Source organism: Streptomyces sp. NPDC047880, assembly GCF_040706515.1.
Taxonomy (GTDB): domain Bacteria; phylum Actinomycetota; class Actinomycetes; order Streptomycetales; family Streptomycetaceae; genus Streptomyces.
In genome coordinates this window covers 145,052-194,048 of the sequence record NZ_JBEZOK010000017.1, presented here as the reverse complement: position 1 = coordinate 194,048, position 48,997 = coordinate 145,052, and the positions used below count along the sequence as shown (strand labels likewise).

The following is a 48,997-nucleotide window of genomic DNA, read 5'->3' as shown; positions in this document are numbered from 1 at the left end:
CGCCCGGTTACATTCCGAACCCGGAAGCTAAGCCTTACAGCGCCGATGGTACTGCAGGGGGGACCCTGTGGGAGAGTAGGACGCCGCCGAACAATCATTGAAAGGGTTGGACCCGGAACTTCGGTTTCGGGTCCAACCCTTTTTTGTTTCGCGTCACTTGAAGTTCACGTGGCACGAGCAGCATCCACAGCATGGGTACTGCTGCAATGCTCAGGGCCGCCGGTGTCGGACTCGGTGACGAGGTCGTGGTGCCGGCCTTCGGGAACGTCGAGGTCGCCGAGGCCGTCGCCAAGGCCGGGGCTCTGCCGGTGTTCGCCGACATAGACCCCGCCACCTACTGCCTCGACGCCGCTGCTGTGGAAGCGGCGGTGACTCCGCGTACCGCGGCCGTGGTTGTCGTACACCGCTTCGGCCGGCTCGCCGACATTCCGCGGTTGCACGCGCTCGGGCAGCGGCACGGACTGCTCGTCCTCGAACAGGGCGAGTCCGAGGCGCCGTACGACGAGATAGCCCAGCGCAGGGAGCGCGCGGGTTACCTCCACGCCAAGTTGAGGGGTGTCCGGGTGCCGGACGACGGTGACGGGCACACCTACCAGCAGTACGTCGTGCGGGTGCCCGGCAACGGGCGGCCCGATCGGGATGCGTTCGCACGGGCCGTGCGGGCCAGGGGAGTTGCGTGCCGGGTGCCCGTGAAGACGCCCGTGCACCGGCTGCCCGAATTCCGGCGGTGCGTCGCGCTGCCGGAGACCGAGCGGGCCTCCGACGAGACGCTCGCGCTGCCTGTGGACGCGTCGCTGACCAAGCGGGACATGCAGCGCATCGTGTCCGCGTGCAATGCCCTCGGAGGGCTGCTGCAACCCGCGTTCTGACGTGGTTGGGAGCACGGGTCTGTTCGGGGTATGATCTATTCCGTTGCCGCGGGGGAAACCTCGCAAAGCAACAGGCCCCTATAGCTCAGTCGGTAGAGCGTCTCCATGGTAAGGAGAAGGTCAGCGGTTCGATTCCGCTTGGGGGCTCCAGCAGAAAAGGCCCCACCCTCTCGGGTGGGGCCTTTCGCGTTCTCCTAGTCCTTGTGCGGACCCGGGACGCGCATCGCCAGGATCGCCATGTCGTCCGACGGGGCGTCCGACGCGAAGCGTTCCACCGCGCGCATGATGCGGGCCGCGACCGCGCCGGCCGTCAGGCCCGTGCAGGTCGTGAGTACATCGGCGAGGCCGTCGTCGCCGAGCATGCGGGCACCCTCACGGCGCTCGGTGACGCCGTCCGTGACACACAGGAGGACATCGCCCGCATCGAGGGTGACGGTCTGCTCGTACAGCTCCAGGTCCTCGATGACGCCGAGGAGCGGCTGGGGTTCCGCGGCCGGTTCGACCGAGCCGTCCTGGCGCAGGCGCAGCGGGAGCGGATGCCCGGCACAGACCACCTTCAGCTCGGCGCTGCCGTCCTCCTGGCGGCGCATCTCGCCGTAGAGGAGGGTGAGGAAGCGGCTGCGGGCGCCTTCGTCGAGGATCGCGGAGTTGAGGCGCTCCAGGACCGCGGGGCCGCTGAGGCCCTCCCGGGCCAGCAGGCGCAGGGCGTGGCGGGCCAGGCCCGTGACGGCCGCCGCGTTCGGGCCCGTGCCGCAGACGTCGCCGATGGCGAAGCCGTAGGCGCCGTCGCTGATGGGGAAGACGTCGTAGAAGTCGCCGCCCACCTCGTTGCCCTCGCCCGCGGCGCGGTAGATCACCTCGACCTCGACGCCCTCGATCTCGGGAAGTTCCGGGGGGAGCAGACTGCGCTGGAGGGACTGGCTGATCGCCGTGCGCTCCGAGTAGAGGCGGGCGTTGTCCAGGGCCAGGGCGGCTCGGCGGGAGAGGTCCTCTGCGAGTTCCAGGATCTCCTGGCGGAAGTGCTCGTCGGTGGGCTTGCCGAGGGTCAGCATGCCGATGACGCGGTTGCGGGCGACCAGGGGCAGGACGACGGTCTCGCCGCCGACGGCGGAGGCGGTGGCCAGGGTGGGGCCGATGCCCGGTGTGACCTGGCGGGTGGGGCTGCCGCTGAGGCCGAGGCTGCGCATGGAGCTGCGCAGGGCCGCCTGGTGGGCGACCTCGCCGGGGGCCGTCCACACCCGGGCGCCGGGGGTGGGGACCGGGTCGGGCGGCGGGACCTTCGACAGCAGGGACTTGATGCCGTCGATGAGTTCCTCGTCCTCGTGCAGCACGTACGAGAGGTAGGGCTCGGAAGCCTGGTCGGCGATCGTGTACACGGCGCACCAGGTGGCGAGGGTCGGGACCGTCATCTGGGCCATGAGGGCCAGGGTCTGGTCGCGGTCCAGGGTGCCGGCCAGCAGGTCGGAGGCCTCGACGAGGAAGCTGAGTGAGCCGCGGCGCAGGCGTTCCAGTTCACCCAGACGGGCCGACTCGACGGCGAGGGCGATGCGGTCGGCGGCGAACTGGAGGCGCAGGGCCTCCTCGTTGGAGTATCGGGCGGGCGCTTCGGCGGCGACGCCGAGGGAGCCGGTGAGGCGGCCCTCGACCTTCAGCGGGACGGTGACGACCGAGCGCATGCCCGTGCCGTTGAGCAGCGGTACCGCGCCGGGGACCGCGGTCAGGTCGTCGTGGACGGCGGGCATGCGGGCCGAGCCGTAGCGGCCGGGGCCGGCCTCCACGGGGACGCGGGCGAAGCGCTGGCGGGCGGAGGGGAGGCCGGTGGAGGCACGGACCTCCAGTTCCGTCTCGTCGTCGGTGGCCAGCAGGAGGAACGCCGAGTCGCCGTCGAGCATGTCCCGGGCGCGTTCGACCGTGCGCTGGAGGAGGCCGTCGAGATCGTCCGGGGCGGGGGAGCCGATGAAGACCTCGAAGGGGTCGGTGCTCTGGCCCTCGGCGCCGGTGGAGGTGTCCGAGGCGGGGACGCGCAGGGGTGTCTGCAGAACTGCCCGTTCGTGGTCCCGTACCAGGAGGCACACGGTTGACGGCTCGCCGCCGGTGTCGCGGACGCGCAGGTGGGAGGCGTAGACGGGGGTGACGCGGCCGGTGGCGGCGCGGATGCCGTAGCTGCCTTCCCAGCGGGAGAGGCGGAGGGCTTCCGCGATGCCGGTGCTGGTGCCGGGGGTGTGGGGCCAGGCCGCGAGGTCGGTCAGGGGCTTGCCGGTGACCTGCTCGGCGGGGTAGCCGAAGAGTTCCTCGGCGTCCTCGTTCCAGGCGGCGATGTGGCCGGTGCGGTCGATCTGGATGACGGCGACGCGGACCCGGCCGTCGGCGAGGGGGAGGAGGTCGGAGGGGAGGGCCGGGCCCGCCGCCCGGGTGCCCACCGCACGTGCGGGCAGGTCCAGTTGGAACCAGACGGTCTTGTGGGTGGGGGTGTACTCGACGCCCCAGCGGCCGGCGAGGGCCGCGCACAGCTGGAGGCCGCGGCCGCCTTCGCGGTCGGGGCTGCCCATGTTGATCGCGGTGCCCTGGAGGGGGATCTCGCGTTCGGGGTAGCGGTCGGCCACCTCGATGCGTACGCCGTCGTCGCTGCGCAGGCACAGCACGTCGGCGGAGGTGCCGGCGTGGACCACGGCGTTGGTCACCAGTTCGCTGGTGAGAACCACGGCGTCATCGACGATGTCGGCGAAACCCCAGCCCTGGAGGGTGTCGCGGACGAACGAGCGGGCGCTCGCGACCGAGCGCCCGACGGGCTCGAAACTGGCGGCCGCGCGCGCGGTGATCACAGAACTCCTCGACCGGTTCTCGACGTGCTGGGCTGCGGGGCCGACCGGTTCGCGCCGCTGCTGCGGCAGGCTGCCCGTCGGCCGGGGGTCCGAGGGCTGTTCCCCCGGGATCAGTCCGGTGGTCATGTTGTGTGCGGCCGCCCCTCCGATGCCCGCTCGTCTTCGTGCCACCGCCCAGGCCGGACGGGACCGGCGCGGCTGGACAGCCGGATGCAAGGTTACTTACCTTCGCGGTCCGTGCGGATGCCGGTCTGCAGTGTTTCCGTCCGGAGGGTGTGCGGACGATGTGCGAAGCTGCCGAACTGTTATGGCCTGGTTCGGCCGGGGTGAAACACTGGGCAGGCTTCCTGTGAAGGTCCGGGCGGGCTGTGTGTCCGGCAGTGATCGTGGGCAGCAGCCCCGTGGAAGCGGCCTGGTATGCAGGGCAGAGAATACGCAGTAGTAACTGGTACGCCGAGCGCGGTACCCGAGCACAGCAGTGACGGTCGACCCCTGCGGGAGGGACACAGTGGAGTCTGGCGCAGCGACGCGTGGCAAGAAGACGCGCGCGAAGGGCGGACAGTCCCCGGTCAACCAGGGCAAGGTGCGCAGCGGCACGACCGAGGTGGACACGGCTGCCTTGAACCGGCTGATGGCGGCCCTGGTGTCGATGCGGGACGGGAACTTCCGCAAGCGGCTCACGGTGTCGGGCGACGGCGTGATGGCCGAGATCGCGGCGGTCTTCAACGAGGTGGCCGACCGCAATCTGCACCTGACGGGTGAGCTGTCGCGGGTGCGGCGGATGGTGGGCCGTGAGGGCAAGCTGACCGAGCGGCTGGAGACGGGTGCCTGTGAGGGCTCCTGGGCGACGGCGATCGACAACTCCAATGCCCTGGTGGACGACCTGGTGCGGCCGGTTTCCGAGGTCGGCCGGGTGCTGTCGGCGGTGGCGGAGGGTGATCTGTCGCCGCGGATGGAGCTGCGGACCCAGGTGCCGGACGGGAACAGTCAGCCTCTGCGGGGCGAGTTCCTGAAGGTCGGACGGACCGTCAACAACCTGGTCGACCAGCTGTCGACGTTCACCGACGAGGTCACGCGTGTGGCCAGTGAGGTGGGCACCGAGGGCAAGCTGGGCGGGCAGGCCCGGGTGCGGGGCATGTCGGGCTCCTGGCGGGACCTGACGGACTCCGTCAACACGATGGCGTACCGGCTGACGGCCCAGGTGAGGGACATCGCGCTGGTGACGACGGCGGTCGCCAAGGGTGACCTGTCGCGGAAGGTCACGGTCCAGGTGGCCGGCGAGATGCTGGAGCTGAAGAACACCGTCAACACGATGGTGGACCAGCTGTCGGCGTTCTCGTCCGAGGTCACGCGGGTGGCCCGTGAGGTGGGTACCGAGGGCGCGCTGGGCGGGCAGGCGCAGGTGCCGGGCGTCGCCGGTGTGTGGAAGGAACTCACCGATTCGGTGAACACGATGGCCGGGAACCTGACGGCTCAGGTACGTGGGATCGCGGAGGTGACGACCGCGGTCGCCAACGGTGATCTGTCGCGCAAGGTGACCGTGCCGGCGCGCGGTGAGGTCGCGCAGCTCGCCGACACGATCAACCAGATGACCGAGACGCTGCGCATCTTCGCGGACGAGGTCACGCGCGTGGCCAACGAGGTCGGCGCCGAGGGGCAGCTCGGTGGCCAGGCGAACGTGCCGGGTGCCGCGGGGACGTGGAAGGACCTCACCGATTCGGTGAACACGGTCTTCCGGAATCTGACCACTCAGGTGCGGGACATCGCCGCGGTGACGACGGCGGTGGCCAACGGTGACCTCTCGCAGAAGGTCACGGTCGACGTGGCCGGCGAGATGCTGGAACTGAAGAACACCGTCAACACGATGGTGGATCAGCTGTCCGCGTTCGGTGCCGAAGTGACGCGTGTGGCGCGGGAGATCGGTGTCGAGGGTGAGCTGGGTGGCCAGGCGCAGGTGCCGGGCGCTGCGGGCACGTGGAAGGACCTGACGGACTCCGTCAACACGGCGTTCCGGAACCTCACCGGTCAGGTGAGGAACATCGCCCAGGTGACGACGGCGGTGGCCAATGGCGACCTCTCGCAGAAGGTCACCGTCGACGTCTCCGGCGAGATGCTCAAGCTGAAGAACACCGTGAACACGATGGTGGACCAGCTGTCGAGCTTCGCCGACCAGGTGACACGGATGGCCCGGGACGTGGGCACGGAGGGCCGCCTGGGCGGTCAGGCCCGTGTCGACGGTGTGTCGGGCACGTGGAAGGAACTCACCGACTCCGTCAACTCGATGGCCGGCAACCTCACCTCTCAGGTGCGCAACATCGCCCAGGTGACGACGGCGGTGGCCCGGGGTGACCTGTCGCAGAAGATCGACGTGGACGCGCGCGGGGAGATCCTGGAGCTGAAGAACACCATCAACACGATGGTCGACCAGCTCTCGGCCTTCGCCGACCAGGTGACCCGGGTCGCCCGCGAGGTGGGTACGGACGGCCGGCTGGGCGGTCAGGCGCAGGTGCCGGGCGTGGCCGGGGTGTGGCGTGATCTGACGGACTCCGTGAACGGCATGGCGTCCAACCTGACCGGCCAGGTGCGCAACATCGCACAGGTGGCCACGGCCGTGGCCCGGGGTGACTTGTCCCAGAAGATCACCGTGGACGCGCGCGGGGAGATCCTGGAGCTGAAGAACACCCTGAACACGATGGTGGACCAGCTGTCGTCGTTCGCCGAAGAGGTCACACGAGTGGCCCGTGAGGTGGGTACCGAGGGCATCCTCGGTGGTCAGGCCGAGGTGCAGGGCGTCTCCGGCACCTGGAAGGACCTCACCCAGTCCGTGAACGGCATGGCGAACAACCTGACCATCCAGGTGCGCAACATCGCCGAGGTCACGACGGCGGTGGCCCGGGGTGATCTGTCGAAGAAGATCACCGTCGACGCCAAGGGCGAGATCCTCGAGCTGGTCACGACCGTCAACACGATGGTCGACCAGCTGTCGTCGTTCGCCGAGCAGGTGACGCGGGTGGCCCGTGAGGTGGGCACCGAGGGCATCCTGGGCGGTCAGGCGCACGTGCCGGGTGTCACGGGCATCTGGAAGGACCTGAGCGACAACGTCAACCTGATGGCGAAGAACCTCACCACTCAGGTGCGGAACATCTCCCAGGTCTCGGCGGCGGTCGCCAACGGTGACCTGACACGGCAGGTCACGATCGAGGCGCGCGGTGAGGTGGCGCAGCTCGCCGACACCATCAACACGATGGTGAAGACGCTGAGTTCGTTCGCCGAGCAGGTCACCAAGGTGGCCCGTGAGGTGGGCACGGACGGCATCCTCGGCGGGCAGGCGCACGTACCCGGTGTGGCGGGGACGTGGAAGGACCTCACCGAGTCCGTGAACCAGATGGCGTCCAACCTGACCGGTCAGGTGCGCAACATCGCCATGGTGACCACGGCCATCGCCAAGGGCGACCTGACCAAGAAGATCGACATCGACGCGCGCGGCGAGATCCTGGAGCTGAAGACGACCATCAACACGATGGTCGACCAGCTGTCGTCCTTCGCCGAGGAGGTCACCCGGGTCGCCCGTGAGGTGGGTACGGAAGGACAGCTCGGCGGCCAGGCACGCGTGCGTGACGTGGACGGCACCTGGCGTGACCTGACGGAGTCGGTGAACGAGATGGCCGGGAACCTGACCCGGCAGGTGCGTGCCATCGCGCGCGTGGCGACCGCGGTGACCCGCGGCGATCTGAACCTGAAGATCGACGTGGACGCGTCCGGGGAGATCCAGGAGCTCCAGGACTACATCAACAAGATGATCGCCAACCTGCGCGACACCACGATCGCCAACAAGGAGCAGGACTGGCTGAAGGGCAACCTGGCCCGGATCTCGGCGCTGATGCAGGGCCGCCGGGACCTGGAGGACGTGGCGTCGCTGATCATGAGCGAGCTGACGCCGGTCGTCTCCGCGCAGCACGGCGCGTTCTTCCTGGCCATGCCGCTTGTCGACGGCGAGGACATGAACGCCGCGGACGACGATCAGTACGAGCTGCGCATGCTCGGCAGCTACGGCTACTCGATGGGCTCGATGCCGACGTCGTTCGAGCCCGGTGAGGCGCTCATCGGGACGGCCGCCACGGAGAAGCGCACGATCCTGGTCGAGAACGCTCCCAGCGGCTACCTGAAGATCTCCTCGGGGCTCGGCGAGGCGCCGCCCGCGCAGGTGATCGTGCTGCCGGTGCTGTTCGAGGGGAAGGTGCTCGGCGTCATCGAGCTGGCGTCGTTCACACCGTTCACGCAGATCCAGAAGGACTTCCTGAACCAGATCGCGGAGATGATCGCGACGAGCGTCAACACCATCTCCGTCAACACCAAGACCGAGCTGCTGCTGGCGCAGTCGCAGGAGCTGACCGAGCAACTGCGCGAGCGCTCGGCCGAGTTGGAACAGCGGCAGAAGGCCCTTCAGGCGTCCAACGCCGAACTGGAGGAGAAGGCCGAGCTGCTGGCCCAGCAGAACCGCGACATCGAGGTGAAGAACACCGAGATCGAGGAGGCGCGGCAGGTCCTGGAGGAGCGCGCCGAGCAGCTCGCGGTGTCGATGCGCTACAAGAGCGAGTTCCTCGCGAACATGTCGCACGAGCTGCGTACGCCGCTCAACTCGCTGCTGATCCTGGCCAAGCTGCTCGCCGACAACGCCGAGGGGAACCTCTCCCCGAAGCAGGTCGAGTTCGCCGAGACGATCCACGGGGCCGGTTCCGACCTGCTCCAGCTGATCAACGACATCCTCGACCTGTCGAAGGTCGAGGCGGGCAAGATGGACGTCTCCCCGACGCGGATCGCGCTCGTCCAGCTCGTGGACTACGTGGAGGCCACCTTCCGGCCGCTGACCGCGGAGAAGGGCCTGGATCTGTCGGTGCGGATCTCGCCGGAGCTGCCCGCGACGCTGCACACCGACGAACAGCGGCTGCTGCAGGTGCTGCGCAACCTGCTGTCGAACGCGGTGAAGTTCACCGACTCCGGTTCGGTGGAGCTGGTCATCAGGCCGGCGCGGGACGACGTGCCGCAGCGGATCCGCGAGCAGCTCATGGAGACCGGCTCGCTGACCGACCCGGACGCCGAGCTGATCGCGTTCTCCGTGACCGACACCGGGATCGGCATCGCCTCCAGCAAGATGCGGGTGATCTTCGAGGCGTTCAAGCAGGCCGACGGCACGACCAGCCGGAAGTACGGCGGGACGGGCCTCGGGCTGTCCATCTCGAGGGAGATCGCCCAGTTGCTCGGCGGTGAGATCCACGCGCAGAGCGAGACGGGGCGCGGCTCGACCTTCACGCTGTATCTGCCGCTGCACCCCAGTGAACTGCCGCCTCAGGGCTACCAGCAGCAGCTGCCGTCGCTGGAGGCCGGTGACCTGGTGGCGTCGAAGGCCGACCCCTCCGAGCTGTCGGACGTGGAGACCGAGACGCCGGCCGAGGTGCAGTCGTACCGCGAGACGCAGAACGGGCCTGCCGCCTTGTTCCGGCGGCGCCGCAGGATGCCCGAGCTGCCGCCGCGCCCGGCCCAGCTGGAGCAGTGGACACCGTCCGAACAGGAGCCGGCGCCGAAGCCGCACCGCGGCATCCGCTTCGGCGGCCAGAAGGTCCTGATCGTCGACGACGACATCCGCAACGTCTTCGCCCTGACCAGCGTCCTGGAGCAGCACGGCCTGTCCGTGCTGTACGCGGAGAACGGCCGGGAGGGCATCGAGGTCCTGGAGCAGCACGACGATGTGGCGGTCGTGCTGATGGACATCATGATGCCCGAGATGGACGGGTACGCCACGACCACGGCGATCCGCCGGATGCCGCAGTTCGCCGGTCTGCCGATCATCGCGCTGACCGCCAAGGCGATGAAGGGCGACCGTGAGAAGGCGATCGAGTCCGGAGCGTCCGACTACGTGACGAAGCCGGTCGATCCCGATCATCTGCTGACGGTGATGGATCAGTGGATGCGAGGAGAATGAGGGGAACGTTGGGCAGTTGCGCGACCATGACGGGAAGGTTCGGTGTTCACACGGAGTTGCGGACTCGGTGTGCGCATAGTCGTGTAGAAGTACAGGATCTGGGGAACCTTCTGGTCTCCTGCTGCGTTTCTGCTACGTGCACAGTGACATCACGGTGACAGGGTGTGGCGACGGGCAGGGTGCGGCTACGATGACCGGCACAAGGACGGGCGGCGCAAGGGAGTCGTCCGCTGGGGCGGCACCCACCGGTGCTGTCACAGGTCCTGCGGACAGGGGAGGCCCCACGCCGGGGCGAGGAGGGCGGGCCATGGTGCAGAAGGCCAAGATCCTCCTGGTCGATGACCGGCCGGAGAATCTGCTGGCGCTGGAGGCGATCCTCTCTGCGCTCGATCAGACGCTGGTGCGGGCATCGTCCGGGGAGGAAGCGCTCAAAGCGCTGCTCACGGACGACTTCGCGGTCATCCTGCTGGATGTCCAGATGCCGGGGATGGACGGCTTCGAGACGGCCGCGCACATCAAGCGCCGCGAGCGGACCCGGGACATCCCGATCATCTTCCTCACGGCGATCAACCACGGCCCGCACCACACCTTCCGGGGTTACGCGGCGGGCGCGGTGGACTACATCTCCAAGCCGTTCGACCCGTGGGTGCTGCGCGCGAAGGTCTCCGTGTTCGTCGAGCTGTACATGAAGAACTGCCAGCTGCGGGAGCAGGCGTCGCTGCTGCGGCTCCAGTTGGAGGGCAACGGCAAGGACGCGGGCGGTGAGGCCAAGGAGTCGGCCGGGCTGCTCGCGGAGCTCTCCGCGCGGCTCGCGGCCGTCGAGGAGCAGGCCGAAGCGCTGACCAAACAGCTCAACGACGAGTCGACGGACGCCGCCGCGGTGGCCACGGCGGCTCATCTGGAGCGCAAGCTCACGGGGTTGCGGCGGGCGCTGGACGCGCTGGAGCCGGGCACCGGGAGCACTTCCTCGGTGTCCTCGCAGAACTGACGCGCCCGCAGGCGGGATTGCCCGCCCGTGACCACGCGTCAGTTTCGTGCCTCTCCCGGGGCGACACGAACGGGTGAAGCCGTGGACACACGTGTCCCCTGTCGTCTCCCCCGGTAACCTCACACACATGGCCTCACGTCCCTCCGCAGCCAAGAAGCCGTCGCCCGCGAAGAAGGCGGCCTCGAAGGCTCCGGCGAAGAAGGCCGCCGCCAAGAAGGCTCCCGCGAAGAAGGCGCCCGCCAGGAAGGCCGCGGCCAAGAAGGTCGCGCCCAGACCGGCCCCCAGTCCCACCGGTGGTGTCTACCGGCTCGTGCGGGCCGTGTGGCTCGGTGTGGCGCACGCCGTCGGCGCCGTGTTCCGCGGCATAGGGCAGGGCGCCAGGAACCTCGACCCGGCTCACCGCAAGGACGGTGTCGCGCTGCTGCTGCTCGCCATCGCGCTGATCGTCGCCGCGGGCACCTGGGCCGACCTCAAGGGCCCGGTGGGCGACCTGGTGGAGATCCTCGTCACCGGTGCCTTCGGCCGCCTGGACCTGCTCGTGCCGATACTCCTCGCGGTCATCGCCGTGCGGTTCATCCGGCACCCGGAGAAGCCCGAGGCCAACGGACGCATCGTCATCGGCCTGTCCGCGCTCGTCATCGGCGTGCTCGGCCAGGTCCACATCGCGTGCGGATCACCCGCGCGCGGCGACGGCATGCAGGCCATAAGGGACGCCGGCGGCCTCATCGGCTGGGGCATGGCGACCCCGCTGTCGTACGCCATGGGCGACGTGCTCGCCGTGCCGCTGCTGGTGCTGCTCACGGTCTTCGGGCTGCTGGTCGTCACGGCCACCCCGGTCAACGCCATCCCACAGCGGCTGCGGCTGCTCGGGGTGCGTCTCGGGCTCGTCCGCGACCCGGCCGAGGACGAGTTCGCCTTCGCCGACGACGACGAGCGCTACGACGAGCAGTGGCGCGAGGCGCTGCCCGCGCGCCCGCGCGGCAGGCGAGCGCCGGCGCCCGGGGCGTACGACCCCGATGGTGCCGAGCAGGAGGCGCTCACGCGGCGTCGTGGCCGCCCGCGCCGCTCGGCGGTGCCGCAGCCCGACATGGACCGGCCCAGGGACGCCGTGGACGTCGCCGCGGCGGCCGCCGCGGCCCTCGACGGGGCCGTGCTGCACGGCATGCCGCCCTCTCCGGTCGTCGCGGACCTCACCCAGGGCGTACGGGTGGGGGACCAGGAGGCGACCACGCCGACGCCCGTCCCGGCCGCGCGCCCCCAGCAGGAGAAGCTCAAGCAGGACAAGGCCGAGCAGGCCGCGCCCGAACCGCAGCGGCCGAAGCCCGGCGTGCGCGACCTCACCAAGACCCCGCCCGCCGAACCCCGCGACCTGCCCGCGCGCGCGGAGCAGCTCCAGCTCTCCGGCGACATCACGTACTCGCTGCCGTCGCTGGACCTGCTGGAGCGTGGCGGCCCGGGCAAGGCCCGCAGTGCCGCCAACGACCTCATCGTCGAGTCGCTGACGACGGTCTTCACCGAGTTCAAGGTGGACGCCAGTGTCACCGGCTTCACCCGCGGTCCGACGGTCACGCGCTACGAGGTCGAGCTCGGCCCCGCCGTGAAGGTCGAGCGGATCACCGCCCTGACGAAGAACATCGCCTACGCCGTCGCCAGCCCGGACGTGCGGATCATCAGCCCGATCCCCGGCAAGTCCGCGGTCGGCATCGAGATCCCGAACACGGACCGGGAGATGGTGAACCTCGGCGACGTACTCCGTCTGGCGGAGTCCGCCGAGGACGACGATCCGATGCTGGTCGCGTTCGGCAAGGACGTCGAGGGCGGCTACGTCATGCACTCGCTGGCGAAGATGCCGCACATGCTGGTCGCCGGCGCCACCGGCTCCGGCAAGTCGTCCTGCATCAACTGCCTGATCACCTCGATCATGATGCGGGCGACCCCCGAGGACGTCCGGATGATCCTGGTCGACCCCAAGCGGGTCGAACTGACCGCGTACGAGGGCATCCCGCACCTGATCACGCCGATCATCACCAACCCCAAGCGGGCCGCCGAGGCGCTCCAGTGGGTCGTGCGCGAGATGGACCTGCGCTACGACGACCTCGCCGCCTACGGCTACCGGCACATCGACGACTTCAACAAGGCCGTGCGCGAGGGCAAGGTCAAACCGCCCGAAGGCAGCGAGCGCGAGCTCCAGCCGTACCCGTACCTGCTGGTCATCGTCGACGAGCTCGCCGACCTGATGATGGTCGCGCCGCGCGACGTCGAGGACGCGATCGTGCGCATCACGCAGCTCGCGCGCGCGGCCGGCATCCACCTGGTGCTCGCCACGCAGCGGCCGTCGGTGGACGTCGTCACCGGCCTGATCAAGGCGAACGTGCCGTCACGCCTGGCGTTCGCCACGTCCTCGCTGGCCGACTCGCGGGTCATCCTCGACCAGCCCGGCGCCGAGAAGCTCATCGGCAAGGGCGACGGGCTGTTCCTGCCGATGGGGGCCAACAAGCCCACCCGTATGCAGGGCGCGTTCGTCACCGAGGAGGAGATCGCGGGCGTCGTCCGGCACTGCAAGGACCAGATGACGCCCGTCTTCCGGGACGACGTCGTCGTGGGCACCAAGCAGAAGAAGGAGATCGACGAGGACATCGGCGACGACCTCGACCTGCTGTGCCAGGCCGCGGAACTGGTCGTCTCCACGCAGTTCGGGTCGACGTCCATGCTCCAGCGCAAGCTGCGCGTCGGCTTCGCCAAGGCCGGCCGGCTGATGGACCTGATGGAGTCCCGGAACATCGTCGGACCGAGTGAGGGTTCGAAGGCTCGTGACGTTCTTGTGAAGCCTGACGAGCTGGATGGCGTGCTCGCCCTGATCCGGGGGGAGTCTGAAGGGTAGGGAAGCGGGAGACGGTGGTCGCCGCACGGGGCGTTACGGCAATCGGGTCCGGATCGTGACTCACCCGTAAGGGATCACCGAGCAACCGTTTCCCGTCGGCGTACGTCAAGTTGAGGGAAGCAACGAACAGCGACCCCACCATCGGAATGTCGGGCCATTCCGATGGCGTACAAAGTGACACCGCCCGGTTGCCCCACCCTTTTGGTACCCCCCTAGACTGAACTTCCAGCACAGGCGGCTACACGCTCGAAAGGCGCCCCCGTGTCCATCGGCAACTCCCCTGAAGACGAGCGTCCGTTCGAAAACGAGCACGTCGAAGCAGACCGCGAGGAAGCCCGCCCCTCCATCGGCCGTGCCCTGCAGCAGGCTCGCATCGCTGCCGGGCTGACCGTCGACGACGTCAGTAGCGCCACCCGGGTCCGCATGAACATCGTGCACGCCATCGAGGCGGACGACTTCTCCGCTTGCGGCGGGGACGTCTACGCCCGTGGGCACATCAGGACCCTGGCCAAGGCCGTCCACCTCGACCCCGAGCCGCTGCTCGCCCAGTACGGCGACGAACACGGCGGGCGGCCGGCACCGACCCCGGCAGCACCCCTGTTCGAGGCGGAACGCATCCGTCCAGAGCGGCGCGGCCCCAACTGGACCGCTGCCATGGTCGCTGCGATCGTCGTCGTGATCGGCTTCGTCGGCTTCACGATGTTCCAGGGCGGCGACGACAGCGGCAGCGGGGCGAACGTGGCCGAGGGCTCCACGCCCAGCGACTCCGCATCGCCGACCACCAAGACCAAGAAGCCCGCCGAGTCCGCACCCGAACCGTCGGACAGCGCCATCGCCGCCGCGCCGCAGGACAAGGTCACCGTCCGCGTGGCCGCCGCCGACGGCCGCAGCTGGATCGCCGCCAAGGACCACAACGGCCGGATGATCTTCGACGGCGTCCTGAAGCAGGGCGACACCAAGACCTTCCAGGACAGCTCCAAGGTCCAGCTCGTCCTCGGCGACGCCGGCGCGATCGACCTCTTCGTCAACGGCAAGAAGATCGAAGAGGACTTCCAGCCGGGGTCCGTCGAACGCCTGACGTACACGAAGGGCGACCCCGAGGCCGGGTGATCAGGCCGAAAGGTCCGGTTGGTACGGGGTTGGCCGGGAAACGGCCAACCCCGTCGACGTGGGGTGTCAGCGGGACGAAGTAGTCTTGAGCCCATGCCTGAACGCCGTACCGTCGCACTCGTCACCCTTGGCTGCGCCCGTAACGAGGTGGACTCGGAGGAGCTCGCAGGCCGTTTGGAGGCGGACGGCTGGCAGCTCGTCGAGGACGCTGAGGAAGCCGACGTCGCCGTCGTGAACACCTGCGGCTTCGTCGAAGCCGCAAAGAAGGACTCCGTCGACGCCCTCCTGGAGGCCAACGACCTCAAGGGGCACGGCAGAACCCAGGCCGTCGTGGCGGTGGGCTGCATGGCCGAGCGGTACGGCAAGGAGCTAGCCGAGGCCCTCCCCGAGGCCGACGGTGTGCTCGGCTTCGACGACTACGCGGACATCTCGGACCGCCTGCAGACGATCCTGAACGGCGGCATCCACGCCGCCCACACCCCGCGTGACCGGCGCAAGCTGCTGCCGATCAGCCCGGCGGAGCGCCAGGAGTCGGCCAACTCGGTCGCCCTGCCCGGGCACGGCCCGGCCGAGCCCGCCGTGGCCCCGGCGGACCTCCCGGAGGGCCTCGCTCCGGCCTCGGGCCCGCGTGCGCCCCTGCGCCGTCGCCTGGACGGCTCCCCGGTCGCCTCCGTGAAGCTCGCCTCCGGCTGCGACCGGCGCTGCTCCTTCTGCGCCATCCCGTCCTTCCGCGGCTCCTTCATCTCCCGCCGCCCGAGCGACGTGCTCAACGAGACCCGGTGGCTGGCCGAGCAGGGTGTGAAGGAGATCATGCTGGTCTCCGAGAACAACACCTCCTACGGCAAGGACCTCGGCGACATCCGCCTGCTGGAGTCGCTGCTGCCCGAGCTCGCCGAGGTCGACGGCATCGAGCGCGTCCGCGTCAGCTACCTCCAGCCTGCCGAGATGCGGCCCGGCCTCATCGACGTGCTGACCTCGACCCCGAAGATCGCGCCCTACTTCGACCTGTCCTTCCAGCACTCCGCGCCCGGCGTGCTGCGCGCGATGCGCCGCTTCGGCGACACCGACCGCTTCCTCGAGCTGCTCGACACCATCCGCAGCAAGGCGCCCGAGGCCGGTGTCCGCTCCAACTTCATCGTCGGCTTCCCCGGCGAGAGCGAGGCCGACCTCGCCGAGCTGGAGCGCTTCCTCAACGGCGCGCGGCTGGACGCCATCGGCGTCTTCGGCTACTCCGACGAGGAGGGCACCGAGGCGGCGACCTACGACAACAAGCTCGACGAGGACGTCGTGGCCGAGCGACTGGCCCACATCTCGCGCCTGGCCGAGGAACTCGTCTCGCAGCGGGCCGAGGACCGCGTCGGCCAGAGCGTGCGGGTCCTGGTCGAGTCCGTCGACGAGGACGGCGTGTACGGCCGTGCGGAGCACCAGGCGCCCGAGACGGACGGCCAGGTGCTGCTCACGAGCGGCGCGGGGCTGCGTGTCGGCCGTATGGTCGAGGCCAAGGTGGTCGGTACGGAAGGTGTCGACCTGGTGGCCGAGCCGCTTCAGGGCTCGTTCGCGTCGCCTGCGTGGAGTGAGGAGGCAGGCAGATGACCGGTGTCCCGGCATCCGCGGCGGGAGGCTCCTCCGGAGCGAGGAGGGCCGCGGCCGGTGCGGCTGCGGCGGCCTCGGGGACGGCGCCCGCGGCCGCGGTCGCGCGGTCGGCCGAGGGCGGGGGGTCCGGTGCGGGGCACGCTGCGGGACCCGGCGGGGCTCCTGACGGCGGGCACGGCGGGGCTGTCGACGCCGGGGACTGTGGGACCACCGGCGAGGGTGCCGGTTCTGGTTCCGGTTCCGGTGAGACGGTCCTCGGTGCTGAGGCCGGTACCGACGCCCAGGGCGAAGGGAAGACCCCGCGGGGCGGGAAGATCGCTGCCGCGGCCGTCAACCAGGCCAGCGTCTGGAACATCGCCAACCTCCTGACCATGCTCCGGCTGGTCCTCGTACCGGCCTTCGTCGCCCTGATGCTCGCCGACGGCGGCTACGACCCGGCATGGCGGTCCCTCGCCTGGGCCGCTTTCGCGGTCGCCATGATCACGGACCTCTTCGACGGTCACCTGGCGCGCACGTACAACCTGGTCACGGACTTCGGGAAGATCGCCGACCCGATCGCCGACAAGGCGATCATGGGTGCGGCGCTGATCTGCCTGTCCGCGCTCGGAGACCTGCCGTGGTGGGTGACCGGCGTCATCCTCGGCAGGGAACTCGGGGTCACTCTGCTGCGTTTTCTGGTCATCCGGTACGGCGTCATCCCGGCCAGCCGCGGAGGCAAGCTGAAGACCCTCATCCAGGGCGTGGCCGTAGGCATGTACGTGCTCGCACTGACGGGGTGGCTGGCGACCCTGAGGTGGTGGGTGATGGCCGCGGCGGTCGTGCTGACCGTGGTGACCGGGCTCGACTATGTGAAACAGGCCATTGTCTTGCGCAGGCAGGGAATCGCCGCGCGCAAGGCCGCGTTGGAGGAGAAGGAAGCGTGAGTTCCACGGCCACCGACGTGGTCCGACTACTCACGGTGAAGGGCGGGACGCTCGCCGTCGCGGAGTCGCTGACCGGTGGCCTCGTTGCGGCGGAGATCACGTCGGTTCCCGGGGCGTCCAAGGTCTTCCGGGGCTCGGTGACCGCCTACGCCACCGACCTGAAGCACGACCTGCTCCAGGTCGACGCCGCCCTGCTGGCGGCCCGGGGAGCGGTGGATGCGCAGGTCGCGGCCCAGATGGCGGCCGGCGTGCGCAAGGCGCTCGGCGCCGACTGGGGCATCTCGACCACCGGCGTCGCGGGCCCCGAGCCACAGGACGGGCAACCCGTCGGAACGGTCTTCGTCGCCGTGGACGGTCCCGCCGGGGCGGATGCCGGTTCTGCCTGCGGCGGAAAAGTGGAGGCTCTGCGGTTGAACGGCGGCCGCGCGGAAATTCGTAGAGAGAGTGTACGGAGCGTACTCGCACTGCTCCTGAAGGAGCTTGCGAGCGAGCAGACTGGGAATGAGCGGGCACAGGATACGGAACGGAACGGGGGGTTTTGATGTTTGCAGCCCTGAGTGAACACGACATCGCTCCCCGCACGGCCGCGGCGCAAGGCGGTACGGTGGGGCGTAATGGATGCGGCTACGCGGTCCGAGGAGGGAGCCACCGATGATTCTGCTCCGTCGCCTGCTGGGTGACGTGCTGCGTCGGCAGCGCCAGCGCCAGGGCCGTACTCTGCGCGAAGTCTCCTCGTCCGCCCGAGTCTCACTCGGCTATCTCTCCGAGGTGGAGCGGGGGCAGAAGGAGGCTTCCTCCGAGCTGCTCTCCGCCATCTGCGACGCGCTGGACGTACGGATGTCCGAGCTCATGCGGGAAGTGAGCGACGAGCTTGCCCTCGCCGAGCTGGCCCAGTCTGCTGCCGCCACCCCCAGCGAGCCTGTACCCACGCCGGTTCGCTCGATGCTGGGTTCCGTCTCGGTGACCGGTGTGCCACCGGAACGGGTGACCATCAAGGCGCCCGCCGAAGCGGTGGACGTCGTCGCCGCGTGAGGCTACACGCATACGCGGCATAAGCGAGCGGCGCCCGACCAGGCGCTGAGAAAATGGTGAGGCCCCGGCCGGGCCTCTCCGGGAGATCCGGAGGGGCGTCGCCCGGGGTTTTCGCTTGCCCGGCCCGGCTGACACCGCCCCGCAGGCGGGGTGTCCTGTTCGTGTGCATTTGCCGGTGTGGCGTGTGGCGGTCATCGTTGAGGGGATGGCGGGGGCAGTCCTCGGAGGTGCGGATGTACGTCGTGAAGAGCCCGTTGTCGGACGCGAACCTGAAGACCGTGTCCGAGGCGCTGCAGGGTGCCCTGGTCGATCTCGTGGATCTCGCCCTCGTGGCGAAGCAGATCCACTGGAACGTGGTGGGGCCGCGCTTCCGTTCCGTGCATCTCCAGCTCGACGAGGTCGTCGACACCGCGCGGAAGTACTCCGACACCGTGGCCGAACGCGCCGCCGCCCTCGGTATCTCGCCCGACGGGCGTGCCGCGACGGTGGCGGTCGGCAGCGGGATCGGGGTGACCCCGGAAGGGTGGGTCGACGACACGACCGCCGTGGGCGCGCTGGTCGAGGCGCTGGGAGCGGTGATCGCGCGGATGCGGGAGCGGGTCGAGACGACAGGGGAGCCGGATCCGGTGAGCCAGGACATCTTCATCGGGATCACGGCGGACCTGGAAAAGCATCACTGGATGTTCCAGGCCGAGAACGGGTGACCCGAGCGGAAGCGGGCGCTGGGCCGGGTGGGAGATGTGCCACCGCTCGGCTCGGACGTCTGTGCGGCGCGGGAAGGCTGTGTGATGCGGGTGGTCCGCACGCGCGTGACCCGCGTGGGATCCGCGGCGCGCCCGTGTGCCTGTGGTGCGCCCTGTCGGCGTGCGGGGGCGGCGGCATAGCGTCGGGCCGGAGGTGGCGGCCGTGGCGGGGATAGCAGGCTGGGGAAGCCGGCGCTGGGGGGCTCGCGGGGTCGCGCTCGGGCTCGGGGCACTGTGGTGGTGGGCCGTGCTCCGGCTGGTGGCCGTCCCCGGAGCAGGGGTGCTGGAGGCGGCGGTCGCGGCCGGGGGGTGGGGGCTGAGCGTGCTGCCCGTGCATTGCGTGCCCAAGCGACAGGCGCGGGGAGTGGTGGGGGCCGGGCGGCTGCGGAGGGTCTGGGGGGCCGGGGGTGCCGGGGCGAAGTCGGGGGAAGCGTAGAGCGGTGGTTCGGGGTGGCGGGGGCAGTGGTGGCAGTGCTTCCGTCACCACGGCATGGCCACGCCCCCGTTCGGGCGGAGGATCTGGCCCGTGGTGAAGGCCGAGGCGTCGGAGGCCAGGTGGAGAACCGCATGGGCGATGTCCTCGGGTTCGCCCACACGGCCCAGGGGTGACATGCGCGCCATGACGGACTCCGTGTGCGCCTGGGACGCGCTGTCCTGGCGGTCGGTCATGGGGGTGCGGATCCAGCCCGGGGCGACGGCGTTGACGCGGATGCCGTGCCGGCCCAGCTCCGTGGCCAGGGTCTTCGTCAGCTGGACCACCGCCGCCTTGGCCGCGCCGTAGCAGAGCAGCCCGGGGCCGCCCGTGTCGACGGCGCCCGAGGCCATGGTGACGACGCTGCCGCGGATGCCCTGGGCGATCATCAGGCGGGCCGCTTCCTGGCAGGCGTACAGGACGCCCTTGAAGTTGACGTTCAGTACCCGGTCGAGGTCCTCGTCCCGCGTCTCCAGCACGGGGCTGCTGTGCATGATCCCGGCGACCGCGGCCAGGGCGTCTATGCGCTCGCACGAGGTGAGGGCCTGTTTCAGCCGGTGCCGGTCGGTGACGTCGAGCGTGTGGGTGTGGGCGGTGCCGCCGCTGTCCCCGATCAGGACCGCCGTCTCGTGCAAGCCCTCGGTGTCACGGTCGGCGCAGTGCACCGTCGCGCCCGCCTCGGCGAACAGGAGAGCACAAGCGCGGCCGATGCCGCTCGCCGCGCCGGTGACGAACACCGTGCGGCCGGTGAGGTCGTACGCCGTGACGGGCATACAGGGGACCGTACGAGGTTTTCTGACGGGTCGTCAATTGGTGCGGCCGCGCCGGGTCGGGGCCGGGGCGGGACCCGGCTGGCAGGTGGGACACCAGTAGGTGGGGCGTTCGCGGGAGCCGTCGCCCTGGTCGGCGACGCGGATCGAGGTGCGGCAGCGGAGGCAGGGGCGCGGAGCGCGGCCGTAGACGAAGAGGTCCTGGCCGCGGCGGCCCGTCGTGCTGCGGATCGGGCGGTCGCGGTTGGCCTCCAGCAACCTCTTGGCGAGGGCGGGCAGCTTCGCGGCGCGGTCCGGGGGCAGGTCACCGGCCGGGAGCCAGGGGGTGACGCCGAGCAGGAAGCAGAGTTCGCTCTTGTAGACATTGCCGATGCCGGCGAGGTTGCGCTGGTCGAGCAGGGCCTCGCCGAGTTCCCGGGCGGGGTCCTTCAGGACGTTGGCCAGGGCCCGGTCGGGGTCCCAGTCCGGGCCCAGGAGGTCGGGGCCGAGATGACCGACCGCGTGCTGCTCGTCGGCCGTGCGCAGAAGCTCCAGCACGGGGATGCGGTAGCCGACGGCCGTGCGGTCGGTGTTGCCGAGGATCGCGCGGATCTGGTGGCCGGGGCCGCCGCTCCAGCGCTGGCCGTGCCCGTACACCTTCCAGGAGCCGTCCATCCGCAGGTGCGAGTGGAGGGTGAGGCCGCCCTCGATGCGGGTGAGGAGGTGTTTGCCGCACGCAGTGACGTCGAGGACGGCACGGCCCGTGAGATCGGCGGTGGCGAAGCGGGGCACCCTCAGGTCGCTGCGGGTCAGGACCTTGCCCGCGAGGGCGTCGTCCAACCGTTTCGCGGCCTGCCAGACCGTGTCACCTTCGGGCATGGGTCAAGGGTGACACGAAGGCCGCACGCCGGGCCGGTACGGCTGCGGGCGGCCGGCCGTCACGCGCGCAGGCGCAGCCCTCGGGGCGTCGCGATGAAGCCCGCTCCTTCCAGGAGGCTGCCGATGGGGGAGGTCAGGGCCTGGGCGCCGTTGACGCGCTCCACCGTCACCGTGCCGAGCGAACCCGCGCGGGCTGCAGCGGCGAGGGCTTCGGCGGCGCTGTGCAGCCGGGGGTCGTCGGCGGGATCGCCGTCCGGGTCCGTGGGCCAGGCCAGCAGGGTTTTGCCGCCGCGCTCCATGTAGAGCGTCAGCTCGCCGTCGACCAGGACCACCAGGGAGCCCGCTTTGCGACCCGGCTTGTGCCCCGCGCCGGTCGGAGGCTCGGGCCAGGTCAGCGCGGCGCCGTACGCGTTCGCCGGGTCGGCGGCCGCGAGCACGACGGCCCGGGAGGCTCTGTCGGGGCGGGTACGACGGCCCGGGAACCCCCGGTCGTACGCTGCGCGGCCACCGTTCTGCCAGGCCGGCGCGGGCTGTGGGGGGTGGTCACGGGGCGACACCCACTCACCCGGGGACGGCCTTGGGGGCTCGTAGGAGGGGTCCAGGCCGGGAAAACCGTCGGGGCCGGGGCCGGGGCCGTCGATGTGCCCGTGGGAGGGGGCGGCGTCGTCGTCCGGGCCGGCGAAGTCATGGGCGGGGAAGTCATGGGCGGGAAACGGGTCGGGGGCGGAGCCGGGAGGCAGGCCGGGCAGGTCCTCTCCGCGGTCGCGGGCGTTGGACACCGCGCGCAGGCGGTCCACCGCGCCGTCCATCGCGAACTGCGCGGCGCCCAGGCCCTCCACCACATAGCCGCGGCGGGCCTGGCCGCTCTCCTCGAAGACGGACAGGACGCGGTACGTCGCCGAGAAGCCGCCCTCCACACCCTCCGCCGAGACCGCGCCCCTGGTGACCACGCCGTGCCGGTCGAGGAGGGTACGGGCGAGCGCGTGGGCCCGCACCGTGGGGTCGGGTTCGTGGGCCGGGAGCAACGACCAGCGGCCGGCGACCGTCGGCGGGCCGGAGCGGGACGAGGAGCGGGCCGCGGCCGTCAGGGAGCCGTAGCGGCCGCGCGGGACGGAGCGCTTGGCGCGGTGGGCCGTGGAGCCGGCGGTGCGGCCCGAGCCGAGCAGGGAGCGCATCGGGGTGAGCGTGTCGTTCGTCAGACGGCCGGACCAGGCCAGGTCCCAGAGAGCGTCGGCCAGTTGCGGATCCCCCGCCTCGGGATGCGTGGTGGCGCGGACCTGGTCGGCGATCTGGCGGAAGAACAGGCCGTAGCCGCCGGAGAGGGTGTCCAGCACGGACTGGTGCAGGGCGGTCAGCTCCAGGGGGTGCGGGGGAGGCAGGAGCAGGGGGGCCGCGTCCGCCAGGTACAGGGAGACCCAGCCGTCCTTGCCGGGGAGGGAGCCCGCCCCGGCCCAGACCACCTCTCCGGCGGCGGTCAGCTCGTCCAGCATGGCCGGGGTGTAGTTCACGACCCGGGAGGGCAGCACCAGCTTCTCCAGCGCGGAGGCCGGCACGGACGCGCCCTGGAGCTGCTCGATGGCCCGGACCAGCCCGTCGATGCCGCGCAGGGAGTGGCCCTTGCCGATGTGCTGCCACTGGGGGAGGAACTGGGCGAGCGCGGCCGGCGGCACCGGCTCCAGTTCGTGCCGCAGGGCGGCCAGGGAGCGGCGGCGGAGTCGGCGTAGCACGGCGGCGTCGCACCACTCCTGGCCGATCCCGGCCGGGTGGAACTCGCCCTGGACGACCCGGCCCGCCGCGGCGAGCCGCTGGAGGGCGCCCTCGGTGACGGCTACGCCCAGTCCGAAGCGCGCGGCGGCCGTGGCCGAGGTGAACGGGCCGTGGGTGCGGGCGTAGCGCGCGAGGAGGTCGCCGAGCGGATCCTTGACGGGCTCGGTGAAGGCTTCCGGGACGCCGACCGGCAGAGCCGTACCCAGCGCGTCGCGCAGGCGGCCCGCGTCCTCGATCGCCGCCCAGTGGTCCGCTCCCGCGACACGCACCCGGATGGCACGGCGGGCACCGGCGAGTTCCTGCGCCCACTGCGGCTCGGCGCCCCGCTCGGCGAGCTCCGCGTCCGTGAGCGGGCCGAGCACGCGCAGCAGGTCCGCGACCCCTTCGGCGTCCTTGACACGGCGGTCCTCCGTGAGCCACTGGAGCTCCCGCTCCAGCTCGGTCAGCACCTCCGCGTCGAGCAGTTCGCGCAGCTCCGCCTGGCCCAGCAGCTCGGCCAGCAGCCGCGAGTCCAGGGACAGGGCGGCGGCGCGGCGCTCGGCCAGCGGGGAGTCACCCTCGTACAGGAACTGGGCGACGTAGCCGAAGAGCAGGGAGCGCGCGAAGGGCGACGGTTCCGCGGTGGTGACCTCGACGAGGCGCACCTTGCGGGACTCCAGATCGCCCATCAGCTCGACGAGACCGGGCACGTCGAAGACGTCCTGGAGGCACTCGCGGACCGCCTCCAGAACGATCGGGAAGGAGCCGAACTCGCTCGCCACCTGCAGCAGCTGCGAGGCGCGCTGCCGCTGCTGCCACAGCGGGGTGCGCTTGCCCGGGTTGCGGCGCGGCAGCAGCAGCGCACGGGCGGCGCACTCGCGGAAACGGGAGGCGAACAGGGCCGAGCTGCCCACCTGGTCGGTGACGACCTGGTCGACCTCCCCCTTGTCGAAGACGACGTCGGCGGCGCCCACGGGGGCCTGCTCGGCGTCGTACTCCCGGCCCGTCGTCACCGGCCCCTGGTCCAGCAGGTCCAGTCCCATCAGGTCCGCGTCCGGCAGCCGCAGCACGATGCCGTCGTCGGCGTGCATGACCTGCGCGTCCATGCCGTACCGCTCGGACAGCTTGGCGCCCAGCGCCAGCGCCCAGGGCGCGTGCACCTGGGCGCCGAAGGGGGAGTGCACGACCACGCGCCAGTCGCCGAGCTCGTCGCGGAAGCGCTCCACGACGATCGTCCGGTCGTCCGGGACGTGACCGCATGCCTCGCGCTGCTCGCGCAGGTACGACAGCACGTTGTCCGCCGCCCACGCGTCCAGCCCGGCGGCGAGGAGACGCAGGCGGGCGTCGTCCTCGGGCAGAGAGCCGACCTCGCGCAGGAACGCGCCCACCGCCCGGCCCAGTTCCAGCGGACGGCCCAGCTGGTCGCCCTTCCAGAAGGGCAGCCGGCCCGGCACCCCCGGGGCAGGGGAGACCAGGACACGGTCGCGGGTGATGTCCTCGATGCGCCAGGAGCTGGTCCCGAGGGTGAAGACGTCGCCGACGCGGGACTCGTAGACCATCTCCTCGTCGAGCTCGCCGACCCGGCCGCCGCCCTTCTTGGGATCGGCGCCCGCGAGGAAGACGCCGAAGAGACCGCGGTCGGGGATCGTGCCGCCCGAGGTGACGGCGAGCCGCTGCGCGCCCGGGCGGCCGGTGATCTCGCCGGTGACCCGGTCCCACACCACGCGCGGACGCAGCTCCGCGAACGCGTCGGACGGATAGCGGCCCGCCAGCATGTCGAGGACCGCCGTGAAGGCCGACTCGGGAAGCGAGGCGAAGGGAGCGGCCCGGCGGACCGCGGCGAGGAGATCGTCGAACTGCCAGGTGTCCAGGGCCGTCATGGCGACGACCTGCTGGGCCAGGACGTCCAGCGGGTTGGCCGGCACCTTGAGGGACTCGATCGAGCCGGTGCGCATGCGCTCGGTGACCACCGCCGCCTGCACCAGGTCGCCCCGGTACTTCGGGAACACCACGCCGGTGGAGACCGCGCCCACCTGGTGCCCGGCCCGGCCGACCCGTTGCAGTCCGGAGGCGACGGAGGGTGGCGACTCCACCTGCACGACCAGGTCCACCGCGCCCATGTCGATACCCAGTTCCAGACTGGACGTGGCCACGACAGCGGGCAGGCGGCCCGCCTTGAGGTCCTCCTCGACCAGGGCGCGCTGTTCCTTGGACACCGAGCCGTGGTGGGCGCGGGCGATGACCTGGGGGGCACCCTGGGCCGCCCCCGAGCCGCCCATGAGCTCGGCGGGGGAGTGATGCTCGTCGAGGGGCTCGCCCGTGGCCCGTTCGTACGCGATCTCGTTCAGGCGGTTGCAGAGGCGCTCCGCCAGGCGGCGGGAGTTCGCGAAGACGATCGTGGAGCGGTGCGACTGGACGAGGTCGGCGATCCGCTCCTCCACGTGCGGCCAGATGGACGGGCGCTCGGCGCCCTCCTGACCGTCGGCGACCGGGGAACCGCCCAGCTCACCCAGATCCTCCACCGGGACGACCACGGACAGGTCGAACTCCTTGCCCGACTCCGGCTGGACGATCTCCACCTTGCGGCGGGGCGACAGGAAACGGGCCACCTCGTCCACCGGGCGGACCGTCGCGGACAGGCCGATGCGGCGGGCGGGCTTCGGAAGAAGGTCGTCCAGCCGCTCCAGCGAGAGCGCGAGGTGGGCGCCACGCTTGGTGCCGGCGACCGCGTGCACCTCGTCGAGGATCACGGTCTCCACGCCCGCCAGCGCGTCACGCGTGGCGGACGTCAGCATCAGGAACAGCGATTCCGGCGTCGTGATCAGGATGTCCGGCGGGCGGGTCGACAGGGCACGGCGCTCGGCGGCGGGGGTGTCGCCCGATCGGATGCCCACCTTGACCTCGGGCTCGGGCAGGCCGAGACGCACGGACTCATGACGGATCCCGGTCAACGGGCTGCGCAGGTTGCGCTCGACGTCCACCGCCAAGGCCTTCAGCGGGGAGACGTACAGGACGCGGCAGCGCTTCTTCGGGTCGGCGGTGGGAGGCGTCGAGGCCAGCTGGTCCAGAGCGGCCAGGAAGGCCGCCAGGGTCTTTCCGGAGCCGGTGGGGGCGACGACCAGCACGTCCGAACCCTCACGGATGGCCTGCCACGCACCGGCCTGGGCCGTGGTGGGCGCGGAGAAGGCACCCGTGAACCAGGCGCGGGTCGCGGGGGAGAAGCCGTCCAGGGGCCGGTGCGCATTGCTGGGCATGCGTCCATCGTGCACCTCGGCACTGACAACGGGGCCTCACCGCCCCCGCTGCCTGCGGTCTCGCCCCTGGGGAGGCCGTCGGCAGGCTCCCGGGGTGCGGGCCGTGGCCTACTGCCGAGGGTGAGCCGGCTTTCCGGGGGTAGCCAGGCTTCCCGGGGTAGCCAGGCCTCCCGGGGTGGGCCGGGTTTCCGGGGTGCGCCGGGCTGTCGGGGTGCGCCGGGTGATTGTCCGCGGCCGGGGACAATGGTCATATGAACGAGCGCGCACGGCACTGGCAGTACGACGAGCTGCCCGGGGTCGATCTGCTGCGGGCCCGCTACGTGCGCAAGACGTTCGTCCGGCACACGCACGAGAACTTCGTGATCGCCGCCATCGCCGACGGGGTCGAGGTGTTCCACCATCCCGGAGGCGACCAGTACGCGGGAGCGGGGGCTCTCGCACTGGTGAATCCCGATACGCCGCACACCGGGCGGGCCGGGGTGCCCGAAGGGTGGCGGTACGGCGCCGTGTACCCGCCGGCCGACGTCGTGGCCGAGATCGCGGCCGAGACGACCGGGCTGCGCGGAACACCGGCGTTCGTCAGTCCGGTGGTCGACGACCCCTACGCCGCGAGGCTGGTGCACCAGGTGCTGCGGGCCGCCGACGAGGGCAACGCCCTGGCCGCGGACACCCTGCTGCGGACCGCCGTGACCCGGCTGCTGCGGCTGAACGGCGGGCCCATGCCGCCGCGGGAGGTCCGCACGGCGGGCGCCCGCATCGCGGCACGCGCGCGTGACGTGCTGGAGGAGCGGATGGCGCGCCCGCCGACCCTGGAGAGGCTGGCGGCCGGTCTGGGGACCAGCCCCTTCGCCCTGCTCCGGGCCTTCCGGGACACCTACGGGATGCCACCGCACGCCTGGCTCACGGACGCGCGGGTACGACGGGCCCGGCGGCTGCTGGACGCGGGTACGACGCCCTCCGAGGTGGCCGTGGCCGTCGGGTTCACCGACCAGCCGCACCTCAACCGGCACTTCAGCCGGATGGTCGGCGTGCCTCCGGGGGCGTACCAGAGGGAGCGCAAGAACGTACAAGACCTCCGGTGCCGCTGCCCGTAGCGTCCGGGGCGTGGCAGATCGGACAGTTCTCGAAGACGCAGACATCGGTGGGAAGACGGACCGGGCGGTCGTACGCGACGCCCTCGGGGTCGGCGTGGCCGTCGGGCTGTCCGGCTTCGCCTTCGGAGTGACGTCGGCCGGTGGCGGACTCACGCTGCTCCAGACGTGCGCGCTCAGTCTTCTGGTCTTCACCGGGGCGTCCCAGTTCGCCCTCGTGGGGGCCCTCGCAGCCGGGGGCAGCCCCTTCACGGCGGCCGCCGGCGCCTTCTTCCTGGGCGTGCGCAACGCCTTCTACGGCCTGCGTCTGTCGCAGCTGCTGGCCCTCCCGCGCGCGGTGCGGCCGTTCGCCGCCCAGTGGGTGATCGACGAGACGACGGCCGTCGCGCTCGCCCAGCCCACCCGGCGCGCGGGACGGCTCGGGTTCGTCGTGACCGGGCTGACCCTCTACGCCCTGTGGAACCTCACCACGCTGCTCGGCGCCCTGGGCGCGGAGGCCATCGGGGACACCGACGCGTGGGGCCTGGACGCCGCCGGGCCGGCGGTGTTCCTGGCGCTGCTCGCGCCGATGCTGAAGTCCGGCACCGAGCGGGCCGTCGCCGGGCTCGCCGTGCTGCTGGGGCTCGGACTGCTGCCGGTGCTGCCCGCCGGTGTGCCGGTGCTGCTGGCCGCGCTGGCGGCGCCGGTCGTGCTGTGGGCGGACGGCCGACGCAAGGGGCAGGGGGACGCGCGGTGAACGTCTGGATCGCGATCGGGGTGACCTTCCTCGGGTGCTACGCCGTCAAGCTGGCCGGCCTCCTCGTGCCCGCGGAGACCTTGGAACGGCCCCTCGTCAAGCGTCTCGCCGCCCTGCTGCCCGTCGCGTTGCTGGCGGCCCTCACCGCCCAGCAGACCTTCGCCGACGGGCAGACGCTGGTGCTGGACGCGCGAGCCGCCGGCCTCGCCGCCGCTGCCGTGGCGTTGCTCCTGCGTGCCCCGTTCCTCCTCGTCGTCGCCGCGGCCGTCCTGGTGACCGCGGCGACGCGGGCAGTGGGAGCGGGATGATCAGTCGACGGCCCTGCCGTACGCGCTGAGCACGCGCAGGGCCTCGATCGTCACGAGCGGACGTGCCTCCAGCGCGGGGGCGGGGGCCCAGCGGCGCCACCGGACGGGCCAGCCGCCGTCCTCCTGTTGCTGTGCCGCGAGGTGGTCCAGGGACCGGGCCATCTCGTCGTCCGTGAACCACGCGCGCGCGAGGGAGCGCGGTGTCCGCGCGAAGTCGTACGGGAAGTGGTGCTCACCCGGGGCGTAGCCAGGAGATACCGGGTAGGCGTCCAGGTCGTCGGGGTCCAGGGCCGCGAGGCGGTGTGCCCGGACCAGGCGGCCGAGCCGGCCGGCGGCCGCCTCCGCGCGCGGGCGGTCCGGGGCGGAGTCCAGGAAGGCCACGGCGGCTTCGACCTCGTACGGATGCGACATCTCCAGGGACTCGACCGCCTGCCAGCAGAAGTCCGTGGCCCTGAACAGCCAGGCGTGCCAGACCTCGTTGCGGTGCAGCAGGCCCACCACCGGCCCGGTGGCCAACAGGGCGCTGGGCGGGTCGTCCACGACCGTCACGAAGGGGGCCGTGGGGTAGTCGCGCTGGCTGGGGTGGATCGCCGGGAGGGCGCCGTCCGCGGTGGAGACGGACGTCAGGTAACGGCACATCCGCTCCACCCGCTGTCCGGCGCAGCGTCCGACGGTGTCGAGTACGGCCAGCGCGTGCGCGGTGTGCAGCGGCTGGCTGACCGGGCCGCGCAGATCGGGCTCCAGCGCGTGACCGTACCCGCCGTCCTCGTTGCGGTAGGCGTCCAGGGCGGTCTCCACGGGATCGGCGGCGGCACCCCGGAAGTGGTGGGCGAAGCGGCGCTGCTCGAGCACGCGCGCGGTGAGCCAGACGAAACGCTCCGCGCGCGCGAGGGGGCTGTGCGGCGCGGGCGTCGGGGGAAGTTCGGTAGCTCCTGTTTCGGCCATGGGTCAGACCGTAGGGCGCGAAGCGGCACCGGCAGGCGGTCCCGGCCAAGGCCCACCCCCAGGGGCGGGATACTGGAGTCATGCGGTTGACGGTCTTCTGGCAGCGGATGGCGGAGCACTTCGGTCCTGGTTACGCCGAAACCTTCGCGCGCGATCACGTGATGTCCCAACTCGGTGGGCGCACGGTGCACGAGGCGCTTGCCGCCGGCTGGGACGCCAAGGAGGTCTGGCAGGTGGTCTGCTCGGTGATGGACGTGCCTCGGGAGAGGCGCTGACGGTCGCCGGTGGGAGCTGACCCCAGGGGCCATCGCAGGGGTGGGCGTGAGCCCGGGTGCGGGGCCCGTTGGCCTTGCCGACCAGCGGCCGGACCGGGCTGCCGGTCGGCGATGTCGCTGACCGGTCACGAAGATCGCAGCCGGGCAGACGGCTGTCGGTGGCGTGGGCGAGACTTGGACCGTGGCACCCACTGACGAGACCGGGCAGGCAGCCCAGCAGTCCTCCGCTTCCGGCCCGATGCCGCCTGCCCCGCCCCCGTCGGCCGGGGCCGGGGCGAACGGCCGTATGCCGCGCTGGCTGCCCCGCGCCATGGTGCTCGCGCTCGCCCTCGTCGCGGCGTTCCAGCTGGGCAGCTGGGCCTTCCACCAGCTCACCAGTCTGCTGGTCAACATCCTCATCGCGTTCTTCCTGGCGCTCGCCATAGAGCCCGCCGTGAGCTGGATGGCCTCCCGCGGCATGCGCAGGGGTCTCGCCACGTTCATCGTCTTCATCGGCGTGATGATCGTGTCGGCAGGCTTCGTCACCCTGCTCGGTTCCGTCCTCGCGGACCAGATCATCAAGCTGATCGAGGGCTTCCCCGAGTACCTCGACTCCGTCATCAACTGGATCAACACGCACTTCAAGACCGACCTGAAGCGCGTCGACATCCAGGAGGGCCTGCTCCGCTCCGACTGGCTGCGCAACTACGTCCAGAACAGCGCCACAGGCGTCCTGGACGTGTCCGCCCAGGTCATCGGCGGCCTCTTCCAGCTGCTCACCATCGCCCTGTTCTCGTTCTACTTCGCCGCGGACGGCCCGCGACTGCGCCGTGCGATCTGCTCGGTCCTGCCGCCCGCCCGCCAGGCGGAGGCGCTGCGCGCATGGGAGATCGCCGTGAACAAGACCGGCGGTTACATCTACTCCCGCGGCCTGATGGCGTTGATCTCCGGCGTGGCGCACTTCGTCCTGCTCCAGGCCCTGGACGTGCCCTACGCGCCCGTGCTCGCCGTGTGGGTGGGGCTGGTGTCGCAGTTCATCCCCACCATCGGCACCTACCTGGCGGGCGCCCTGCCGATGCTGATCGCCTTCACGGTCGACCCCTGGTACGCGCTGTGGGTACTGATCTTCGTCGTGATCTACCAGCAGTTCGAGAACTACGTGCTGCAACCCAAGCTGACCTCCAAGACCGTCGACATCCACCCCGCCGTCGCCTTCGGTTCGGTCATCGCCGGCACCGCCCTCCTCGGCGCCGTCGGCGCGCTGATCGCCATCCCCGCCATCGCCACGCTCCAGGCCTTCCTCGGGGCGTACGTGAAGCGCTACGACGTCACGGACGACCCCCGGGTGCACGGCCACCGGCGACGGGGCGAGGGACCGGGCCTGCTCGCGCGGGCGAAGGGACTGTGGGAGCGACGCCGCGAGCCCGAGCGGCATGAGAACCGGGGGCCCGGGCAGAACTCCTCCTGACCCCGTCGCCCCCGAGCCGATCTCATCGCCCGCGATCGGATCTCGTGCCGGTGATCTGGTCTCGTACCGGCGATTCGGTCGCTTCGCCGGTGACCGAGCGGCAGCCCGGCCCGGTTCCGGATGTGCCGCGTGGTGCGCTTGACACTGAAATCGAACATCCATTCTCATGGAGGTACCGGCGGGGCTTCAACGAAGGGCATTTCGACGTACTTTGGGTAGAGAAATGCCCGAGTTATCCACAGGCCGGACGTGCGTCGGGGCGCGTTGTCAGTGGCAGGCGTTAGCGTCTTTGACGTGAAGCGATCGACTCAAGCAAATCGGGTGGAACCCATGGCAGGAACCGACCGCGAGAAGGCCCTGGATGCCGCGCTCGCACAGATTGAACGGCAATTCGGCAAGGGCGCGGTCATGCGCATGGGCGACCGGACCCAGGAGCCCATCGAGGTCATCTCGACCGGATCCACCGCCCTGGACGTGGCCCTGGGCGTGGGCGGCCTGCCCCGCGGCCGTGTCGTCGAGATCTACGGGCCGGAGTCCTCCGGTAAGACCACCCTGACCCTGCACGCGGTGGCGAACGCACAGAAGGCCGGAGGCCAGGTCGCCTTCGTCGACGCGGAGCACGCACTCGACCCCGAGTACGCGAAGAAGCTCGGCGTCGACATCGACAACCTCATCCTCTCCCAGCCGGACAACGGCGAGCAGGCCCTGGAGATCGTGGACATGCTGGTCCGCTCCGGCGCCCTCGACCTCATCGTCATCGACTCCGTCGCCGCGCTCGTCCCGCGCGCGGAGATCGAGGGCGAGATGGGCGACAGTCACGTCGGTCTGCAGGCCCGTCTGATGAGCCAGGCCCTGCGGAAGATCACCAGCGCACTCAACCAGTCCAAGACCACCGCGATCTTCATCAACCAGCTCCGCGAGAAGATCGGCGTGATGTTCGGCTCGCCGGAGACCACGACCGGTGGCCGGGCGCTGAAGTTCTACGCCTCGGTGCGCATCGACATCCGCCGCATCGAGACCCTGAAGGACGGCACGGAGGCGGTCGGTAACCGTACCCGCTGCAAGGTCGTCAAGAACAAGGTCGCGCCGCCCTTCAAGCAGGCCGAGTTCGACATCCTCTACGGCCAGGGCATCAGCCGCGAGGGCGGTCTGATCGACATGGGCGTGGAGCACGGCTTCGTCCGCAAGGCCGGCGCCTGGTACACGTACGAGGGCGACCAGCTCGGCCAGGGCAAGGAGAACGCGCGCAACTTCCTGAAGGACAACCCCGACCTGGCCAACGAGATCGAGAAGAAGATCAAGGAGAAGCTGGGCGTCGGCGTGCGCCCCGAGGAGCCGGCCTCCGAGCCGGGCGCGGACGCCGCGGCCTCCGCACCGGCCGACGCGACGCCCGCCGTCCCGGCACCGGCCAAGACCGCCAAGTCCAAGGCCGCCGCAGCCAAGAGCTGACCCGTGACACGGCGAACCGACTGGGCGGAGTACGAGTACGCCGCCTCCGGTGCCCCACGGGGGAGGGGCACCGGAGGCGACACGGGCTCAGCCGTGGACGAGGCGGACGACCCGGGACACACCCCGCACGAGGGCGACCGGCTGTACGGAGACGGGGGCGACTCCGGACCGCACGGGAGCGGCCAACCCGGAGGCGGGCCGCGTGGCGGCGGGCCGGGCGGCAGGCGCGGTCGTCGTCGGCGAGGCTTCGGTGAGACGGCGGCCGGCCCCGAGGACGGAGGTGCCCTCTCCTCGTCGAGGGCCGAGCATGAGGCACCTTCGGGGGACCCGGTCGAGCGGGCTCGGGCGATCTGCCTGCGCCTGCTCACCGGGACCCCACGGACCCGAAAGCAACTCGCCGACGCCCTGCGCAAGCGGCAGATCCCCGACGACGCCGCCGAGGAGGTGCTCTCACGGTTCGAAGAGGTCGGCCTCGTCAACGACAGTGCCTTCGCGGACGCCTGGGTGGAGTCCCGCCACCATGGCAGGGGCCTCGCGCGGCGTGCGCTCGCCCGGGAACTGCGCACCAAGGGCGTCGACTCCGCGCTGATCGACGAGGCCGTCTCGCAGCTCGACTCCGAGCAGGAAGAGGAGACCGCGCGCGAGCTCGTCGCCCGCAAGCTCCGCTCCACGCGCGGGCTCGACCGCGACAAGCGCCTCCGCCGCCTCGCGGGCATGCTCGCCCGCAAGGGCTACTCCGAGGGCATGGCCCTGCGAGTGGTCCGGCAGGCCTTGGAGGAAGAGGGGGAGGACACGGAGTTCCTCGGAGACGAGGGGTTCTGAGGGGTGTCCTACTGATGTGATGGACGTAGCCGATCTGAGGGATGTATCTCTGCCCTGAGGTCCATGTCGCTGACAGGTTGAGTCCCGGCCCCAGAACTCAGCGGCCCGGGAATCAGAGGCGGCCGACCGCCAGTGCGTCTCCTAGGCTCGCCCTCATGAAGATCAATGTGCGGCCGGCGGATGAAGCGGACGTGTCGGCGCTGCTCGCTCTGTACAGCGAGTTGAACCCGGACGACGCACCATTGCCCCAGTCCTCCGCAGATGCCATCTGGGCAGCCATATCAAGGCAGCAGGGACGCACGATCCTGGTTGCTGCAGCCGCCGGCACCCTGGCCGGAACGGCGGACTGCATCGTCCTGCCCAACCTCACACGCGGAGGCAGGGCGATCCTGTTCGTGGAGAACGTCGTGGTGGCCGGCTCCTTCCAGCGGCGCGGTGTCGGCCGTCAGCTGATGGAGGCTGCTGTGCGGCTGGGTGAGTCGGAGGGCCGCTACAAGGTTCAACTCCTGGCAGCGGACGACGAGTACGTCCACACCTTCTACAAGGCATGCGGTTTCCGAGCACTCGCAGAGGGATTCCGCCGCTACCTCCCCTAGCAGCCCTCGCTCTCACACCACCGGCAACCCGGCCCTCCGCCAGGCCTGGAACCCTCCGGCCAGGTCCGTGGCGCGGTGCAGGCCCAGGTGGTGCAAGGACCGGGCCGCCAGACTGGAGGCGTAGCCCTCGTTGCAGATGACGACGATGCGCAGGGCGTGGCTGGTGGCCTCGGGGATGCGGTGGCTGCCCTGGGGGTCCAGGCGCCATTCCAGTTCATTGCGCTCGACGACCACGGCGCCGGGGATGAGGCCGTCCCGGTCGCGCAGGGCGGCGTAGCGGATGTCGACCAGGAGCGCGTCGCCGGCCCGGGCGGCGTCGTAGGCCTCCTGCGGTTCGATCCGCTCGTAGGACGCCCGGACGCGTTCCAGCAACTCGTCGACGCCGAGCGGTGGTTGGCTGCCGTGGCCCGTCGGCCCGGGTGCGGCGCTCACTGCCAGTCCTCCGGCCGTTCGACCTGCTCGAGTCGCAGGACCGGGCCGCTGCGGCTGTAGCGGCGGATCTGCGGCAGGGGCGGGTAGTAGGCGTGGACGGAGATCGCGTGCCGGTCGGGAGACTCGTTGAGCACCTCGTGGACGTGGTGCCGGCCGAAAGCGCGGCCCTGGCCGGCCCGCAGCCGGCGTTCCCGGTCCACGTCCTCGGTGAGTTCCAGGGTCTTCCAGCCGTCCGCGGGCAGCTGGGCGGCGAGCGAGTTCTCCTTGAGCTCGCCGGAAGCGGTCAGGAAGGCGCCGACCGAGTCGGCGTGGTCGTGCCAGCCGGTGCCCGTGCCGGGCGGCCAGCCGATCAGCCAGGCCTCGCTGCCGCCGGGTCCGTCCAGCCGCACCCATGTGCGGCCTTCCGGATCGAGCGGCAGGGAGTCGATCAGCTCGGTGTCGGCGGCGGTGCGCCGGACGAAGTCATAGAGGTCGGCCTGCGTGGGAGCCGGACCGGCGGAGACAGAGGGGAGCGCAGAAGGGGATGAAGGGGGTACAGACACGGGTGCCGTCCTGAAGGTCCTGAAGAGAGTTCGCGAGTGAGGCGCGGCGGCCGGCGGACAGAGCGCGGCGCGCGCACAGGAAAGAGGAATGCGAAATCAGCAGGACGGGCGACACACGCAGCCCGCATAGCGGAGAAGGTCCATATGGACCCTCCGCCACAGGCGCACACAGGTGTCGGTCACGCACCGGAGTACACCACGGCCGACCGGACGGGTCAACTCACTGTCACCATGCGGACGCAGCGTGACAGTCAGCACATCACCTCTGCGGGCGTCAGCGTGATCCCGCCGAAGCACCTGCCTCCGCCTGCGCCTTCACCGGACCGCCCACCGTCGCCTCCGCTGCCGCGTACAGATCCGCCGGGCGCACTCCGCCCAGCGCGGTGACGAGGTGCCCGTCGGGACGTACCAGCAGCACGGTGTGCGCGGCCGCGCCCGGATAGCTCTCCGCGACGAGCAGCTCGGCGGGGTGCGGCAACGCGGCGACCGCCGCCGCCAGCTGCGGCATGATGCCCGCGCTGACCCAGTGCCTGCGCTCCCACACCCCCGTTCCTGGCGCGATCAGCACCACGAGCAGCGCACCGCGGCCGAGCCGGTCCCGCAGCCGTACGAAGGTGCCGTCCTCCGCGGTGACCCGTACGTCGGTGACCGGTGCTCCGGGAGGTGTGTCGACCGGGACCTCCCCCTCGAGCCGCGAGGGCGCGAGCGGCGAGTCGGCGTACGCCCCCGGCGCGCCGAGCTGGCCCTGCCCCAGGTGGCCCTCGGTGAGGAGCGCGTCGTGCCCCCGGGAGGAGCCGGGCACAACGGCGCGCAACCCTCCACCGCCGCGCAGCACCGGCAGTGCCTGGTCGGCGGCGCGGAGCCGGGCGGCGACGACCGCCCGGCGTTCCGTCTGGTAGCTGTCGAGGAGCGCCTCGTGCGGCCCGTGGTGCCAGGCCACAGCGAGTTTCCAGGCGAGGTTGTCGGCGTCCCGCAGGCCCTCGTCCAGCCCGTGCGTGCCCAGCGCGCCGAGCAGATGGGCCGCGTCCCCGGCGAGGAACACCCGGTCGGCGCGCCAGCGGCGGGCCAGCCGGTGGTGGACGGTGTGGACACCGGTGTCCAGCAGCTCGTACGGCGGGGTCGTGCCGCCCGCCCAGCCGGCCAGGGTTTCCCGGATGCGGGTGAGCAGCAGTTCGGGGGTGACCAGGTCCTTGCCGGCCGGCAGGAGCCAGTCCAGACGCCAGACGCCGTCCGGCAGCGGGCGCGCGGTGACCTCACCGGCCGAGGGGCCGGACGTGCGCCAGGGCGGCAGGCGGTGCAGCAACGCCTCGTCGTGCCAGGGCAGTTCCGTACGGAGCGCGGCGACGGCGTGACGTTCCACCGCCGTACGGCCCGGGAAGCGGATGTCCTGGATCTTGCGGACGGTCGAGCGGGGGCCGTCGCAGCCGACCAGGTAACTGCCGCGCCACCACGTGCCCCCGGGGCCGCGGGTGTGGGCCGTCACGCCCGAGCGCTCCTGTTCGAGGCCGTCGAGGCGACTGTCCACCGCGACCTTGACGAGCCGTTCGCCCGTGAGGGCCGCGCGCAGGGCGCCGGTCAGCACGTGCTGCGCGATGTGCAGGGGGGCGGGCTCGGTGCCGTCGAAAACGACCTCGCGCATCACCTGCTTGCGCCGCATGGACCGCCATCCGGCCCAGTGCGCGCCGGCTCGGCCGAGGGGCACACCGGTCAGCCGTTCCATCAAGGCGGCGGTGTCCTCGCGCAGGACGACGGTGCGCGCCGCGCGAGGTTCGTCCTTCCCCGGGCCTTCGTCGAGGACGACGCACGGCACCTCCTGACGCGCCAGCGCCAGGGCGAGCGTGAGCCCGACGGGCCCCGCTCCGACGATGATCACCGGATCCACGGCGAGCCGCCCCCCGCCCGCGGTGATGTCTTGAGAGACGTAGGTGAACAGGAGGGTGGAGCAGGGTGCACGATCACAGAACGTATGCAACCTATTGCGGGTGCTTGCGTCAAGTGACCAGGGGCAGTGGCGATCATGCCACTGCCCCTGAGTGTGTCACGTGAGGTGACCGGGTGTCAGACGGTGCCTCCGGCACCGGTCCCGGCCGTGCCGGCGATCTCCGCGTCGTTCGGGCCCACGACCGCGCCCGTCGACTTCTTGGCGCGCCGCAGCCGGCGCTCCAGCCAACTGGCGAACGAGGTGAGGGCGAAGTTGAGCGCGATGAAGATGACCGCCACGACCGTGAAGCTGGCGATGACGTTCGCGCCGTAGTAGCCGCTCATCGTGTTCGCCGAGGAGAGCAGTTCGGCGTAGGTGAGGACGGCGCCACCGAGTGCGGTGTCCTTCACGATGACGACCAGCTGGCTGACGATGGCCGGGAGCATCGCGGTGACGGCCTGCGGCAGCAGGATCAGGCGCATCAGCTGGCCCTTGCGCAGGCCGATGGCCATCGCCGCCTCGGACTGCCCCTTGGGCAGGGACAGGATGCCCGCCCGGACGATCTCCGCCAGTACGGAGGCGTTGTAGAGCACCAGGCCGGTGACGACCGCGTAGAGCGGACGGTCGTCGGAGGTGACGTTGGTGTACTCGGCGAAGAGAGCGAGGCCGAAGATCATCAGGACCAGCACGGGGATGGACCGGAAGAACTCCACCACGACCGCGGCCGGCACCCTGACCCACACGTGGTCGGACAGACGGGCGATGCCCAGGACCGCGCCGAGCGGCATCGCGATGATCACCGCCAGGGCGGCGGCCTTCAGGGTGTTCTGCAGACCCGGCCAGATGTACGTGGACCAGGCCTCGGTGTGGACGAACGGCTCCCACAGGGCCCATTCGAGCTGGCCCTTGTCCTTGAGGGTCCCGATGACCCACCACAGCAGGGCCGCGACGGCGACCAGGAAGACCACCGTGAGGATGACATTGCGGCGCTTGGCGCGAGGTCCCTGCGCGTCGTACAGAACAGAGCTCATCGCTTCACCGCCACCTTCTTGCCCACCCAGCCGAGGAACAGGCCGGTCGGCAGCGTCAGGATCACGAAACCGAACGCGATGATCGCGGAGATCAGCAGCAGCTGCGCCTCGTTCTCGATCATCTCCTTCATCAGCACCGCCGCTTCGGCGACACCGATGGCGGCGGCCACCGTGGTGTTCTTGATGAGGGCGATCAGCACGTTCGCCAGCGGCACGACGGCCGACCGGAACGCCTGGGGCAGCACGACCAGACCCAGCACCTGGTTGAAGTTGAGACCGATCGCGCGGGCCGCCTCCGCCTGCCCGACCGGCACCGTGTTGATGCCGGAGCGCAGCGCCTCGCACACGAAGGACGAGGTGTAGAGAATGAGGCCCAGTACGGCGAGCCGGAAGTTGATCGTCTCGACGTCGTTCGCGCCGAGGGAGACTCCCAACGTCTGGTTCAGGCCCAGCGACGTGAACAGGATGATGACGGTCAACGGGATGTTGCGCACGATGTTCACGTACGCGGTCCCGAAGGCGCGCATCAGCGGCACCGGGCCGACGCGCATGGCGGCCAGCAACGTGCCCCAGATCAGGGAGCCGACGGCGGAGAGCACAGCGAGCTGCACTGTCGTCCAGAAGGCTCCCAGCAGGTCGTAATCCTCAAGAAAGTCGAACACGATCTCCCGTGCTTCCGCGTGTAGGGATGCCCACGCCGGTGCGCCGCCCCTTCCGGTGGGCGGCGCACCCTGTCAGGCGCTGCTTCAGCTCTTGATCTCGCCGATCTTCGGCGCCGGCTCGTTCTTGTAGTTGGCCGGGCCGAGGTTCTCGTCCACGGCCTTCTGCCAGGACTTGTCGGCGACCATTTCCTCAAGGGCCTTGTTGATCTTGTCCTTGAGGTCGCTGCCCTTCTTGACGCCGATGCCGTAGTTCTCGTTCGTCAGCTTGAAGCCGCCGAGCTTGAACTTGCCCTTGAACTGCGACTGGGCGGCGTAACCGGCGAGGATCGAGTCGTCGGTGGTCAGCGCGTCCACGGCACCGTTCTGCAGACCGGGCAGGCAGGCGGAGTACGTCGGGTACGGCTGCAGCTGCGCCTTGGGAGCGAGCTTGTCCTTGACGTTCTGCGCCGAGGTGGAGCCGGTGACCGAGCAGAGCTTGGCGTTGTTCAGGTCCTTCGGCGACTTGATCTTGTTGTCGTCCGCACGAACCAGAACATCCTGGTGCGCCAGCAGGTAGGGACCGGCGAAGTCGACCGACTCCTGGCGCTCCGGGGTGATCGAGTACGTCGCCGCGATGAAGTCGACGTCACCACGCTTCAGCATGGTCTCGCGGTCGGCGCTCTTCGCTTCCTTCCACTCGATCTGGTCCTCGTTGTAACCGAGCTTCTTCGCGACGTACGTGGCGACGTCGACATCGAAGCCGGCGTAACCCTGCGGCGTCTTCTGGCCGAGGCCGGGCTGGTCGAACTTGATGCCGACCGTGATCGTCTTGCCGCCGCCGTCGGAGCCGGAGTCGCCGCCCGTGCTGTTGTCGCCGCCGCACGCGGTGGCGGTGAGAGCGAGAGCGAAGACGGTGGCCGAGGCGGCGGTGACCTTGCGGAGCTTCATGATGAACATCCTTTGGCTGGTGAAGAGATGCGGGCCCTCAAGGGGCGGGCGACACGGGGGCGCGTCGGACGCGACCCACGCCGTCAGTGGTGCAGGATCTTCGACAGGAAGTCCTTGGCACGGTCGCTGCGCGGATTGCTGAAGAACTGATCGGGCGCAGCCTCCTCGACGATTCGGCCGTCTGCCATGAACACCACGCGGTTTGCGGCCGATCGTGCGAAACCCATCTCGTGGGTGACGACGATCATGGTCATGCCGTCGCGGGCGAGTTGCTGCATGACCTCCAGCACCTCGTTGATCATCTCGGGGTCGAGCGCGGAGGTGGGCTCGTCGAAGAGCATCACCTTCGGCTCCATGGCCAGGGCGCGCGCGATGGCGACGCGCTGCTGCTGGCCGCCGGAGAGCTGAGCCGGGTACTTCTCGGCCTGCGCGCCCACGCCGACCCGGTCGAGCAGCGCCCGGGCCCGATCCTCGGCCGCCTTCTTGTCCTTCTTGCGGACCTTGATCTGGCCGAGCATCACGTTCTCGAGCACGGTCTTGTGCGCGAAGAGGTTGAAGGACTGGAAGACCATGCCGACATCGGCGCGGAGCTTGGCGAGCTCCTTGCCCTCGGCGGGCAGCGGCTTGCCGTCGATCGTGATCGAGCCGGAGTCGGTCGTCTCCAGGCGGTTGATGGTGCGGCACAGGGTGGACTTGCCGGACCCGGAGGGTCCGATGACCACGACGACTTCACCGCGGGCGATCGTCAGGTCGATGTCCTGGAGTACGTGCAACGCGCCGAAGTGCTTGTTGACGCTCTTCAGGACGACCAGTTCTCCGGTCGCGGCCACATCTTCCTTGGCCACCGATACTTCGGTCATCGCTCTCAGGCTCCGTCCTCCTCGGTTTCGGAGGACAGTAGTTACCCTCTACGACCTGCGTCATTACATCTGAGGGGAATCTGAGCATCACGATCCGATAGCAATCGGACACGTGTCGTAGCACTTGTGAGCAGCGCTGATATCGGCCGGGTAACGGAAGGGCTCCGCAACCGGAACTCTCTTGACGCCGTCCTCATCCATCAGCGTGACTGCACAAGGTGCACACGCGCGTGTGTGCACGCATTTTGTACGCATCCAGATCGTACGGCCAGTGAACTGAAGGGGGACCGGATGAGACTGCTGCTCGTCGAGGACGACAACCACGTCGCCGCCGCCCTGTCGGCGGTTCTGGCGCGGCACGGGTTCGACGTCACGCACGCGCGCAGCGGTGAGGAGGCCCTTCAGGCACTCGTCCCCGAGGGTGACTGCTTCGGCGTCGTCCTCCTCGACCTCGGCCTGCCCGACCAGGACGGATACGAGGTCTGCGGCAAGATCCGCAAGCGCACCAGCACTCCGGTGATCATGGTCACCGCCCGCTCCGACGTGCGCTCCCGCATCCACGGCCTCAACCTCGGTGCCGACGACTACGTGGTGAAGCCCTACGACACCGGGGAGCTGCTCGCCCGGATCCACGCGGTCAGCCGGCGCACCTCCCACGAGGACACCTCCAGCGGCATCGAGACCGAGCTGCGGCTCGGCCCGGTGCACATCGAGCTGCCCACCCGCAGGGTGAGTGTGGACGGGGCGGTGATCAGCCTGACCCGCAAGGAGTTCGACCTGCTGGCCCTGCTGGCGCAGCGGCCCGGAGTGGTCTTCCGCCGGGAGCAGATCATCAGCGAGGTGTGGCAGACCAGCTGGGAGGGCACCGGGCGCACCCTGGAGGTGCACGTCGCGTCGCTGCGCGCCAAGCTGCGGATGCCGGCCCTCGTCGAGACCGTCCGCGGAGTCGGATACCGGCTCGTCGCGCCTGCCGGGTAGCGGGGCCGGGTGCGCACTCGTCTGCTCCCCCTGCTCATCGTCCTGATGGCGGCCGTGCTGCTCGCGCTCGGCGTGCCGCTGGCCGTGAGTCTCGCCGGCGCACAGCAGCAGAAGGTCGTCGTCGACCGGATCGACGACACGGCCCGCTTCGCCGCCCTCGCCCAGTTCGTCACCGACTCGCCCGACGGCACCACCGGCGCCTTCGAGAACGAACGCCTGGCCACGCTCAGCAGCGAGCTCCGCAGCTACTACGAGGTCTACGGCATCCGGTCCGGTGTCTTCTACCGCACCGGCCGGGCCATGGCCCACGCACCTGCCGAGTGGTCGCTGCCCGAGGAGGGCGAGGTGCGGGACGCCTTCGACGAGGCGAAGCTCAGCCGTCGCAGCCACGACCCGAAGCAGGTGTGGCCCTGGCAGCGCCGCAATCTCGTGGTCGCCTCGCCGGTCATCCGGGACGGTGACGTCGTCGCGGTCGTCGTCACCGACTCGCCCACCGGGCAACTGCGCTCCCGCACGCTGCACGGCTGGCTGGTCATCGGCGCGGGCGAGTTCGCCGCGATGCTGCTGGCCGTCGGTGCCGCCCTGCGACTGACCGGCTGGGTGCTGAAGCCCGTGCGCGTCCTCGACGCCACCACCCACGACATCGCCACCGGGCGGCTCAAGTCCCGGGTCGCGGCCGCCGGCGGGCCGCCGGAGCTCCAGCGCCTCGCCCGGTCGTTCAACGAGATGGCGGACAACGTCGAGGATGTGCTGGAACAGCAGCGCGCCTTCGTCGCCGACGCCTCGCACCAGCTGCGCAACCCCCTCGCCGCGCTGCTGCTGCGCATCGAGCTGCTCTCCTTCGAACTGCCCGAGGGCAACAAGGAGATCGCCTCGGTCCAGGCCGAGGGCAAGCGCCTCGCGCAGGTCCTGGACGACCTGCTCGACCTGGCGCTGGCCGAGCACACCGAGGCGGATCTGAAGGTCACCGACATCGGGGAGCTCGCCGCCGAACGCCTCGCGGCCTGGGCGCCGACCGCCGAGGCCAAGGGTGTGCGGCTGGTGGGGGACTGCCCGCCCACGACCGCGTGGGCCGACCCGGTCGCCCTGTCCAGCGCGCTGGACGCCGTCATCGACAACGCGGTGAAGTTCACGCCCGGGGGGCAGGCCGTGGGGGTGACCGTCGCCTCCAACGGCGACACCTCCACGGTCGTCGTGACCGATCAGGGGCCGGGCCTGACCGAGGAGGAGCTGACCCGCGTCGGGGACCGCTTCTGGCGCAGCGGCCGGCACCAGAACGTCAAGGGCTCGGGTCTCGGGCTGTCCATCTCACGGGCACTGCTCGCGGCGGGCGGCGGTTCGATCGCGTACGACCGTCATGAGCCGCACGGACTGAAGGTGACGGTGTCGGTACCGAGATCGGCGCCCACGGCCTGACCGACGGCAACCCCGTCGGGCCGGGTGCGGCTCGGGCGCTACGGCTTGACCGACTGGTAGTAGCGCTGGGCGCCGAGGTGCAGTGTCAGCGGGTCGGTGTAGATCGCCGTACGGACGTCGACCAGCTGCGCGGAGTGGACGGTCGCGCCGATGAGGTCCCGGCTGTCGAGCACCGTACGGGTCAGCCACTCGGTGAGCCGCGGATCCATGTCGCTGCGCGTGATCAGCAGGTTGGACACCGCCAGCGTCGGTACCGCCTTGCCGCGCTGAATGGTGGGGTAGGCCGATTCCGGCATCTTCGTGGCCCGGTAGTAGCGCGTGGCGCCGCCCTGATCGTGCAGTCTGGCCACGAGCGTGGCGTCGATCGGCACGAACCGGAAGGCCGACGCCGACTTCTTGGCGGGCCGGCTGAGCCCGTCGGTGGGCAGGCCGCCCGACCAGAAGAACGCGTCCAGGCCGTGGCCCAGCCGCTTGGGCCCGGTGTCGATGCCGTCCGACGACGGCATGATGTCCTTCTCCGGGTCGATGCCGGCCGCCCTGAGCACGCCGTTCGCTATCAGCCGCACACCGGAGTCGGGCAGCCCTATGGCCACACGCTTGCCCCGCAGATCCGCCACGGAGCGGATCTCCGAGTCCGGGGGCACGACGAGCTGGACGTAGTCGTCGTACAGGCGCGCGACACCGCGCAGCCGGTCGGCTCCCGGGGCCTTGCCGAGTTTGTAGGTGGCGACCGCGTCGGCCGCGGCGATCGCGAAGTCCGCGTCGCCCGTCGCCACGTCCGCGACGTTCTCCTGCGAACCGGCGCTGGGCTGCAACCGCACCTTCAGGTCGGGCATGTCCTTGTCGATCTCGTCGCTCAGGAGCCGGCCGTACTCGTGGTAGACGCCCGCGCGGGTGCCCGTGCTGAACGTGATCGTCCCGCCCGGCGGTTCATCGGCCCAGGGGCGCAGCCACCACATCAGCAGCCCGAGGACCACGAGGGAGGCGGTGCCGCCCTGCAGGGCCCGGCGCCTGCCGACGGGGGTGAGCGTTCTGGACATGCGGGCGATCCTGCCAGCCAGGAGGCACCCTGACCAGGGCAGGGGTCACAAGCCGGCGGTGGGGGAGTGTCGGTGGGCGGTACTACAGTCGCCCCCATGAGTTCTTCGCCCGCTGACCTGGTCCGTGAATTCCACCGCGCCTTCGGCCTGGACGCCCGCAGTACCCCTACGGAGGTCTCCGCGGAACTGGCGGCCCATCGCGGCGAGCTTCTCGCGGAGGAGGCGGCTGAGGTCGCCGAGGTGTCGGTGCGGGGTCCGCTCGACCGGCTCGCCCACGAGTTGGCGGACGTGGTGTACGTGGCTTACGGGACCGCTCTCGTGCACGGGATCGACCTCGACGCGGTGCTCGCCGAGATCCACCGCTCCAACATGACGAAGCTCGGCCCCGACGGCTCGGTCTCCCGCCGGGAGGACGGCAAGGTCCTCAAGGGCGAACACTACGAGGCGCCGGACGTGCCGGGGGTGCTGCGCAAGCAGGGGTGGGTGCCGGGCGGAAACGCCTGACCGGGGCCCGCGACGCGCCCCGGCCACCGGTGTCGGGGCCGGCCCGGCACCCCGTCCCCCTCAGTCGGCGACCGGTGCCTCCGTCTCCGCTGCTCGGGGTGCGGGCTGCGAGGGGCGGGGTGCACGGCGGCGGGACCACCACGTCGCCACCGGCTCGGTGTAGCGCGCGGTGAGCGGGCCCAGGACGACCAGGATCAGTACGTACGCGGTGGCCAGCGGGCCGAGGGACGGTTCCACACCGGCCGCGACCGCGAGACCCGCGATGACGATCGAGAACTCGCCGCGGGCCACCAGCGCGCCGCCCGCCCGCCAGCGGCCCTTGACGGAGATCCCGGCCCGCCGGGCCGCCCAGTACCCGGTGGCGATCTTCGTCAGTGCGGTGACGACGGCCAGGCCGAGCGCGGGCAGCAGGACGGGCGGGATGCTCGACGGGTCGGTGTGCAGCCCGAAGAAGACGAAGAAGACCGCCGCGAACAGGTCACGCAGGGGGCTCAGCAGGGTGTGCGCGCCCTCCGCGACCTCCCCCGACAGCGCGATGCCCACCAGGAAGGCCCCGACCGCCGCCGACACCTGGAGCTGCTGGGCGATACCCGCGACCAGGATCGTCAGGCCCAGCACGACCAGCAGCAGCTTCTCGGGATCGTCGCTGGAGACGAACCGGGAGATGAGCCTGCCGTAGCGCAGGGCGAGGAACAGCACCAGCCCGGCGGCGCCCAGCGCGACCGCCAGGGTGACGCTGCCGGCCAGCAGCCCGACGCCCGCCACCAGCGCCGTGACGATGGGCAGGTACACCGCCATCGCCAGATCCTCCAGCACCAGCACACTGAGGATCACCGGCGTCTCCCGGTTGCCGACCCGGCCCAGATCGCCCAGCACCTTCGCGATCACACCGGACGACGAGATCCAGGTGACACCGGCCAGCACGACGGCGGCCACCGGGCCCCAGCCGAGCAGCAGCGCCACGGCGGCGCCGGGGAGCGCGTTGAGGGCGCAGTCGACCAGACCGGACGGGTAGTGCGTCTTGAGGTTGGAGACCAGGTCGCTCGCCGTGTACTCCAGGCCCAGCATCAGCAGCAGCAGGATGACGCCGATCTCCGCGCCCGTGGCGATGAACTCCTCGCTCGCGCCGAGCGGCAGCAGACCGCCCTCACCGAAGGCCAGACCGGCCAGGAGGTACAGGGGGATCGGCGAGAGCCGGAACCGGGCGGCGAACCGGCCGAGCAGGCCGAGGCCGAGGATGATGGAACCGAACTCGATGAGCAGAACAGCGGAGTGCAAAAGTTCACTCCCGCCCGAGTATGGTCGCGGCCGCGTCGACGCCCTCGCGGGTGCCGACGACGATCAGCGTGTCACCGCCCGACAGACGGAAGTCCGGCGCGGGCGACGGGATGGCCTCGGCCCGCCGTAGCACGGCCACCACCGACGCACCCGTCTCCGTCCGCATCCGCATGTCGCCGAGCACCCGCCCGTTCCAGCGGGAGGCCGCGGGCACCTCGATCCGCTCGGCGACAAGCCCGAGATCCGTGGTGTACAGCAGGCTCGGGCTGTGGTGGGACGGCTTCAGCGCGTCGATCAGCGAGCCCGCCTCCGAGCTGGTCAGCTTCAACGAGTGCGCGCAGGAGTCGGGATCGTCGGACCGGTACACGTTCACCGTGCGCGTGCCGTCGCGGTGCGCCACGACCGACAGATGGCGGTGTTCCCGGGTCTCCAGGTCGTACTGGACCCCGATGCCCGGCAGCGGCGTCGCCCTCAGGCGCGGAGCTGACACGTTGCTTCCCCTTGTTCGTCTCGTCCGTCGTGGTCGTGCTGTTCGTGCTGCTGGTCTTGTTTGTTCTGCTGTGCCGGCCCGATGTGACCGGTGTCGATCATCGGACGGGTCAACTCCGCATGCTCCCATCCGGCCGTACGGTGACGACATGGGTGTCGTGACGGATATACGCAGCGGCCGGTCGCGGGAGAGAGTGAACGGGGCAGTGCACTGCGCGAAGGCGGGAAGGAGCGGATCGGCGAGCGTGTCGTTGTTCTGGCGGATCTTCTCGCTCAACGCCGCCGGCCTGGTCGTGGCCACGGCGCTGCTGCTCGGCCCGGTCACCGTGTCCACCCCCGTCCTCGCGGGCGAGGCCCTCGTCCTGCTCGGCGGTCTGGTGCTGCTGCTCGCCGGCAACGCCCTGGTACTGCGGTTCGGCCTGGTGCCCCTGCGGCGGCTTGACCGGGCGATGGCGACTGCGGACCTGCTGCGCCCGGGCTCCCGGCCCGTGGTCTCGGGCCCGGCGGAGACGGCCGGGCTGATCACGACGTACAACACGATGCTCGACCGGCTGGAGGCCGAGCGGGCCGCGGGCACGGCCCGGGCGCTGTCCGCGCAGGAGAGCGAACGGCACCGGATCGCCCGGGAGCTCCACGACGAGGTCGGACAGACCCTGACCGCCGTCCTCCTCCAGCTCAAGCGCGTCGCCGACCGGGCGCCCGAGGACCTTCGCGAGGAGGTGGGCCAGGCGCAGGAGGCGACCCGGGCCGGCCTGGACGAGATCCGGCGCATCGCCCGCCGCCTGCGGCCCGGCGTACTGGAGGAACTCGGGCTGGCCAGCGCCCTGCGTTCGCTCGCCGGCGAGTTCACGACCCACGGGCTGACCGTGCGCCATCACGTCACCGGCGAGCTTCCCGCCCTGACACCGGAGGCGGAGCTCGTCGTCTACCGGGTCGCCCAGGAGGGCCTGACCAACACCGCCCGGCACGCCGCCGCCGACCGGGCCGAACTCCGCCTCCATCCGGTCCCCGACGGCGTCGGGCTCCTCGTACGCGACAACGGCACGGGCCTCGGCGACGCCCCCGAGGGCGCCGGCATCACGGGCATGCGCGAGCGCGCCCTGCTGATCGGTGCCACGCTGACTCTGGAGCCGGCGCCGGGCGGGGGCACCGACGTACGGCTGCGCGTACCGGTGACCGAAGGGCCCCGCTGATGTCCACACCGATCCGTGTGCTGCTCGCCGACGACCACACGCTCGTGCGCCGGGGCGTGCGCCTCATCCTGGACGGGGAGCCCGGCCTCACCGTGGTGGCGGAGGCCGGGGACGGTGCCGAGGCCGTGGCCAAGGCCCGGGAAACGCCCGTGGACCTGGCCGTCCTGGACGTGGCCATGCCCCGCATGACCGGCCTCCAGGCGGCCCGGGAACTCTCCCGCCGGCTGCCCGGCCTGCACATCCTGATCCTCACGATGTACGACAACGAGGAGTACTTCTTCGAGGCGCTGAGGGCAGGGGCCAGCGGCTACGTCCTCAAGTCGGTCGCCGACCGCGATCTGGTCGAGGCCTGCCGGGCCGCCGTGCGCGACGAGCCGTTCATCTACCCGGGAGCCGAACGCGCCCTCGTCCGCTCCTATGTGGAGCGGCTGCACCGGGGCGACGACCTCCCGGAACGGGCCATCACCGAGCGCGAGGAGGAGATCCTCAAGCTGGTAGCCGAGGGCCACACCTCGAAGGAGATCGGGGAGCTCCTCTTCATCAGCGCCAAGACCGTCGAGCGCCACCGCGCCAACCTGCTGCAGAAGCTCGGCATGCGCGACCGCCTGGAGCTGACCCGGTACGCGATCAGGGCCGGACTCATCGAGCCCTGAGGCCGGCGCGGGGACCGCCCACAGCCGCCCGGAGCCCGTGCCCTATTCCAACGGACCCGCGATTCAGCCCCTGAGGCCGGCGCGGCTATCACCCACGATCTCGGGCGACGGCTCCCACGGCTTCGGCGCCGCCGACGCTCCCGTCCGGCCGGCGGCACAGCGGCGCTGACCGCACCGTCCGCTCCGTCACCGTCGTGCGGCCGCGGGTCCCGGGCGGCCGCAGCACCTTGTGGACGCCGCCGTCCGGGAAGCACCTACCCTTGAACCATGACCAGCAGCAGCGACCGGAGCCCGGCAGTGGACGTTCGATCATCGAAGACCTATGAGATCCGGACCTACGGATGCCAGATGAACGTCCACGACTCCGAGCGATTGTCCGGACTGCTGGAGGACGCGGGCTACGTCCGCGCACCCCAGGGCGCCGACGAGGCGGACGTCGTCGTCTTCAACACCTGCGCGGTGCGTGAGAACGCCGACAACAAGCTGTACGGCAACCTTGGCCACCTCGCCCCGAAGAAGGCGAGCCGCCCCGGGATGCAGATCGCGGTCGGCGGCTGCCTCGCGCAGAAGGACCGCGACACCATCGTGAAGAGGGCGCCCTGGGTGGACGTCGTCTTCGGCACGCACAACATCGGCAAGCTGCCCGTCCTGCTGGAACGCGCGCGCGTGCAGGACGAGGCGCAGGTCGAGATCGCCGAGTCGCTGGAGGCGTTCCCGTCGACGCTGCCGACCCGGCGCGAGAGCGCCTACGCGGCCTGGGTCTCCATCTCCGTCGGCTGCAACAACACCTGCACCTTCTGCATCGTCCCGGCTTTGCGCGGCAAGGAGAAGGACCGCCGCCCCGGCGACATCCTCGCCGAGATCGAGGCCCTGGTCGCCGAGGGCGTCTCCGAGATCACCCTGCTCGGGCAGAACGTCAACGCCTACGGCTCCGACATCGGCGACCGCGAGGCATTCAGCAAGCTGCTGCGCGCCTGCGGGACGATCGACGGCTTGGAGCGCGTCCGCTTCACCTCTCCGCACCCGCGCGACTTCACCGACGACGTCATCGCCGCCATGGCCGAGACGCCTAACGTGATGCCGCAGCTGCACATGCCGCTCCAGTCCGGCTCCGACCCGGTCCTGAAGGCGATGCGCCGCTCCTACCGCCAGGAGCGCTTCCTCGGGATCATCGAGAAGGTCCGCGCCGCCATCCCGCACGCCGCGATCAGCACGGACATCATCGTGGGCTTCCCCGGCGAGACCGAGGAGGACTTCGAGCAGACGTTGCACGTGGTGCGCGAGGCCCGCTTCGCCCAGGCCTTCACGTTCCAGTACTCCAAGCGCCCCGGCACCCCGGCCGCCGAGATGGACGGCCAGAT

The 48,997-nt window shown here is 70.8% G+C and carries 40 protein-coding genes, 1 tRNA gene, 1 rRNA gene and 1 pseudogene (1 of these 43 only partly in view); 27 read left to right on the top strand and 16 right to left on the bottom strand.

The features are described 5' to 3' along the window. The 3 genes from rrf to AB0937_RS24895 all read left to right on the top strand — a co-directional run. Nucleotides 1-92: ribosomal RNA gene (gene rrf, locus AB0937_RS24905) — 5S ribosomal RNA — on the top strand; the annotation flags it as partial. Nucleotides 93-206: 114 nt separating this feature from the next. Next, nucleotides 207-869 carry a DegT/DnrJ/EryC1/StrS family aminotransferase gene (locus AB0937_RS24900; RefSeq protein ID WP_366714392.1) on the top strand — a complete coding sequence of 221 codons (663 nt, stop codon included), beginning with the start codon at nucleotides 207-209 and terminating at the stop codon, nucleotides 867-869. Nucleotides 870-943: 74 nt separating this feature from the next. Beyond that, nucleotides 944-1,019 (top strand) — tRNA-Thr (locus tag AB0937_RS24895). Nucleotides 1,020-1,063: 44 nt separating this feature from the next. Here AB0937_RS24895 and AB0937_RS24890 read toward each other — a convergent pair. After that, the gene (locus AB0937_RS24890) at nucleotides 1,064-3,817 is read right to left on the bottom strand and encodes a SpoIIE family protein phosphatase (protein WP_366714384.1); all 2,754 of its coding nucleotides are present in this window, start codon (nucleotides 3,815-3,817) and stop codon (nucleotides 1,064-1,066) included. A 382-nt stretch (nucleotides 3,818-4,199) separates the two neighbouring features. Here AB0937_RS24890 and AB0937_RS24885 point away from each other — a divergent pair, with 382 nt between their 5' ends. From AB0937_RS24885 to AB0937_RS24840, 10 genes are all read left to right on the top strand, one after another. After that, a complete protein-coding gene (locus AB0937_RS24885; protein WP_366714383.1) occupies nucleotides 4,200-9,671 on the top strand; it encodes a HAMP domain-containing protein in 5,472 nt (1,823 codons plus the stop codon). Nucleotides 9,672-9,978: 307 nt separating this feature from the next. After that, nucleotides 9,979-10,659, top strand: a complete 681-nt coding sequence (locus tag AB0937_RS24880) for a response regulator (protein ID WP_030853408.1) — start codon at nucleotides 9,979-9,981, stop codon at nucleotides 10,657-10,659. 127 nt (nucleotides 10,660-10,786) lie between these two features. Next, on the top strand, nucleotides 10,787-13,540 hold the full coding sequence (locus tag AB0937_RS24875; RefSeq protein ID WP_366714382.1) for a DNA translocase FtsK: 2,754 nt from the start codon (nucleotides 10,787-10,789) through the stop codon (nucleotides 13,538-13,540). Nucleotides 13,541-13,801: 261 nt separating this feature from the next. Beyond that, on the top strand, nucleotides 13,802-14,650 hold the full coding sequence (locus AB0937_RS24870; protein WP_366714381.1) for a RodZ domain-containing protein: 849 nt from the start codon (nucleotides 13,802-13,804) through the stop codon (nucleotides 14,648-14,650). Nucleotides 14,651-14,743: 93 nt separating this feature from the next. Continuing rightward, a complete protein-coding gene (gene rimO, locus AB0937_RS24865; protein WP_366714380.1) occupies nucleotides 14,744-16,243 on the top strand; it encodes a 30S ribosomal protein S12 methylthiotransferase RimO in 1,500 nt (499 codons plus the stop codon). Beyond that, nucleotides 16,240-17,166, top strand: a complete 927-nt coding sequence (pgsA, locus tag AB0937_RS24860) for a CDP-diacylglycerol--glycerol-3-phosphate 3-phosphatidyltransferase (RefSeq protein WP_366714379.1) — start codon at nucleotides 16,240-16,242, stop codon at nucleotides 17,164-17,166. The genes rimO and pgsA overlap by 4 nt, the downstream gene beginning before the upstream one ends. After that, a complete protein-coding gene (locus AB0937_RS24855) occupies nucleotides 17,163-17,708 on the top strand; it encodes a nicotinamide-nucleotide amidohydrolase family protein (protein ID WP_366714378.1) in 546 nt (181 codons plus the stop codon). Before pgsA ends, AB0937_RS24855 begins: the two co-directional genes overlap by 4 nt. A 109-nt stretch (nucleotides 17,709-17,817) precedes the next feature. Beyond that, the gene (locus AB0937_RS24850) at nucleotides 17,818-18,198 is read left to right on the top strand and encodes a helix-turn-helix transcriptional regulator (RefSeq protein WP_033314530.1); all 381 of its coding nucleotides are present in this window, start codon (nucleotides 17,818-17,820) and stop codon (nucleotides 18,196-18,198) included. Between the two features lie 233 nt (nucleotides 18,199-18,431). Further along, entirely contained in the window at nucleotides 18,432-18,902 is a 471-nt protein-coding gene (locus AB0937_RS24845) for a DNA starvation/stationary phase protection protein (protein WP_351633363.1), read from the top strand. 202 nt (nucleotides 18,903-19,104) lie between these two features. Next, on the top strand, nucleotides 19,105-19,377 hold the full coding sequence (locus AB0937_RS24840; RefSeq protein ID WP_366714377.1) for a hypothetical protein: 273 nt from the start codon (nucleotides 19,105-19,107) through the stop codon (nucleotides 19,375-19,377). Nucleotides 19,378-19,421: 44 nt separating this feature from the next. Here the strand turns inward: AB0937_RS24840 and AB0937_RS24835 are convergent, their stop codons facing one another. The 3 genes from AB0937_RS24835 to AB0937_RS24825 are packed head-to-tail and all read right to left on the bottom strand — an operon-like array spanning nucleotide 19,422 to nucleotide 26,041. Continuing rightward, nucleotides 19,422-20,186, bottom strand: coding sequence for an SDR family NAD(P)-dependent oxidoreductase (locus AB0937_RS24835; protein WP_366714376.1), 765 nt, complete (start codon nucleotides 20,184-20,186; stop codon nucleotides 19,422-19,424). 33 nt (nucleotides 20,187-20,219) lie between these two features. Further along, nucleotides 20,220-21,041 carry a DNA-formamidopyrimidine glycosylase family protein gene (locus AB0937_RS24830; protein WP_366714375.1) on the bottom strand — a complete coding sequence of 274 codons (822 nt, stop codon included), beginning with the start codon at nucleotides 21,039-21,041 and terminating at the stop codon, nucleotides 20,220-20,222. A 59-nt stretch (nucleotides 21,042-21,100) separates the two neighbouring features. Beyond that, nucleotides 21,101-26,041: an ATP-dependent helicase gene (locus AB0937_RS24825; protein WP_366714374.1), complete on the bottom strand. Its 4,941-nt coding sequence runs from the start codon at nucleotides 26,039-26,041 to the stop codon at nucleotides 21,101-21,103. 251 nt (nucleotides 26,042-26,292) lie between these two features. Between AB0937_RS24825 and AB0937_RS24820 the strand changes: the two are divergent. The 3 genes and pseudogenes from AB0937_RS24820 to AB0937_RS24810 all read left to right on the top strand — a co-directional run bounded on the left by AB0937_RS24820 (nucleotide 26,293) and on the right by AB0937_RS24810 (nucleotide 28,176). After that, nucleotides 26,293-27,266, top strand: a pseudogene (locus tag AB0937_RS24820) (AraC family transcriptional regulator). Then, nucleotides 27,179-27,868, top strand: a complete 690-nt coding sequence (locus AB0937_RS24815; protein ID WP_366714391.1) for an AzlC family ABC transporter permease — start codon at nucleotides 27,179-27,181, stop codon at nucleotides 27,866-27,868. Before AB0937_RS24820 ends, AB0937_RS24815 begins: the two are co-directional and overlap by 88 nt. Beyond that, nucleotides 27,865-28,176, top strand: coding sequence for an AzlD domain-containing protein (locus tag AB0937_RS24810; RefSeq protein WP_366714373.1), 312 nt, complete (start codon nucleotides 27,865-27,867; stop codon nucleotides 28,174-28,176). The genes AB0937_RS24815 and AB0937_RS24810 overlap by 4 nt, the downstream gene beginning before the upstream one ends. On the opposite strand, the gene AB0937_RS24805 is transcribed toward AB0937_RS24810, so the two are convergent. Next, entirely contained in the window at nucleotides 28,177-29,121 is a 945-nt protein-coding gene (locus AB0937_RS24805) for a hypothetical protein (protein WP_366714372.1), read from the bottom strand. Nucleotides 29,122-29,201: 80 nt separating this feature from the next. On the opposite strand from AB0937_RS24805, the gene AB0937_RS24800 reads away from it, so the two are divergent. The 5 genes from AB0937_RS24800 to AB0937_RS24780 all read left to right on the top strand — a co-directional run bounded on the left by AB0937_RS24800 (nucleotide 29,202) and on the right by AB0937_RS24780 (nucleotide 33,710). Further along, entirely contained in the window at nucleotides 29,202-29,396 is a 195-nt protein-coding gene (locus AB0937_RS24800) for a DUF3046 domain-containing protein (protein WP_366714371.1), read from the top strand. 181 nt (nucleotides 29,397-29,577) lie between these two features. After that, on the top strand, nucleotides 29,578-30,843 hold the full coding sequence (locus tag AB0937_RS24795; RefSeq protein ID WP_366714370.1) for an AI-2E family transporter: 1,266 nt from the start codon (nucleotides 29,578-29,580) through the stop codon (nucleotides 30,841-30,843). Nucleotides 30,844-31,173: 330 nt separating this feature from the next. After that, nucleotides 31,174-32,292, top strand: a complete 1,119-nt coding sequence (gene recA, locus AB0937_RS24790) for a recombinase RecA (RefSeq protein ID WP_366714369.1) — start codon at nucleotides 31,174-31,176, stop codon at nucleotides 32,290-32,292. 3 nt (nucleotides 32,293-32,295) lie between these two features. Continuing rightward, nucleotides 32,296-33,114, top strand: coding sequence for a recombination regulator RecX (gene recX / locus AB0937_RS24785; protein ID WP_366714368.1), 819 nt, complete (start codon nucleotides 32,296-32,298; stop codon nucleotides 33,112-33,114). Between the two features lie 155 nt (nucleotides 33,115-33,269). Further along, complete coding sequence (locus AB0937_RS24780) at nucleotides 33,270-33,710, top strand: GNAT family N-acetyltransferase (RefSeq protein ID WP_366714367.1); 441 nt, start codon at nucleotides 33,270-33,272, stop codon at nucleotides 33,708-33,710. 12 nt (nucleotides 33,711-33,722) lie between these two features. Here the strand turns inward: AB0937_RS24780 and AB0937_RS24775 are convergent, their stop codons facing one another. The 8 genes from AB0937_RS24775 to AB0937_RS24740 all read right to left on the bottom strand — a co-directional run bounded on the left by AB0937_RS24775 (nucleotide 33,723) and on the right by AB0937_RS24740 (nucleotide 40,085). Next, nucleotides 33,723-34,142 carry a rhodanese-like domain-containing protein gene (locus AB0937_RS24775; RefSeq protein WP_366714366.1) on the bottom strand — a complete coding sequence of 140 codons (420 nt, stop codon included), beginning with the start codon at nucleotides 34,140-34,142 and terminating at the stop codon, nucleotides 33,723-33,725. Next, nucleotides 34,139-34,684, bottom strand: a complete 546-nt coding sequence (locus tag AB0937_RS24770; protein WP_366714365.1) for a cysteine dioxygenase — start codon at nucleotides 34,682-34,684, stop codon at nucleotides 34,139-34,141. The genes AB0937_RS24775 and AB0937_RS24770 overlap by 4 nt, the downstream gene beginning before the upstream one ends. Before the next feature lie 96 nt (nucleotides 34,685-34,780). Continuing rightward, a complete protein-coding gene (locus tag AB0937_RS24765) occupies nucleotides 34,781-34,852 on the bottom strand; it encodes a putative leader peptide (protein WP_310851512.1) in 72 nt (23 codons plus the stop codon). 106 nt (nucleotides 34,853-34,958) lie between these two features. After that, nucleotides 34,959-36,566 (bottom strand): FAD-dependent monooxygenase, encoded by a 1,608-nt coding sequence (locus AB0937_RS24760; RefSeq protein ID WP_366714364.1) that lies wholly within the window; start codon nucleotides 36,564-36,566, stop codon nucleotides 34,959-34,961. Between the two features lie 176 nt (nucleotides 36,567-36,742). Continuing rightward, the gene (locus tag AB0937_RS24755) at nucleotides 36,743-37,636 is read right to left on the bottom strand and encodes an amino acid ABC transporter permease (protein ID WP_366714363.1); all 894 of its coding nucleotides are present in this window, start codon (nucleotides 37,634-37,636) and stop codon (nucleotides 36,743-36,745) included. Beyond that, the gene (locus AB0937_RS24750) at nucleotides 37,633-38,298 is read right to left on the bottom strand and encodes an amino acid ABC transporter permease (protein WP_366714362.1); all 666 of its coding nucleotides are present in this window, start codon (nucleotides 38,296-38,298) and stop codon (nucleotides 37,633-37,635) included. Before AB0937_RS24750 ends, AB0937_RS24755 begins: the two co-directional genes overlap by 4 nt. An 84-nt stretch (nucleotides 38,299-38,382) precedes the next feature. After that, a complete protein-coding gene (locus AB0937_RS24745) occupies nucleotides 38,383-39,225 on the bottom strand; it encodes a glutamate ABC transporter substrate-binding protein (protein ID WP_366714361.1) in 843 nt (280 codons plus the stop codon). Between the two features lie 83 nt (nucleotides 39,226-39,308). Next, nucleotides 39,309-40,085 (bottom strand): amino acid ABC transporter ATP-binding protein, encoded by a 777-nt coding sequence (locus tag AB0937_RS24740; protein WP_366714360.1) that lies wholly within the window; start codon nucleotides 40,083-40,085, stop codon nucleotides 39,309-39,311. Between the two features lie 291 nt (nucleotides 40,086-40,376). Here AB0937_RS24740 and AB0937_RS24735 point away from each other — a divergent pair, with 291 nt between their 5' ends. Together AB0937_RS24735 and AB0937_RS24730 are read left to right on the top strand one after the other, a co-directional pair. Further along, complete coding sequence (locus AB0937_RS24735) at nucleotides 40,377-41,063, top strand: response regulator transcription factor (protein WP_366714359.1); 687 nt, start codon at nucleotides 40,377-40,379, stop codon at nucleotides 41,061-41,063. A 9-nt stretch (nucleotides 41,064-41,072) separates the two neighbouring features. Beyond that, a complete protein-coding gene (locus AB0937_RS24730) occupies nucleotides 41,073-42,479 on the top strand; it encodes a HAMP domain-containing sensor histidine kinase (protein ID WP_366714358.1) in 1,407 nt (468 codons plus the stop codon). A gap of 38 nt (nucleotides 42,480-42,517) precedes the next feature. On the opposite strand, the gene AB0937_RS24725 is transcribed toward AB0937_RS24730, so the two are convergent. Continuing rightward, entirely contained in the window at nucleotides 42,518-43,519 is a 1,002-nt protein-coding gene (locus AB0937_RS24725; protein ID WP_366714357.1) for a TAXI family TRAP transporter solute-binding subunit, read from the bottom strand. Between the two features lie 96 nt (nucleotides 43,520-43,615). Between AB0937_RS24725 and AB0937_RS24720 the strand changes: the two genes are divergently transcribed. Beyond that, nucleotides 43,616-44,023 carry a MazG nucleotide pyrophosphohydrolase domain-containing protein gene (locus tag AB0937_RS24720; RefSeq protein ID WP_366714356.1) on the top strand — a complete coding sequence of 136 codons (408 nt, stop codon included), beginning with the start codon at nucleotides 43,616-43,618 and terminating at the stop codon, nucleotides 44,021-44,023. A gap of 60 nt (nucleotides 44,024-44,083) precedes the next feature. Here AB0937_RS24720 and AB0937_RS24715 read toward each other — a convergent pair whose 3' ends face one another. Beyond that, the gene (locus tag AB0937_RS24715; protein WP_366714355.1) at nucleotides 44,084-45,301 is read right to left on the bottom strand and encodes a cation:proton antiporter; all 1,218 of its coding nucleotides are present in this window, start codon (nucleotides 45,299-45,301) and stop codon (nucleotides 44,084-44,086) included. Nucleotides 45,302-45,305: 4 nt separating this feature from the next. After that, nucleotides 45,306-45,791, bottom strand: coding sequence for a TrkA C-terminal domain-containing protein (locus tag AB0937_RS24710; protein WP_366714354.1), 486 nt, complete (start codon nucleotides 45,789-45,791; stop codon nucleotides 45,306-45,308). A gap of 244 nt (nucleotides 45,792-46,035) precedes the next feature. On the opposite strand from AB0937_RS24710, the gene AB0937_RS24705 reads away from it, so the two are divergent. From AB0937_RS24705 to miaB, 3 genes are all read left to right on the top strand, one after another. Beyond that, entirely contained in the window at nucleotides 46,036-46,983 is a 948-nt protein-coding gene (locus tag AB0937_RS24705) for a sensor histidine kinase (RefSeq protein WP_366714353.1), read from the top strand. After that, entirely contained in the window at nucleotides 46,983-47,636 is a 654-nt protein-coding gene (locus AB0937_RS24700; protein ID WP_366714352.1) for a response regulator transcription factor, read from the top strand. Before AB0937_RS24705 ends, AB0937_RS24700 begins: the two co-directional genes overlap by 1 nt. Nucleotides 47,637-47,903: 267 nt before the next feature. Next, nucleotides 47,904-48,997, top strand: the 5' portion of a protein-coding gene (gene miaB / locus AB0937_RS24695; protein ID WP_366714351.1) for a tRNA (N6-isopentenyl adenosine(37)-C2)-methylthiotransferase MiaB. Its footprint extends 430 nt past the window's final position; the window shows 1,094 of its 1,524 coding nt (coding positions 1-1,094); the start codon lies at nucleotides 47,904-47,906; its stop codon lies off the right edge, out of view.

Coding starts and splice junctions, on each gene's coding strand:
- AB0937_RS24890 (WP_366714384.1), bottom strand. CDS start 3,817: ATGACCACCGGACTGATCCCGGGGGAACAGCCCTCGGACCCCCGGCCG.
- AB0937_RS24725 (WP_366714357.1), bottom strand. CDS start 43,519: ATGTCCAGAACGCTCACCCCCGTCGGCAGGCGCCGGGCCCTGCAGGGC.
- AB0937_RS24830 (WP_366714375.1), bottom strand. CDS start 21,041: ATGCCCGAAGGTGACACGGTCTGGCAGGCCGCGAAACGGTTGGACGAC.
- rimO (WP_366714380.1), top strand. CDS start 14,744: ATGCCTGAACGCCGTACCGTCGCACTCGTCACCCTTGGCTGCGCCCGT.
- AB0937_RS24835 (WP_366714376.1), bottom strand. CDS start 20,186: ATGCCCGTCACGGCGTACGACCTCACCGGCCGCACGGTGTTCGTCACC.
- AB0937_RS24900 (WP_366714392.1), top strand. CDS start 207: ATGCTCAGGGCCGCCGGTGTCGGACTCGGTGACGAGGTCGTGGTGCCG.
- AB0937_RS24805 (WP_366714372.1), bottom strand. CDS start 29,121: ATGGCCGAAACAGGAGCTACCGAACTTCCCCCGACGCCCGCGCCGCAC.
- AB0937_RS24875 (WP_366714382.1), top strand. CDS start 10,787: ATGGCCTCACGTCCCTCCGCAGCCAAGAAGCCGTCGCCCGCGAAGAAG.
- AB0937_RS24755 (WP_366714363.1), bottom strand. CDS start 37,636: ATGAGCTCTGTTCTGTACGACGCGCAGGGACCTCGCGCCAAGCGCCGC.
- AB0937_RS24735 (WP_366714359.1), top strand. CDS start 40,377: ATGAGACTGCTGCTCGTCGAGGACGACAACCACGTCGCCGCCGCCCTG.
- recA (WP_366714369.1), top strand. CDS start 31,174: ATGGCAGGAACCGACCGCGAGAAGGCCCTGGATGCCGCGCTCGCACAG.
- AB0937_RS24880 (WP_030853408.1), top strand. CDS start 9,979: ATGGTGCAGAAGGCCAAGATCCTCCTGGTCGATGACCGGCCGGAGAAT.
- AB0937_RS24700 (WP_366714352.1), top strand. CDS start 46,983: ATGTCCACACCGATCCGTGTGCTGCTCGCCGACGACCACACGCTCGTG.
- AB0937_RS24850 (WP_033314530.1), top strand. CDS start 17,818: ATGATTCTGCTCCGTCGCCTGCTGGGTGACGTGCTGCGTCGGCAGCGC.
- AB0937_RS24825 (WP_366714374.1), bottom strand. CDS start 26,041: ATGCCCAGCAATGCGCACCGGCCCCTGGACGGCTTCTCCCCCGCGACC.
- AB0937_RS24745 (WP_366714361.1), bottom strand. CDS start 39,225: ATGAAGCTCCGCAAGGTCACCGCCGCCTCGGCCACCGTCTTCGCTCTC.
- AB0937_RS24740 (WP_366714360.1), bottom strand. CDS start 40,085: ATGACCGAAGTATCGGTGGCCAAGGAAGATGTGGCCGCGACCGGAGAA.
- AB0937_RS24780 (WP_366714367.1), top strand. CDS start 33,270: ATGAAGATCAATGTGCGGCCGGCGGATGAAGCGGACGTGTCGGCGCTG.
- AB0937_RS24845 (WP_351633363.1), top strand. CDS start 18,432: ATGTACGTCGTGAAGAGCCCGTTGTCGGACGCGAACCTGAAGACCGTG.
- AB0937_RS24800 (WP_366714371.1), top strand. CDS start 29,202: ATGCGGTTGACGGTCTTCTGGCAGCGGATGGCGGAGCACTTCGGTCCT.
- AB0937_RS24720 (WP_366714356.1), top strand. CDS start 43,616: ATGAGTTCTTCGCCCGCTGACCTGGTCCGTGAATTCCACCGCGCCTTC.
- pgsA (WP_366714379.1), top strand. CDS start 16,240: ATGACCGGTGTCCCGGCATCCGCGGCGGGAGGCTCCTCCGGAGCGAGG.